Source organism: Acinetobacter sp. ANC 4862, assembly GCF_004336635.1.
In the GTDB taxonomy this organism is placed as follows: Bacteria; Pseudomonadota; Gammaproteobacteria; order Pseudomonadales; family Moraxellaceae; genus Acinetobacter.
Genome location: NZ_SJXH01000022.1, coordinates 1 through 55,272, shown reverse-complemented (window position 1 = coordinate 55,272; position 55,272 = coordinate 1). Strand labels below are relative to the sequence as shown.

Annotated in this window: 55 protein-coding genes and 2 pseudogenes; 33 read left to right on the top strand and 24 right to left on the bottom strand. The window is 41.6% G+C overall.

Going from position 1 to position 55,272, the window contains the following annotated elements:
• Positions 1-147: 147 nt before the first annotated feature.
• Positions 148-375: pseudogene (locus E0409_RS17065) on the top strand (transposase domain-containing protein); the annotation flags it as partial.
• Here the strand turns inward: E0409_RS17065 and E0409_RS10560 are convergent.
• Together E0409_RS10560 and E0409_RS10555 are read right to left on the bottom strand one after the other, a co-directional pair.
• Complete coding sequence (locus tag E0409_RS10560) at positions 372-1,034, bottom strand: hypothetical protein (RefSeq protein WP_213073368.1); 663 nt, start codon at positions 1,032-1,034, stop codon at positions 372-374. The pseudogene E0409_RS17065 and the gene E0409_RS10560 overlap by 4 nt on opposite strands.
• Positions 1,035-1,246: 212 nt before the next feature.
• Entirely contained in the window at positions 1,247-2,449 is a 1,203-nt protein-coding gene (locus E0409_RS10555; RefSeq protein WP_252151806.1) for a GGDEF domain-containing protein, read from the bottom strand.
• A gap of 400 nt (positions 2,450-2,849) precedes the next feature.
• Here E0409_RS10555 and E0409_RS10550 point away from each other — a divergent pair, with 400 nt between their 5' ends.
• The 3 genes from E0409_RS10550 to E0409_RS10540 all read left to right on the top strand — a co-directional run bounded on the left by E0409_RS10550 (position 2,850) and on the right by E0409_RS10540 (position 4,969).
• Positions 2,850-3,797, top strand: coding sequence for a pirin family protein (locus E0409_RS10550; RefSeq protein WP_131290615.1), 948 nt, complete (start codon positions 2,850-2,852; stop codon positions 3,795-3,797).
• Between the two features lie 27 nt (positions 3,798-3,824).
• Positions 3,825-4,223 carry an OsmC family protein gene (locus tag E0409_RS10545; RefSeq protein WP_131290612.1) on the top strand — a complete coding sequence of 133 codons (399 nt, stop codon included), beginning with the start codon at positions 3,825-3,827 and terminating at the stop codon, positions 4,221-4,223.
• Positions 4,224-4,321: 98 nt separating this feature from the next.
• Positions 4,322-4,969 (top strand): glutathione S-transferase, encoded by a 648-nt coding sequence (locus E0409_RS10540; protein WP_131290609.1) that lies wholly within the window; start codon positions 4,322-4,324, stop codon positions 4,967-4,969.
• A gap of 23 nt (positions 4,970-4,992) precedes the next feature.
• On the opposite strand, the gene phoR is transcribed toward E0409_RS10540, so the two are convergent.
• The 3 genes from phoR to E0409_RS10525 all read right to left on the bottom strand — a co-directional run bounded on the left by phoR (position 4,993) and on the right by E0409_RS10525 (position 8,017).
• Positions 4,993-6,351 carry a phosphate regulon sensor histidine kinase PhoR gene (gene phoR / locus E0409_RS10535; RefSeq protein ID WP_131290605.1) on the bottom strand — a complete coding sequence of 453 codons (1,359 nt, stop codon included), beginning with the start codon at positions 6,349-6,351 and terminating at the stop codon, positions 4,993-4,995.
• Between the two features lie 25 nt (positions 6,352-6,376).
• Positions 6,377-7,087, bottom strand: coding sequence for a phosphate regulon transcriptional regulator PhoB (gene phoB / locus E0409_RS10530; protein ID WP_131290603.1), 711 nt, complete (start codon positions 7,085-7,087; stop codon positions 6,377-6,379).
• A gap of 219 nt (positions 7,088-7,306) precedes the next feature.
• Positions 7,307-8,017, bottom strand: coding sequence for a TetR/AcrR family transcriptional regulator (locus E0409_RS10525; RefSeq protein WP_131290599.1), 711 nt, complete (start codon positions 8,015-8,017; stop codon positions 7,307-7,309).
• A 233-nt stretch (positions 8,018-8,250) separates the two neighbouring features.
• On the opposite strand from E0409_RS10525, the gene E0409_RS10520 reads away from it, so the two are divergent.
• The 9 genes from E0409_RS10520 (at position 8,251) to E0409_RS10480 (ending at position 17,994) form a co-directional block, all read left to right on the top strand.
• On the top strand, positions 8,251-9,099 hold the full coding sequence (locus tag E0409_RS10520; RefSeq protein ID WP_131290596.1) for an SDR family NAD(P)-dependent oxidoreductase: 849 nt from the start codon (positions 8,251-8,253) through the stop codon (positions 9,097-9,099).
• 665 nt (positions 9,100-9,764) lie between these two features.
• Complete coding sequence (locus E0409_RS10515; RefSeq protein WP_131290593.1) at positions 9,765-11,246, top strand: putative porin; 1,482 nt, start codon at positions 9,765-9,767, stop codon at positions 11,244-11,246.
• Positions 11,247-11,270: 24 nt separating this feature from the next.
• On the top strand, positions 11,271-12,317 hold the full coding sequence (locus tag E0409_RS10510) for an ABC transporter substrate-binding protein (protein WP_131290590.1): 1,047 nt from the start codon (positions 11,271-11,273) through the stop codon (positions 12,315-12,317).
• A gap of 24 nt (positions 12,318-12,341) precedes the next feature.
• Positions 12,342-13,592: an MFS transporter gene (locus tag E0409_RS10505; protein ID WP_165541325.1), complete on the top strand. Its 1,251-nt coding sequence runs from the start codon at positions 12,342-12,344 to the stop codon at positions 13,590-13,592.
• The gene (locus E0409_RS10500; RefSeq protein ID WP_502699822.1) at positions 13,586-14,431 is read left to right on the top strand and encodes an ABC transporter permease; all 846 of its coding nucleotides are present in this window, start codon (positions 13,586-13,588) and stop codon (positions 14,429-14,431) included. Before E0409_RS10505 ends, E0409_RS10500 begins: the two co-directional genes overlap by 7 nt.
• 2 nt (positions 14,432-14,433) lie before the next feature.
• Positions 14,434-15,246: an ABC transporter permease gene (locus E0409_RS10495; protein WP_131290581.1), complete on the top strand. Its 813-nt coding sequence runs from the start codon at positions 14,434-14,436 to the stop codon at positions 15,244-15,246.
• An 11-nt stretch (positions 15,247-15,257) separates the two neighbouring features.
• Positions 15,258-16,286 (top strand): ABC transporter substrate-binding protein, encoded by a 1,029-nt coding sequence (locus E0409_RS10490; protein WP_131290578.1) that lies wholly within the window; start codon positions 15,258-15,260, stop codon positions 16,284-16,286.
• Positions 16,287-16,307: 21 nt separating this feature from the next.
• A complete protein-coding gene (locus E0409_RS10485) occupies positions 16,308-17,141 on the top strand; it encodes an ABC transporter ATP-binding protein (RefSeq protein WP_131290575.1) in 834 nt (277 codons plus the stop codon).
• A 22-nt stretch (positions 17,142-17,163) separates the two neighbouring features.
• Positions 17,164-17,994, top strand: coding sequence for an ABC transporter permease (locus tag E0409_RS10480; protein WP_131290572.1), 831 nt, complete (start codon positions 17,164-17,166; stop codon positions 17,992-17,994).
• A gap of 181 nt (positions 17,995-18,175) precedes the next feature.
• On the opposite strand, the gene E0409_RS10475 is transcribed toward E0409_RS10480, so the two are convergent.
• A complete protein-coding gene (locus E0409_RS10475) occupies positions 18,176-19,273 on the bottom strand; it encodes a sigma-54 interaction domain-containing protein (RefSeq protein WP_131290569.1) in 1,098 nt (365 codons plus the stop codon).
• A gap of 224 nt (positions 19,274-19,497) precedes the next feature.
• Between E0409_RS10475 and E0409_RS10470 the strand changes: the two genes are divergently transcribed.
• Both E0409_RS10470 and E0409_RS10465 read left to right on the top strand, forming a co-directional pair.
• A complete protein-coding gene (locus tag E0409_RS10470) occupies positions 19,498-19,713 on the top strand; it encodes a TOBE domain-containing protein (protein WP_131290566.1) in 216 nt (71 codons plus the stop codon).
• A gap of 37 nt (positions 19,714-19,750) precedes the next feature.
• Positions 19,751-20,578: an ABC transporter ATP-binding protein gene (locus tag E0409_RS10465; protein WP_131290563.1), complete on the top strand. Its 828-nt coding sequence runs from the start codon at positions 19,751-19,753 to the stop codon at positions 20,576-20,578.
• A 115-nt stretch (positions 20,579-20,693) separates the two neighbouring features.
• Here E0409_RS10465 and E0409_RS10460 read toward each other — a convergent pair whose 3' ends face one another.
• From E0409_RS10460 to E0409_RS10445, 4 genes are all read right to left on the bottom strand, one after another.
• Positions 20,694-22,055: an LLM class flavin-dependent oxidoreductase gene (locus E0409_RS10460; RefSeq protein ID WP_131290560.1), complete on the bottom strand. Its 1,362-nt coding sequence runs from the start codon at positions 22,053-22,055 to the stop codon at positions 20,694-20,696.
• A gap of 308 nt (positions 22,056-22,363) precedes the next feature.
• A complete protein-coding gene (locus E0409_RS10455; RefSeq protein ID WP_131290557.1) occupies positions 22,364-23,734 on the bottom strand; it encodes an LLM class flavin-dependent oxidoreductase in 1,371 nt (456 codons plus the stop codon).
• A 161-nt stretch (positions 23,735-23,895) separates the two neighbouring features.
• Positions 23,896-25,263 (bottom strand): MATE family efflux transporter, encoded by a 1,368-nt coding sequence (locus tag E0409_RS10450; protein WP_131290554.1) that lies wholly within the window; start codon positions 25,261-25,263, stop codon positions 23,896-23,898.
• Positions 25,264-25,384: 121 nt separating this feature from the next.
• On the bottom strand, positions 25,385-26,539 hold the full coding sequence (locus E0409_RS10445) for a methionine aminotransferase (protein WP_131290550.1): 1,155 nt from the start codon (positions 26,537-26,539) through the stop codon (positions 25,385-25,387).
• A 223-nt stretch (positions 26,540-26,762) separates the two neighbouring features.
• On the opposite strand from E0409_RS10445, the pseudogene E0409_RS10440 reads away from it, so the two are divergent.
• Positions 26,763-26,912 (top strand): annotated as a pseudogene (locus tag E0409_RS10440) (lysozyme inhibitor LprI family protein); the annotation flags it as partial.
• A 61-nt stretch (positions 26,913-26,973) separates the two neighbouring features.
• Here E0409_RS10440 and E0409_RS10435 read toward each other — a convergent pair.
• Positions 26,974-27,891: a Dyp-type peroxidase gene (locus E0409_RS10435; protein ID WP_131290547.1), complete on the bottom strand. Its 918-nt coding sequence runs from the start codon at positions 27,889-27,891 to the stop codon at positions 26,974-26,976.
• A 162-nt stretch (positions 27,892-28,053) separates the two neighbouring features.
• Here E0409_RS10435 and E0409_RS10430 point away from each other — a divergent pair, with 162 nt between their 5' ends.
• Positions 28,054-28,674, top strand: coding sequence for a LysE family transporter (locus E0409_RS10430; RefSeq protein WP_131290544.1), 621 nt, complete (start codon positions 28,054-28,056; stop codon positions 28,672-28,674).
• Positions 28,675-28,764: 90 nt separating this feature from the next.
• Here E0409_RS10430 and znuB read toward each other — a convergent pair whose 3' ends face one another.
• The 3 genes from znuB to E0409_RS10415 are packed head-to-tail and all read right to left on the bottom strand — an operon-like array spanning position 28,765 to position 30,830.
• Positions 28,765-29,565, bottom strand: a complete 801-nt coding sequence (znuB, locus tag E0409_RS10425) for a zinc ABC transporter permease subunit ZnuB (protein ID WP_131290541.1) — start codon at positions 29,563-29,565, stop codon at positions 28,765-28,767.
• A 3-nt stretch (positions 29,566-29,568) separates the two neighbouring features.
• Positions 29,569-30,360: a zinc ABC transporter ATP-binding protein ZnuC gene (znuC, locus tag E0409_RS10420; RefSeq protein WP_131290538.1), complete on the bottom strand. Its 792-nt coding sequence runs from the start codon at positions 30,358-30,360 to the stop codon at positions 29,569-29,571.
• Positions 30,333-30,830, bottom strand: coding sequence for a transcriptional repressor (locus tag E0409_RS10415; RefSeq protein ID WP_131290535.1), 498 nt, complete (start codon positions 30,828-30,830; stop codon positions 30,333-30,335). The genes znuC and E0409_RS10415 overlap by 28 nt, the downstream gene beginning before the upstream one ends.
• 141 nt (positions 30,831-30,971) lie before the next feature.
• Between E0409_RS10415 and E0409_RS10410 the strand changes: the two genes are divergently transcribed.
• The 11 genes from E0409_RS10410 to E0409_RS10360 all read left to right on the top strand — a co-directional run bounded on the left by E0409_RS10410 (position 30,972) and on the right by E0409_RS10360 (position 39,958).
• Positions 30,972-31,811, top strand: a complete 840-nt coding sequence (locus E0409_RS10410; protein WP_131290532.1) for a metal ABC transporter solute-binding protein, Zn/Mn family — start codon at positions 30,972-30,974, stop codon at positions 31,809-31,811.
• Between the two features lie 171 nt (positions 31,812-31,982).
• A complete protein-coding gene (locus tag E0409_RS10405) occupies positions 31,983-32,381 on the top strand; it encodes an ATP synthase subunit I (protein ID WP_131290529.1) in 399 nt (132 codons plus the stop codon).
• A 105-nt stretch (positions 32,382-32,486) separates the two neighbouring features.
• On the top strand, positions 32,487-33,362 hold the full coding sequence (atpB, locus tag E0409_RS10400) for a F0F1 ATP synthase subunit A (protein WP_004649569.1): 876 nt from the start codon (positions 32,487-32,489) through the stop codon (positions 33,360-33,362).
• 83 nt (positions 33,363-33,445) lie between these two features.
• A complete protein-coding gene (gene atpE, locus E0409_RS10395; RefSeq protein ID WP_000424060.1) occupies positions 33,446-33,691 on the top strand; it encodes a F0F1 ATP synthase subunit C in 246 nt (81 codons plus the stop codon).
• Between the two features lie 38 nt (positions 33,692-33,729).
• A complete protein-coding gene (locus E0409_RS10390) occupies positions 33,730-34,200 on the top strand; it encodes a F0F1 ATP synthase subunit B (protein WP_131290525.1) in 471 nt (156 codons plus the stop codon).
• Between the two features lie 11 nt (positions 34,201-34,211).
• Positions 34,212-34,748, top strand: a complete 537-nt coding sequence (locus tag E0409_RS10385) for a F0F1 ATP synthase subunit delta (RefSeq protein WP_086193904.1) — start codon at positions 34,212-34,214, stop codon at positions 34,746-34,748.
• 46 nt (positions 34,749-34,794) lie between these two features.
• Complete coding sequence (atpA, locus tag E0409_RS10380) at positions 34,795-36,339, top strand: F0F1 ATP synthase subunit alpha (protein ID WP_131290520.1); 1,545 nt, start codon at positions 34,795-34,797, stop codon at positions 36,337-36,339.
• 88 nt (positions 36,340-36,427) lie between these two features.
• Positions 36,428-37,297: a F0F1 ATP synthase subunit gamma gene (gene atpG / locus E0409_RS10375; protein ID WP_131290517.1), complete on the top strand. Its 870-nt coding sequence runs from the start codon at positions 36,428-36,430 to the stop codon at positions 37,295-37,297.
• A 26-nt stretch (positions 37,298-37,323) separates the two neighbouring features.
• Positions 37,324-38,718, top strand: a complete 1,395-nt coding sequence (atpD, locus tag E0409_RS10370) for a F0F1 ATP synthase subunit beta (RefSeq protein WP_131290513.1) — start codon at positions 37,324-37,326, stop codon at positions 38,716-38,718.
• 27 nt (positions 38,719-38,745) lie between these two features.
• Complete coding sequence (locus E0409_RS10365; protein WP_131290509.1) at positions 38,746-39,165, top strand: F0F1 ATP synthase subunit epsilon; 420 nt, start codon at positions 38,746-38,748, stop codon at positions 39,163-39,165.
• A gap of 85 nt (positions 39,166-39,250) precedes the next feature.
• Positions 39,251-39,958, top strand: coding sequence for a DUF4145 domain-containing protein (locus tag E0409_RS10360; protein WP_252151805.1), 708 nt, complete (start codon positions 39,251-39,253; stop codon positions 39,956-39,958).
• Positions 39,959-40,157: 199 nt separating this feature from the next.
• Here the strand turns inward: E0409_RS10360 and E0409_RS10355 are convergent, their stop codons facing one another.
• Complete coding sequence (locus E0409_RS10355) at positions 40,158-41,102, bottom strand: hypothetical protein (protein ID WP_131290506.1); 945 nt, start codon at positions 41,100-41,102, stop codon at positions 40,158-40,160.
• An 81-nt stretch (positions 41,103-41,183) separates the two neighbouring features.
• Positions 41,184-41,627: an AAA family ATPase gene (locus E0409_RS10350; protein ID WP_131290503.1), complete on the bottom strand. Its 444-nt coding sequence runs from the start codon at positions 41,625-41,627 to the stop codon at positions 41,184-41,186.
• 351 nt (positions 41,628-41,978) lie between these two features.
• Here E0409_RS10350 and adhP point away from each other — a divergent pair, with 351 nt between their 5' ends.
• On the top strand, positions 41,979-43,013 hold the full coding sequence (gene adhP, locus E0409_RS10345; protein WP_131290500.1) for an alcohol dehydrogenase AdhP: 1,035 nt from the start codon (positions 41,979-41,981) through the stop codon (positions 43,011-43,013).
• 58 nt (positions 43,014-43,071) lie between these two features.
• Here adhP and E0409_RS10340 read toward each other — a convergent pair whose 3' ends face one another.
• The 5 genes from E0409_RS10340 to E0409_RS10320 form a co-directional block, all read right to left on the bottom strand.
• The gene (locus tag E0409_RS10340) at positions 43,072-43,692 is read right to left on the bottom strand and encodes a PM1805 family lipoprotein (protein WP_131290497.1); all 621 of its coding nucleotides are present in this window, start codon (positions 43,690-43,692) and stop codon (positions 43,072-43,074) included.
• Between the two features lie 146 nt (positions 43,693-43,838).
• Positions 43,839-44,216: an RcnB family protein gene (locus E0409_RS10335; RefSeq protein ID WP_131290494.1), complete on the bottom strand. Its 378-nt coding sequence runs from the start codon at positions 44,214-44,216 to the stop codon at positions 43,839-43,841.
• Between the two features lie 207 nt (positions 44,217-44,423).
• On the bottom strand, positions 44,424-44,969 hold the full coding sequence (locus E0409_RS10330; RefSeq protein ID WP_131290491.1) for a glutathione peroxidase: 546 nt from the start codon (positions 44,967-44,969) through the stop codon (positions 44,424-44,426).
• 172 nt (positions 44,970-45,141) lie between these two features.
• Positions 45,142-45,675 carry a PM1805 family lipoprotein gene (locus tag E0409_RS10325; RefSeq protein WP_131290488.1) on the bottom strand — a complete coding sequence of 178 codons (534 nt, stop codon included), beginning with the start codon at positions 45,673-45,675 and terminating at the stop codon, positions 45,142-45,144.
• Between the two features lie 186 nt (positions 45,676-45,861).
• Positions 45,862-46,641, bottom strand: coding sequence for a helix-turn-helix transcriptional regulator (locus E0409_RS10320; RefSeq protein WP_502699821.1), 780 nt, complete (start codon positions 46,639-46,641; stop codon positions 45,862-45,864).
• 161 nt (positions 46,642-46,802) lie between these two features.
• Here E0409_RS10320 and E0409_RS10315 point away from each other — a divergent pair, with 161 nt between their 5' ends.
• Positions 46,803-47,717, top strand: coding sequence for a DMT family transporter (locus E0409_RS10315; RefSeq protein WP_131290482.1), 915 nt, complete (start codon positions 46,803-46,805; stop codon positions 47,715-47,717).
• Positions 47,718-48,134: 417 nt separating this feature from the next.
• On the opposite strand, the gene tsaC is transcribed toward E0409_RS10315, so the two are convergent.
• The 3 genes from tsaC to E0409_RS10300 all read right to left on the bottom strand — a co-directional run bounded on the left by tsaC (position 48,135) and on the right by E0409_RS10300 (position 51,412).
• Positions 48,135-48,704, bottom strand: a complete 570-nt coding sequence (tsaC, locus tag E0409_RS10310; RefSeq protein WP_131290479.1) for an L-threonylcarbamoyladenylate synthase type 1 TsaC — start codon at positions 48,702-48,704, stop codon at positions 48,135-48,137.
• Positions 48,705-48,749: 45 nt separating this feature from the next.
• On the bottom strand, positions 48,750-49,895 hold the full coding sequence (gene dprA, locus E0409_RS10305) for a DNA-processing protein DprA (RefSeq protein WP_131290476.1): 1,146 nt from the start codon (positions 49,893-49,895) through the stop codon (positions 48,750-48,752).
• 356 nt (positions 49,896-50,251) lie between these two features.
• On the bottom strand, positions 50,252-51,412 hold the full coding sequence (locus tag E0409_RS10300; protein ID WP_131290473.1) for a LysM peptidoglycan-binding domain-containing protein: 1,161 nt from the start codon (positions 51,410-51,412) through the stop codon (positions 50,252-50,254).
• Between the two features lie 119 nt (positions 51,413-51,531).
• Between E0409_RS10300 and def the strand changes: the two genes are divergently transcribed.
• The 3 genes from def (at position 51,532) to E0409_RS10285 (ending at position 54,686) form a co-directional block, all read left to right on the top strand.
• Positions 51,532-52,062 (top strand): peptide deformylase, encoded by a 531-nt coding sequence (gene def, locus E0409_RS10295; protein WP_131290470.1) that lies wholly within the window; start codon positions 51,532-51,534, stop codon positions 52,060-52,062.
• Positions 52,063-52,157: 95 nt separating this feature from the next.
• A complete protein-coding gene (locus E0409_RS10290; RefSeq protein ID WP_131290467.1) occupies positions 52,158-52,586 on the top strand; it encodes a DUF2946 family protein in 429 nt (142 codons plus the stop codon).
• Between the two features lie 87 nt (positions 52,587-52,673).
• On the top strand, positions 52,674-54,686 hold the full coding sequence (locus E0409_RS10285; RefSeq protein WP_131290464.1) for a TonB-dependent copper receptor: 2,013 nt from the start codon (positions 52,674-52,676) through the stop codon (positions 54,684-54,686).
• The last annotated feature ends 586 nt before the right edge of the window (positions 54,687-55,272 follow it).

Below are 55,272 nucleotides of genomic sequence, written 5' to 3'. Positions count from 1 at the left end.
TTGTCCGAGGAGTGTTCAGTTTGCCAATGTCAACGATGTATAACCGGGTGCCGAATGGCGCCTTAGCAGAGGCTTGAGCCGTGTGCTGGGAAACTCGCATGCACGGTTCTTAGGGGGTTGGACGTAGGTAACTGCGTCTGACTACCCGACAATCAGATGCGTCCCTGGGCCTTGGGGCGTAAGAACTGGCTGTTTGCTGGCTCGCTGCGCAGTGGTCAGCGAGCGGCGAACATCATGACGCTGATTCAGTCAGCAAAGCTGAATGGGCTTGATCCGTATGCCTATTTAAGTAATGTGCTAAAAAGGCTGCCGACACATAAAGTGACCCAAATAGAAGAATTACTTCCACACCGCTGGAAACCCAACTCAAATTAAAAAATAGCTATGGGGCTCAGCGGACGCTTACGTAAAAATAACATTTTGGATTTTTGTGTTGCAGTCCAGCTGATATAAAGACTGAACATAAATACGGGATTGTAGATGAGAGAGAAAAGTAGCATTTGATGCCAATTACGATCAACAACAAAATATACTCCAGTATAAATGACTGCCGAGATTAAAAAAGAAATGATCACAGCAGGCATAAAACGAATTTGTACACATAGATTGGCCAAGACGACAAATACTAAAGAAGCATACAAATAAATGGGTCTGTCGGGACTATGCGATAAATTGAGTAAATAAAACCAAATCGCAGAAGCCCCAATAATGGATAGTGGTAATATTAAATCAAATAATTGAACACTTCGACTAAACTTATAAATCAGTACCGTGACGAGACTTATCAAAGCGGTATAAGACAGTTTCAGCCACACCACAAGAGAGCCAACATCAGGAAGAATAAAATAGTCTGCAACGCTATAAGCGGCATAGGTACATTGGGCAAGAATATTGACTTGCAGTAAAAACTTAAAGATTTGGTCTTTTTGGTAGGTATGAAATTCATGTTCTAGGGAAGAAGGAATTCGCACAAAAGGGCGTTTTAAAATCTCTTGAATGAGAAAACGAGATTCTTTTTTATACTCATCGATCATTGTATTGTTCTACTAAATTGATAGAAGTGTGATTTATTTTTTTGTATATATGTAATAGATTATTTTTTATTCTATGACAAAGAGGTAGTAAAACAAATAAATATTTAATTTACATGCGTTTGAGTTGTAAGTTTTTATTAAATGATTAAGTTGAGTTAATATCTATATTTATAAAATATATTAAGACCATTTTGATGAAGATAATTTTTTAATTATTCATAATTAAAAATCGCAACCTGATTGCGTCCATTTTTCTTGGCTTGATAAAGGGCAATATCTGCATTTTTAATCAGTAAATTCAAATCATTTTGATGCGGTTGCAGTTGGGATACCCCAATAGATACGCTAAAATTGAAATAGAATTTATCTTTAATACAGATTTGATGACTTTCAATGATTCGGCACAATCGATTCGCAATCGTGACTGCATCTTCTAGTGTGGTATTTGGCAGTAATGCAATAAATTCCTCACCACCAAAACGGGCTAACACATCGGTGTGCCGCATTTCCTTGCGAGCAATTTCAGCAAGCACCCGAAGCACTTCATCCCCTATATCATGTCCATAGGTGTCATTAATGTTTTTGAAAAAGTCGATATCCAGCATCAATAAACAGGCTAAATTATATTTTGGCCATTTCTGAATGGCTTGTTCAGCAACCTGCAAAAACTGGCGACGATTATTGAGTTGAGTTAATTCATCTGTATGTGCCAGTTCACTTAAGGCATAGTAGTTCCAGTCATTTAATAGAACCCGTAAAAAATTGCGTTTTGAATTTAAAGTATTATTCCAGCTGATATACATGCTGAGGAGTAAAACAGGGACATAGATGAGAGAAAATAAAACCATTTCATCCAGGCTAACCAACTGAAATACACCATAAAAAATGACAGCACTAATCAGCAAAGAGGTGAAAATTGAATTTCGAAAAGAAACTTGTACAGATAAATTGCCCAATAAAATAAAAATCACAGCGGCATATATATACGTGGTCACGATTGGACTATGTGACAAAACCAGAAGATCTAGCCATAGTGCAACTGCTACCGCGACGTATATGGGAAGTAAGCTGTCTATAATTTTAATATTTTTGCAGTAACGAAAGGCGATTCCGTTGATTAATATTGCACAGACCACAAGAATAATCCGTGAAATACCTGAAAGCATGCCAATTTCAGGGATCAGCAACCAGTCTACAAAAAAGTAACTTAAAAATGTAATCTGACCAATAAAATTGACGCATTTTAAAAATTGTCGTTGGTGTTTATTTTGATAGTCCAAGTAATATTGTTGAAATTGATCCGGAATACGTGTGGCTGGATCTCGTAATTCTTGTTCTATCACTTTTTGATTTTCAGCAGTACACAGCTGCTTTGGTAAAATATAAGCAGCCTCATGATTTGAATTTTTATCCACATTTGTCCCAATCTGATCAGGATTTTTATCATTGTTGTTATGAGAAATTTTTTGATCTCCCCTAAACATGGAGATACCCCTTTCTGTGTGGGATTCATAAAGCAAGAATAATAGGGATAGTAATGAATTTTGTATATAACTTAAACAATTAATGGGGTGGGCAATTGTGACAAAATTTTATTTATATATAAAATTCATATGAATAGGACATGAATAGTGGGGTGGGTAAAGAATGAAGAGATTGTTTTATTAAGGAAAATTTCAAAAGTAATATTGTCCTATACATGGTATTCAGCGTATTAACTTAACTATAGGCTGAATCTGTAAGAGCCTATATGATCATAAGAATAGATTCAGGACATTCAAGAACGGTTTAGTCCGTACGATTCAGGATAAAAATATGACCAATAGCAACTATATAGAGCTTTCTGATTCAGATGATTGTGAAAAATACGTGAATCAATTTATTCAGGAGTTTCCTTTACGTAGCGCGGAAATTGGGCAGGGAACCGTGATCAAACGCGCTTTGCCAAGTCGCCATAAACGCTTAATTGGGGCATGGTGTTTCTTGGATCATGCCGGTCCCGTGACTTTTCCGCAAGGTGATGGCTTAGATGTTGGGCCGCATCCACATATAGGTTTGCAGACCTTTACCTGGATGATTGAAGGCACCATGATGCATACTGATAGTTTGGGTACAAAACAGTTACTTCGCCCGAAGCAGGTCAATTTGATGACCGCAGGTTATGGGATTTCACATGCTGAAGTTGCACCAGAAACTGAAACCCATATGCATGCTGCACAGCTCTGGATTGCGTTGCCAGATGATAAAATGAATATGGCGCCCTGTTTTGATCATTATCCAGAACTTCCAGTCGTAGAAAAAGATCAGGTCGAATTTACCGTATTGGTCGGCGAGTTTTTAAAAACTAAATCACCGGTAGCCGTACATACAGAATTACTCGGGGTGGATTTAACGGCAAAAGAATCAACTACCACCCGAATTAAACTCAATCCAAAATTTGAATACGGTTTCATGGCTTTGGATGGCGGTGCTGTCGTGAATGGTCATGAACTGACTGAAGACAATATGGTCGTTCTTGAGCCGGGGGTGGTCGAAATTGAAATCCAGCTGCATGCGGGTAGCCGTATTCTACTGTTGGGTGGGGAACCTTTTGAGTCGCCAATATTATTGTGGTGGAACTTTGTCGGTCGTACTCAGGAGGAGCTTTGCAAGGCTCGTGACCACTGGATTGAACAAGATGAACGCTTTGGCAATATTCCTGATTATCCAGGACCACGCTTAGAAGCGCCGGCATTCCCAGATAAAATGCGTGCCTCTAAATAAAAATAACATTTAGGAATGATCATCCTCATGGCCATTATTGCAAATGCAGAAGTACACAGCTTGGCTGAACCTTGGTCGGGCGAGATCAAGACGGGTACACACCAATTTATGACGGATAAACCCGAATCTTTTGGTGGGCAGGATAAAGGCCCTGCACCTTATGATTTGATTTGTTCAGGTTTGATTTCTTGTACCATGATTACGCTACGCATGTATGCCAGTCATAAAGGCATAGAGTTGGGTGAGTTTTCTGTTGAAGCCGATTTTAATGCCAATAAAGAAGGCAAAGAGTGGATTGAACGCCGTTTGTCGTTTGCACAACCCTTGTCGGATGAGCTTAAACAAAAGGTTTTAGAGATCAGCAGTAAAATGCCAGTGACCAAAACATTATTACGTAGCTTAGACATCAATACTGTACTTGTCTAAGTTGATGAACCGATTGAAATGACATTTTGTGTAAAGCAGGATGTCATTTTTTTAGGGCTATGCGTATAGTCAAAGCAGAAAAAATAGAGAGCAAAATAATGATTACCTTGCATCACTTAGATCAATCGCGTTCTTTTCGAATTTTATGGGCTTTAGAGGAGCTGGCTCTGAATTATCAGGTCAAGTTTTATAAACGCTTGCCCACTTTTGCCGCACCGCCTGAATTAAAACTGGTTCATCCTTTAGCTAAAGCACCGGTATTGACCGATGCTGATCAAACCATTGCCGAATCTGCGGTGATTTTGCAATATCTGCAAGAAACCTATGACCAACAACAGCAATTTAAACTGCAGAATAAGAAAGATCAGCAGCAATATCGCTATTGGATGCATTATGCGGAAGGTTCATTGATGCCATTGTTGGTGATGCAATTGGTAATGAACAATGTACCGAAACAAGTACCCTGGCTGGTAAAGCCGGTCGCGAAAAAAATTACAGCAGGGGTGAAGGCTGGGTTTATTCAACCGCGTTTAAAAGATCATATTAACTATCTGGAAGATTATTTGGCGAAGCATGAATATGTGGCAGGCGATTTTTCTTTTGCCGATATTCAGATGGGTTTTCCGTTAGAGGTCATTCAGTCAAGAACATCAGGGTTATATCCTTATATCGCAGCCTATATAAAACGTTTGGCTGAGCGTCCAGCTTATCAGCGAGCAAAGTTTAAAGAACAGAACCTGGCTTAGATTAAGCCAGATGTACTATACGTCTAGCTCATGTGATAGAGGCGTTCTTTAGGGAAGATTACTTTAAAGGTTGAGCCCTGGTTTTCTTTCGATTCAATTTCTAAATGTGCGCCGTGTTGCATCAACACATGTTTGACAATAGCCAGTCCTAGACCGGTTCCACCGGTTTGACGGCTACGTGCACTATCGACACGATAGAAACGCTCGGTCAAACGCGGCAGATGTTTGGGGTCAATCCCGATCCCGGTATCTTCAACGGTAAAGATGCCGTGCTCGCCATCATCATGCCAGCCCATGGTAATGGTTCCACCTTTAGGGGTGTATTTAATGGCATTGGTAATCAGGTTGCTGAAAGCACTGGCCAGTTCGGTATCTGAACCAATCAGGTCGCAATGACTGTCAATATCTAGATTCAGCGTGTGGTGATAGTCAACGTTGTAGGCTTGAGCATCATCAAACAGCTGGTTCATCAGACTCGGCATTTCAATAATCTGGTTCTTGGCAATTTGCTTGCTGCTTTCTAAACGAGAGAGCAGCAATAGGTCATTGACCAAGGCATTCATACGTTTAGTTTGTGCCTGCATCTGGTCAAAGGCACGTTTCCAGCGTGGATTTAAATCTTCTTGATCGGTAAAGGTTTCAATATAACCACTGAGTACAGTCAAGGGTGTACGCAGTTCATGGGAAATATTGTCGACAAAGTCTTTACGCATTTGTTCCAGATTATGCATGCGGGTGACGTCATAGGCCACCAATAGACGGCTCTCGCCACCAAAACGGGTCATTTTGACTTGTACATAATGGTCTTCAAAGGCTGAAGATTTCATTTTCAAGCCGTCGGGCGCATCGTCGATATTGTTGAAATATTGAATAAAATTTGGCTGACGCAGCAGGGTTAAAATATTACGACCCCGATCTAAAGGTTTTATCCCGAGTAACTTTTCCGCTGCGGGATTCCACCATTCAATTTGATGTAATTCATCAATCAGAACCACGGCTTCGGCTAGCGCAACCAGTGAAGATTGTGCGCGGTCAATTAAGCCGACCATTTCTGCTTGTACAATACGCTCTTGGCGCTGTGCGCGATAAACATTAAACAGTAATGCACCCCAGATGCCATCCAAGTTGGGCGGAACATCATAAGGACGGTTAGAAATCCATTCATTCACCAAATACAGTGAACGGAGTTGAAAAGCAAAAAATATCGCGAAAGCGATGAAAATAAAAATCCAAAAATACCCAATCCCGATCCCTATTAAAGCTGCAATGAGCAGTAAAAAGGCCAGTAAACGTAAATCTTGCTTGGCAAAAGTCCATAAACTGCTGTAACGGAATTGTTTATGTTCTCGTGCAATTTCCGGGATGGGGTAGGGTTCATACATAAAATGTGATTTACCTAAAAAACGACTAACCTAAAGCGACATCCGCGCGGGTAGAAAAACGGTAACCTGTGCCACGAACGGTTTGTATATAGCGGTCAACCCCAAAAGGTTCCAGCACTTTACGTAAACGGCGAATATGCACGTCAATGGTACGGTCTTCAATATATACGTTACCACCCCAAACTTGATCAAGCAATTGAGCACGGGTATAGGCACGTTCGGGATGGGTCATGAAGAATGCCAATAAACGGTATTCTGTTGGTCCCATCTCTAAAATATTATCACCGTAACTGACGCGCTGGCTGACAGGATCAAGCATCAGGCCATTGGCATCAATGGTTTTTTCGCCACTCAAGGCATTGGCACGACGTAATACCGCTTTAATACGCGAAACCAGTTCTCGGGTCGAGAAAGGTTTGGTCATGTAGTCGTCTGCACCCGCATCGAGACCTTGTACTTTATGGTCTTCTTCACCGCGTGCAGTCAGCATAATCACTGGAATTTCATTTAAGCTTTCATCGCGTTTTAAACGGCGGCAGAGGTCAACCCCGCTGATACCACCCGGTAACATCCAATCTAATAAAATAAGCGCAGGGCGTTGATCCACGATCATCTGGTGGGCTTGTTTAGCATCTTCTGCCTGTAAGCATTGAAAGCCTGCCATGTCTAAAGATGTATGAATCATCTCTCGAATGGGAAGTTCGTCATCGACGATTAATATATAGTCATCTTTCACAACGCAATATCCTATTTGATGTTAACGGTGAACCGTTTTGTATTTTATGACAGGCTTATTACAAAGATTAATTATGACAGTATCATTGCAGAAAAGGGGGGTATGCCAATTTTCGCAAAGAAATGTGACAATTTTTATACTGAAAAATGAACAATTTAAAATAAATCAGTCATCTAAATATAATGAATTCAACGCATTGGGTGAATTTTAACCTGAAGATTAAGATGAACTTTCTTTTTTCATTATTTTTTCTTTTTCTGAAAAAGTATCCAGCAACGATAGAAAAACAATACTGCAAGACGATAAAACCTCTTGCATCGACTGTTTAAAGCCACTGACCACCCAGCGAATCGCAATTTGAGTGACATAGCCATTTAGCCCAGTTGCAACTAAAGAAATTTCACGTTCAGAACGGTCAATATGCGGCATCATTAACATGACAAAGGCATGAATCATGCGGTCAAAACGCAACATGGTTTCGTGAATGGTGGCTTGATTATGCAGCTCCTGAACCAGCATGGCATCGATATAAATAATTCGTGCCATACCTGGATTATCTTTTAGGGTGGTGAGTAAGGCGGTTAAACCTGATTCAATCATTTTGCGTGGGTCGGTCGAGGCCTGCATGATGGCTTGCATGACATTGTGCTGCAATTGATCGATCAATTTTAAAAAGATGGTTTGAAAAAGCTCATCACTTTTCTTAAAAGATTCATAGAAATAGCGTTCAGTCAGTTTGGCTTCATTGCAAATATCTTTTACGGTCACCGCAAAAAAACCATGCGTGCCATAAGCTTCAATGCCTGCTTCAATCAGCTTTTCACGACGTGCCTGTTTACGCTCAGTTAAAGACAGGCCTTTAAATTGACGCTCTTTGCTTTTCGACGGCTTATTTTGTTGTTGTTCAAGATTTTCGTGTGGTTCAGTCATAAATATGGTGTGCCGAATTCAATCCAGGTTTTGCCCTATGTTAACAATAATTTACTCGTAGACCTATGATGCAAATCGCCAGATGGTCTTTGATCTTGCTATTGATCATATATTATATTGACAATGAGTATTGTCAAAATTATATTGGATGGATGAACTGCACCTCATCCCAACAGAAAAACAATCGAGATGTTTAGGTGAATGGTGCAGAAAAAATTAGATAAGGATGAGTCATGAAAAATTTTAAAAATAAAGTCACAGCAATTACCGGTGCGGGTTCAGGTATTGGTCAGCAATTGGCTGTTCTGTTGGCAAAGCAAGGCTGTCATTTGTCCTTAAGTGATGTGAATGAGCAAGGCTTGGCGCAAACAGTTGAACTGGTCAGAGACAGTCATGTCCGTGTGACGACGAAAAAAGTCAATGTGGCCAAGCTTGAAGAAGTGCGTGACTGGGCCGCAGAAACCGTGAAGGATCATGGTTCAGTGAACATGATTTTTAACAATGCCGGGGTCGCACTGGGTTCAACCGTTGAAGGGGCAAGTTACGAAGAACTGGAATGGATTGTAAATATTAACTTCTGGGGTGTGGTCTATGGCACCAAAGAGTTCTTGCCTTTAATCAAGAAGTCAGGCGAAGGGCATATCATCAATATTTCCAGTCTGTTTGGTTTAACCGCACAGCCGACTCAGTCTGCCTATAATGCCACCAAATTTGCGGTACGGGGTTTTACTGAATCCTTGCGTCAGGAACTGGACGTGGAAAATTGTGGCGTAAGTGCGCTATGTGTCCACCCGGGTGGTATTCGTACCAATATTGCCAATGCAGCAAAAATGAATGACAGCATTCGAAGTTTAGGTATGCATCCGGAAAAATCGGCAGAATCCTTTAATAAATTATTACGTTGCCCACCAGAAGAAGCAGCACGTCAAATTATTGAAGCGGTGCAAAAAGATAAACGCCGTTTATTGATTGGTAATGATGCCAAAGCCATTGATTTGATGCAGCGCATTTTGCCGACCGGTTATCAGCGTGTCATGGCATTCGCTACAAAATTAGGCAATAAAAGCAAGAAATCTGCTTAAACCAAAAGCGCTTAAAAACCCGCAAATCGCGGGTTTTTTTATGCCTTGAAATTGCGGTATTTCAAATACTCAAAAAATTATTTTTCCTTAAGTTTTAGCCCATAAATTGAAGCTGGAGCAGATACTGCGAAAAGCAGCCTTATATCTAAAAATAAGAAATAAAAATAAAAAAACCAGCTGAATTTAAATAAGCAAGTGTTGATATTTCAACACACATACCGCGTTAAAACCAACATGCCTGGTTGGAATAAAAATAGTAAATTTATTTAAAACAATGATTTGTTGAGTTGGCATGGTTGTTGCGAAATAACAGGAACTAAAATATGAAGAATAGGTCAAAACCTATGCGTAATTTAAACCATTTAAAAGTAAAACCGCAGTGCTTGAGTATAGCCCACATGACTTCAGCTGATTTAGTGATGTGCATGACTATGTGTGGCTGTACCTGCTGTCGCTAATAGAAATCGATTTAAAAAATGGCTGTTGGATGATCTGGATTATGGATCACGTGAATCATCCGAAATTCGTTTCAGGAAATAAAGAAAAACTGAAGAAAAAACAGGCCGCATAACCCGTATTTCCCACGCACTACATTTACCCCCAGGTCTTTGGCTTGGGGTTGGGGCAGCTTTGCGCTTTGGGGCACAAAAAAGTGAAATGAGAGTATGAAAAAAACGTCGTTAAACCTTGCAGTAGCATTAATTTTATCTGCAAGCAGTCCATTGAGTTTTGCCAGTGACGCTGACTTACAACAGCAGCTGAGCAGCTTGAAACAACAAGTTGAAAGCCTGCAACAGCGCTTAAATGCTGTTGAAGCACAACCCCAAGCCAAAGCTGCTGTTGTGGTACCAGTGAATGACAGCGTAGAAAGTCACAGCAGTGAAGACGCCGATGGCTCTGAATTGGCTGCAGGCCCAACACCGGCAACATCGGATGATATTGAAGGTTTACGTGCTGATTTAGAAAACTATAAATATGATCAGTCGCGGCAGTACGAACGCCAAACGGTCAAGTCGACACGTGACACGACTTTATTTGGCACCGTTCAACTGCGTACCAATGTTCAAGACAATAACACTGCACCGAATACACCAAAATCAACCTTTGATATCGGCACAGCATTACTGGGCGTACGCGGTAATTTATTTAAAGATTATAACGAAGGTAAAAACCTCGATTACCAGGCCTCTTTTGGTTATTCAAAACGTAATGATGGCAGCAACAACAGTAACTTTAACCTGTTAGATGCTTATTTACGTTATCACGTATTTTCCACCAATGGTGGTGCAGAAATTTCCAAGTTGAATTTAACCTTGGGTCAGCAATTGCTGCCTTTTGGTCTAGATGTTCAATCACCTGAAGATTTACGCCCAACCATTAGCACCGCCACTGCACCCACCTATCTGGGTTTGTTTACCCGCCAAAATGGCTTGATTGTCCGTGGCGATGCCAAGCCCTTTGTCGACTACGGTGCGAACTATCGCGCACCGTTGTTTGAATATGCAATTGGTGTGACCAACGGAAATGGTAGCAACAAAACCGATGACAATAATGGCAAAGATTATATCGGCCGTGTGGCATTCACTTTGCCGGTGGACTATGCCAGCTGGTTACGTGAATTCAAAGTTGGTGCATCTTATATCAAAGGCGAAGCAAAATTATCCGGCTCAGGCATCAGCGATAACAAGGCAAAACGTGATCGGCTGGGTTTCGATATCTATTACAACCATGCACCGTTTGGTGTGACCTATGAATATCTGCAAGGCAAGACCGATTATATCGACACGACTGCAATTACTGTAAAAGAAGCCAATGCAGAAGGGCATACCTTTACCGCGTTTTATACCTTGGGTGACCAGTTCTATAACAGTATTAAATCCAATGCCAAATTTGACGATTTCTGGCCGAAATCGATTCAAGGTTACTACCGTTATGACAGCTATAACCCAAATAAAAATCAGCAAAATTATCTGGATACAGTCAGTGGCCGCATTGGTGAATATGACATTCATTCACTTGGCCTAAACCTGTTTTTTGCCCAGACCACCAAATTCCAGTTGCAGCTCAATCACTACACCTACGACATTGAAGCCGCATCACAAAAAGACAGCAACGAATTGCAAGCGCAATTCCAATACACCTTTTAATTTTGATTGTTAAGGAACAGTTCGATGAAACTTTTTTCTAAAAAAATTGCGGCAACATTTTTAGCACTCTCTGCATTCGGTTTAAGTTTACACATCCATGCAGCCAACCCGAAAGAAATCCGAATTTCTATGTCCAGTGCCGGTGAAGGGGGCAAACCTAAAGTAGGGGGGAGCTTTGCCGCTTCAGCGCATCTACGTGGAGTGTTGGAACAGGAATTTAAGAAAGATGGCATTGCTGTGAAGTGGTTATTCTTTCCGGGCGCAGGCCCTGCAACCAATGAAGCCTTAGCCAACGGTAAAGTCGATTTTGCTTTACATGGGGATTTGCCGTCATTGGTGGGTCGTTCTACTGGACTTAAAACCAAAGTATTGTTCTCCACGGGGCATTTTGGGCCAGTATATGTGGCCGTACCAGCCGGTTCTGGCGCGAAGTCTTTTGCTGACCTTAAAGGTAAAAAATTCTCAATCTTTAAAGGGACCAATGGCCAAATCGTCTTTAATCGCATCTTGGAAAAATATGGCTTTACTGAACGTGATCTACGTGTGATTTCACAAGATGGTTACTCAGCACGCACTTCTTTAGCGACAGGAGACATCGACGCCACGATTACTTCACCCTTTAGTCTGGTTTCACGTGGAGTCGCAAAGACACTCATTGAAATTAAAGATCCAAAAGTTGCCCCCGTAGCACATTTTTGGGTAACCGAAAGTTTTGAAAAACAATATCCAGAAGTAACTCAGCGCGTGGTCACCACATTCATTAAACAGGCAAAATGGAGTTCAGAAGAAGCCAACCGTGTGACCCAATATAAGCTGTGGTCACAAAGCGGTACTCCACTGGTCGATTACCAAAAAACCTGGGATGGCTGGAACCTCAAAGACCGTAATTCGCCCTTACTGGATGAGTTTCATCGTGCACAAATTGACAGCGCATTAAAAATTGCCAAAGAAGCCCGCTTAATACGTCGTGATGTCGATACCAAAACCTGGTATGAGCCTAAGTATTTAAACAATGCTTTAAAAGAACTGAATTTGCAGAACTATTGGCGTGCATTTAATGCCAATGGTTAGCCGAAATAATTCAGGGACATGGTTATGAATCCGATTGAAAGCAATGTTGTCACTACACCGTTAACCGCGAAATTCATGAGCAGTTTTGTGCTCCTCACGATTATTGCCGGTTTGGGCGTGGGCGTTGCCCGTATCCTGATTTCATTGTACGCCGTGCAACTTGAGGCGACTGAGCTTCAGTTGGGACTGATTGCGGCAGCGCAAAGTATCGGCATTTTGTTTATGGCGCTGCCGATCGGTGTTTTGGTGCAGCGTCTCGGTTCACTGAAAGTTTTTAGTCTGGGTAGTGTGATCGGGGCAGTTTTATATGCACTGACTCCGCTGCAAGAAAGTGCCTGGTATTTACTGGTATTGACTGCCTTGGTGAGCTTTGTTTTACCGATGCGTTTTGTCTCGATTAATACGGTTTTCCTCAGCAACTTAAAACGCCTCGGGCCAGCTAAAGCCGGCTGGTTCCGCGGTTCACACATGATGGGATTTTTCCTGATTGCTCCAGCTTTGACCGTATTGCTGATTCAGCATTTTGGTTATGGCGGCAGTTTTTACTGTGTCGCTGTGATGTTTCTGGCCACGCTATTTTTTGCCCCTTTTTGTTTTCAGAAAACTTATCAAACTGCAGCCAATGCACCCCGCTTTCAATGGCGTGATGTGCTGGCTCCACTTGCATTACTGAAAACCCATGCCGCATTGCGAATGGTTTGTGCCTTAGAGTTTTTAAGCAGCGTCGCGAATAACTATTTTGGTTTTTTTATTGTCGTTATCGCCATTCAAAGTTTCTCCATGTCGGAATCGGTCGCGGTGATGTTACTCACCACCCAAGGTATTGTGTTTGTTGGCTCACTTTTCACACTGGGTGGCTTGGCTGAACTGATTGGCTATTCGAAATTTTACTGGATCGGGTTGAGTTTGATCAGCAGTGCCTTACTGATTTTGGCATTGACTCCAGTGACGTTTTGGATGTGGCCGGCATCGCTGATGCTGGGACTCGGTTTGGGCATGTTGCACATTGCCAACTTTATGTCTTTTGCCAAAGTCGGAGAGCGAACCGCGATGGCAAAAATCTCACCGATTTTAGCTTTGGTGGGTCCGGCTGGCGGCTTGTTTGGCGGCTTTTTAGGCGCAGCTTTTGGCGCCAGCATCGGCTTGCAAAATCTATTTTTCCCGATTGGTCTGGCGTTTATCGGACTGATTTTATTGATCTCTCGTGATCAGGCGTTTATTTCATTTTTAAAGCCTGATGATTCACAACAACTCGCAGAAGGACAAGAATCATGAGCCTTACGAATGTAAGCACACATTCGGTACAGTGGCAAAGTTACCGGAGTGCATTTGAATTTTTTAAGAAATACCTGAAAGTAACCTTGCAATTGGCTTGTGGTCTGCTGCTACCGGTGTTGTTGTTGGCTGTGTGGTATGTGGCAACCGTGCAGCAGTGGTTGCCTGAACAAATTTTGCCTGCACCGCAATTGGTGTGGAGCACCAGCGTAGAACTGTGGCATTCGGGCGATTTACAATTTCACTTTGCCATCAGCGCCAAACGTATTTTATGGAGCGTATCACTGGGTGTCAGTCTTGGACTGAGCTTGGGGATCTGGTTTGCTTTGTCACAACGCGCACAGCGTTTTGTCTTGCCGAGTATCAATTTACTGACCCAGTTCCCAATCATTGGCTGGATTCCATTGCTGATGATTTTCTTGGGCATTGATGAAGCCTTGAAGATTGTTGCGATCTCACTTGCGGTAATTTCTCCAGTATTGATTGCGACCTTTAAAGGCATTCAACAAGTATCAAACCGTTTGCTAGAAGTAGCGCAAGTTTATCAATTCTCTAAATTTCAGACCTTTTCTAAAGTGATTCTGCCTGCCAGTCTGCCGGCCATTATTAGTGGTTTGCGTCAAGGCGTAATGCAGGCATGGTTAGCTTTGGTCTTTGTCGAACTACTGGCCAGTAGTGAAGGCATTGGCTTTCTGATGGTATGGGGACGTCAATTGATGCAGATGGATATTATTTTCATGAGCATCATTTTAATTGGCATCACGGGCTTTGTTTTAGACAGTGTATTGGCTGCCTTTGAACGCCTTGCTCGTTTTTACGCAACACGAGTAGGAGGCTAATCATGTCAGAACTCAGTCTTGCAAAATCAGTAATCAGCGTAAATCCAGGGGTGGAAAAAAGTATCAAAGTGCTGCAAGCCTTGATTTTACCTATCACTTTTATTGCACTTTGGGCGCTAGCATCGGCTTTACAGTGGCTCGATCCTAAATTGATTCCATCGCCACTCACGGTACTAATGGGTGCTATCCAGAGCTTTAGCCAAGCTGAATTTTGGCAAGGGTTTGCCGCCAGCCTGAGCCGTAATTTTGTCGGCTATGCGATTGGCGCCAGTCTAGGTGTTGCCTTTGGTGTAGCTTTAGGCACCACGCGCTGGATCAACTGGCTATTCGCACCCGGTTTTAATGTGTTACGTCAGGTTTCACTGTTTGCATGGTTGCCGTTGATCTCGACCTTTTTAGGCTATGGCAACGGCGCAAAAATCTTGTTTATTAGTCTTTCAGTATTTTATCCCGTCGCCTTGCATAGCCTTGAAGGCGTGAGCAGCATCAGTGCGAAATACAGCGAAGTCGCAAGAGTCTATCAATTTCCCAAACTCTACACCTACCGCAAGCTGATTTTACCGGCAGCCAGTCCACAGATTTCTGTCGGTCTGCAACTGGGTTTGATTTTTGCCTGGCTGGCAACCGTGGGTTCCGAATTTCTATTGGCAAATTATGGTGTTGGACTGGGTAATCTGGTCATTCGTGGTCGTGAGCAGTTTAATGTGTCTTTGATTATTTTAGGCATGTTGAGCATTGGCATGGTTGGAGTGATTTTAAACAGCATCCTAGCCCGTATAGAACGAAAAGTACTGCGCTGGCAGCAGCGTAGCTAGGAGAAATAACAATGAAAATACTTCCTAAATTTTGGCAAAAAGCGCTGCTCGGTGCAGTGATTGCAACCAGTGTGATTGCTGGTTGTAGCACACAACAGCTGGAAAAAAATCCTGCCGCAGCAGTCACGCATTTACGTTATCAAAGTTATCCCGGTCTGGTGTCCTTGCCTGAGCTGGCACAAGACTTGGGTTATCTGGGTAAAATTAAACTGGATTATGTGGGTACGGTGCAAGGTGGCCCACAGGATTTACTAACCCTGGTTTCAGGCGATGTCGATTTTGCCTCTGCCTTTAATGGCGCCGTGGTGAAAGTGATTGCAGCGGGACTGGATGTCGTGCCAGTTGTTGCATCCTACGGTAGCGATACGGAAATGAACGTGGGTTTCTATGTACTGGAAAATAGTCCGATTCGTAGCGCACGTGATTTTATTGGTAAAAAAGTCGCGGTGAATGCCTTTGGCGCACATTATGAGTTTGTCATCAAAGATTACTTATTACGTCATGGTTTAACTGAAAAAGAAATTCGTGATGTGGAGCTGATTGTCTTGCCGCCGGTCAGTACCGAACAAGCGCTGCGAAATGGTCAAATTGATATTGCGGTGTTCTCAGGCATTTTAGAAAAACGCGCATTAAAGAGTGGTGGTGTGCGCCCGATCTTTAAAGACATTGAGTTATACGGTCCATTTACCGCGGGCAGTTATGCGATGCGTAAGGACTTTATTACAGAGCATCGTGATGCAGCAAAAACCTTTGTGAGCGGTGTCGCACGTGCGCAAGAGTGGTTACATCACACCCCGAAAGAACAAATCGTGGCGCGTATGGAAAGCATTATTGATAAACGTCAGCGCAACGAAACCAAAGTCCTGATTCCGTATTACACCGGAACAGGGGTAAAAGCGGTGGGTGGGGTACAAAAAGACCAAGACTTCGCGCCTTGGGTCAAGGCCTTGGTACAAGAACAAAAATTAAAACCGCATCAGCTCAATGTCAGCACGCTGTACAGCAACGAATTCAACCCTTATGCAGCGCAAAAAAATTAAGATTAGAAAAGGAATATCATAATGACCAGTGCCTTAAATTTAGATCATGTGTGCAAGGTTTTTCCTGCGCAAAATCATCCCAATAGCAAAAATTACAAACCTGAATTCATCGCGGTTGAAAATGTCACTTTAGATATCCAGCAAGGTGAATTTGTTTCCATTGTTGGGCCGAGTGGATGCGGTAAATCGACTTTACTTGACCTGATTGCCGGCTTAACCAAGCCATCTTCGGGGCAAATTTTACTCAGTGGCAAGCAAATTACTCAACCCGGTTTGGATCGCGGCATTGTGTTTCAGCAATACGCGCTTTATCCATGGCTGACCGCTTTGGAAAATATTGAATTTGGTCTGGAAGCCAAAGGCGTAGACAAGAAAACCCGCCGTGAAAAAGCCCAGTATTATTTGCAACTGGTGGGACTTTCAGGTTTTGAAAAACATTATCCGAATGAACTGTCAGGCGGCATGAAACAGCGTGTTGCGATTGCGCGCAGCTTGGCTTATGAACCTGAAATTTTGTTGATGGATGAACCCTTTGCTGCACTGGATGCACAAACCCGTGAAACCTTGCAAGAAGAGCTGATTAAAATCTGGCAAAGCTCGAAAAAAACCATTGTGTTCATTACCCATAGTATTGATGAAGCGATTTTCCTCAGCCAGCGTGTGGCGATTATGACCTCCAGACCGGGGCGAATTAAGGAAGTCATCAACATTCCAGCCAGCCTCAAAGCCAAAGGCGAGGACATCCGCTCCACGGCGGAATACGGCAAAATTCGTCATCAAATCTGGTCGCAACTCAGCGAAGAAGTGATTAAGGCGCAAGCACTCGAAAAAGACAAACAGCTTGCTCACGCATAAATAAAATTGAGGATTATTCATCATGTCATCGACTCAACAGGTTATCGCACATAGCGAAACCTATAGCGCGGCAAAACCGCGACTACAACTCACGTGGCTCAACACCATTTTTAAACGCAGCATTGCCATCATATTATTTTTATTAGTTTGGGAAAGTTTGCCACGCTTAGGTGTGGTCAGTCCTGCATTTTTACCGCCGTTGTCGGTCGTCCTGGATACGGCATGGCAGCTCTATCAAAGTGGGCAACTGGGCACGCATTTTAGCGCCAGTATTCAACGTTCGATTATTGGTTTTGTTTTGGCCTTAGCCATTGCCATTCCACTCGGATTGGTGATTGGTTGGTACAAACTGGTTGCAGAAACTTTAAACCCATTGTTGGAACTGTTTCGTAACACCACGGCGTTGGCCTTAATGCCGTTGTTTATTTTATTTTTAGGCATTGGCGAAGCCTCTAAAATCAGTTTACTGGTCTATGCCTGCACCTGGCCAATTCTTTTAAATACCATTACCGGCGTACAAACGGTTGATCCACTACTGATTAAATCCGCACGGACCATGGGCTTAAAACCCTATCAACTGTTCCGTAAAGTGATTTTACTCGCTTCTGTCCCGACCATATTTGTCGGTATCCGTCTGGCCGGTGCGATCTCGATCCTGGCTTTGGTGGCAGTAGAAATGTTTGGTGCCAAAGCCGGACTGGGTTATCTGATTATGTATTCACAGTTCAGTTTTGAAATTCCGCAAATGTTTGTCGGGATTTTAGTGATTACCTTGGTCGGTCTATCATTTAACTATATTCTGATTGGGCTTGAAAAATACTTTACTTCTTGGAAACGTAATCCATCGGAATAATATAAGGATGTAAAAAAGCAGTGTTGATTCACTGCTTTTTTATGTTTACTAAAATAATAAGTATATGAGCTATAAAATAAATAGAATATTAAATTTTTAGTTTGAATTAAAATAAAAATCTAAAATAAATTATGTGTTTTTTAATGTAGTTTCTGATTTATTTTTTAAAAAATACATTCAATTATAATAATGCATATTTCATTAAACGCGTGCGAATCACATTTCGTGTCACGCCAAGCAAGCGTGCAGTATGCACCTGATTGTATTCGCAGTAAGTGTAAGCACTGCGAATAAATTGTTCTTCAATCAATTCATTGATATTCAGTTGTGGTAATTGCTGCGAGGCTTGAAACAAATGTTGAAAGGTGGATTGTAATAATTTTTCAGCATCCGCATTGGCCAAAATTTCCGGTAATGCGGATATATCTAAATCGTTTTGTCGTGTACCTGGATTTTGTCCTTTGCTGCGGCTATGTAACAGGTTTGAGAAGCGAATATCATCCGGTTCAATCACACCATTCTGACTGACCAAAACTGCATGATGAATGGTGTTTTCCAGTTCACGAATATTGCCTGGCCAACGATGTTGTAACAGCTTTTTAACTGACAGTGGACTGATACGTAACGGTGTGGCATGCGGATCGGTTTGATAGCGTTCTACAAAGAATTTAGCCAAGGGTAAAATGTCATCACGACGCTCTGAAAGCTTTGGAATACGTAGCAGAGCGACATATAGACGGTAAAATAAATCCTCACGGAATTTGCCTTCCAGCACGGCTTTTTCAAGATCGACATTGGTCGCGGCAATAATCCGTACGTTAATCCGAATCGGCTTGAGTGAACCGACCCGAACAATCTCACGTTCTTGTAAAATGCGCAGTAATTTCACCTGCATAGACAGAGACAAATCACCAATTTCATCTAGAAATAAGGTGCCATTATGCGCGGCCTCAAACCAGCCAATGCGCTGATGAATCGCACCGGTAAAGGCGCCTTTTTCATGGCCGAATAACTCGCTTTCCGCCAAGGATTCGGTTAAAGCACCGCAATTGACCGCAATAAAAGGACCTTTGGCACGGTGACTCAAGGCGTGAATTTGTCTGGCCACCAACTCCTTACCGGTACCGGTTTCGCCAATAATCAAGGCATTGGCATCACTTGGCGCAATTTGTTTAATGCGCTCCAGTAGCGCCTTTGACAGGGGATCTTCAAAGACGGTCGCTCTTGCACGTTCGTAGCGAACCGTCTGACTGACGCTAGGATGCGTTAATATAGACATAGGATTTGCTTCATTATAAAAATTGAACTCATCATGAAATATTTAATATCGAAAAATAAATAATAAAACGATATTTAATTATCTGTTTTGCTGCATAAATGCTTTTTGATAAATATATATTTTAAACAGATAAATAAAGCACGCATAACTAAATATTAAATCGAGATAAATGATCAGCCAAAAGTATTTTATATTAATAACATCATAAACACAGAGTAATTATAATGACAATCACAGCCGTTAACGTACGTAACCAATTTAAAGGCGTTATTCAAGAAGTATTAGAAGGTGACGTTGTTTCAGAAGTCAATGTGGAAACCAAAGCCGGTCTTTTTACTTCAATTATTAGTACCCGTTCAGTCAAAGACCTCGATCTTAAAGTGGGTTCTGAAGTGGTGGTGTTAATCAAATCGACGGAAGTGTCATTGGCGAAGCTTTAATTCGCCATGGCTTCAAGCTTTACAGGAAAATTGAGAGATGACACAGCAACAGACCGGCCATGTATCCATTCAGCAACTCAGCAAAACCTATCCGACGCAAAATGATGAAGCATTAACCGTGCTGGATGATATTAATTTAGACATTCAGCCGGGTGAATTTATTAGTATTGTCGGCAGCAGTGGCTGTGGAAAATCTACACTATTACGCTTGTTGGTTGGACTGGAAAACAGCTATCAAGGCCAGATCCAGGTGGATGGCAAAAAGATTTTTGGCACCAGTTTAAACCGCGGAATTGTATTTCAAGACCATCGTCTTTTCCCGTGGTTAAGTGTGACAGAAAATATTCGCATTGCATTGCATCAAAGCAATTTAAGCCGTGCCGAAGAAGATCTCATCATTGATGAACATTTAGAACTGGTTAAATTGACCAAGTTTAAAGATGCTTATCCATCGCAGCTTTCAGGCGGCATGAACCAGCGCGTGGCCATTGCGCGAAGTCTGGTGAATCGTCCGGAAATTTTATTTCTGGATGAGCCGTTTGGTGCACTGGATGCCTTAACCCGCCAGAACCTGCAGGATGAATTGCAGCGGATTTGGCAGGCAGAAAAAATCACCATGGTGATTGTGACCCATGACGTTGAAGAAGCGGTATTTTTAGGGGATCGCGTGGTGGTGATGCAGCCGCATCCGGGTCGAATTAAACGCATTGTGGATGTACCGGTTGCGCATCCACGTAAACGTGAAGATGTGCGTTTGCATAATATTAAAAATAATATTTTGCTGGATTTTAGTGATCCCTTAAAAGACCAATTACACAATAACAAACAGCCAGCGAAGTTTTCAGATTATCAATTTGCCTGGTAATTTGGCTGTATTTTTTATCCAAAAGCCTGCGTAAAGTGGGTTTTTTTATGTCTATTCAAAGATGATTCGACATAAAAAATCCCTCAGCAAGGAGGGATATTCAACTGGTTTTAAATTAAGAGGCTTTCACTCGCTGACGTGCCAAAACATACTGGTTTTCTGGACGTTTTAAACCTAAGTTTTCACGTAAAGTTTTGCCTTCATATTCGGTACGGAACAAGCCACGACGTTGTAATTCCGGCACAATAAATTCGACAAAGTCATTCAGACCGGCAGGGGTGGTCGGTGGCAAAATATTAAAACCATCCGCGCCTTCATTTTCAAACCATTGTTGCAGTTGATCGACCACCTGTTCAGGTGTGCCGATCAAAGTCCAGTGACCACGTGCTGATGCAATATATTCATACAGTTGGCGAATGCTGAAATTATGCTTACGCGCAATATCAATCATCATTTGTTGACGGCTGGAGAAGTTAATATCGGCATCTTCAAGTTTCGGGAACGGGGCATCCAGGTCATATTTTTCTAAATTGATTCCGCCCGATAAACCTGACAGTAAACTTAAACCGACTTTTGGATGAATTAAGCTATTTAATAGTTGGTATTTTTCTTGCGCTTCTTGTTCAGTTTTAGCCACGAAAATAGAAACACCCGGCATGATTTTTAAGTCATCTGGGTGACGACCATATTTCAATAGACGGCTTTTGACATCGCGGTAAAATTCTTGTGCATCCGCTAGGTTTTGTTGAGCGGTAAAGATCACCTCAGCATATTTTCCGGCAAGTTCGCGGCCATCTTCCGATTGTCCTGCTTGTACAATCACCGGATAACCTTGCGGTGGGCGAGAGATATTTAATGGTCCTTGAACACTAAAATATTTACCGCTATGTTGAGGTTCATGGATTTTATCAGCATGGAAAAATTGACCACTTTCCTTGTTGTAAATAAAGGCATCATCTTCCCAAGAATCCCAAAGTTTTTGCGTCACTTCGATAAATTCATCCGCGCGTTCATAACGTGTTTTAGGATCAGGATGTTGTTCTAGGCCGAAGTTACGCGCGGTATCGGGTGAGGCTGTAGTCACCACATTCCATGCTGCACGACCTTTAGAAATGTGATCTAGTGAAGCAAATTTACGTGCCAATAGATACGGGTCTTCATAGGTGGTTGATGCGGTCGCAATAAAGCCCAGATTTTTGGTCACTGCAGACAGCGCAGCAAACAAGGTCACCGGTTCAAAGCCGACGCCTTTATCCCCTAAACCCAATTCACCTTCAATTGCCGAGCCCCAACGAACGGATAAGCCATCTGCTAAAAAGTAAGCATCAAATAAACCCTTTTCTGCAGTTTTTGCGAGTTCGATGATGTAATCAATATTCAAGTGGTCTTGAGGGCGAGATTCAGGATGACGCCAGCCTGCAGCATGTTGAGCGGTCGCGGGAATAAAGGCACCCAGTTTAATTTGACGTTTTGACATTGTTTTATCCTATGGTTTGTATTTTTCTCAACAGTCCATATTTCAAGATGTATGCCAATTAAAAAATACAATTAAAACAATAATATAGGATGAATAATTTTTTATGTGTTTGAGAATGAACACTAAAGACGCTGCTTTGTTTTAAATCAGACAGTAGAAAAAATGCAGTGCTTATATGAAAAGCGAGCTATTGAATGAAAAGGGGCAATCTCTGTTGTTATGCTATTTTTTAGATAAATCAAAATGGTGTGATATTTAAAAAGTGGCATAAAAAAATGCCCCGAAGGGCATTTAAAATCGTTCTTGGATTAAGATGCCTGCGCTTGTTGTCGTGCCAGTACATACTGGTTTTCAGGACGCTTTAAACCTAGATTTTCACGCAAAGTGCTTCCTTCATATGCAGTACGGAACAGGCCGCGACGCTGTAATTCAGGCACAATAAACTCAACAAAATCATTCAGGCCTGCCGGGGTCGAAGGCGGCAGCACATTAAAACCATCAGCGGCTTCATTTTCAAACCAGTTTTGCAGTTGGTCCACCACCTGTTCAGGTGTACCAATTAAAGTCCAGTGACCCCGTGCCGAGGCAATATATTCATACAGCTGGCGAATGCTGAAATGGTGCTTTTGGGCAATCTCAATCATCATTTGCTGGCGGCTAGAGAAGTTGATGTCGGCTTCTTCCAGTTTCGGGAACGGGGCATCCAGGTCAAATTTGGATAAATCGATATGGCCTGCCAGACCTGACAATAAACCTAGACCGACATCTGGGTGAATCAGACTGTTTAATAATTGATATTTTTCTTGGGCTTCCTGTTCGGTTTTTGCCACGAAAATGGATACGCCCGGCATGATTTTTAAGTCATCGGCATGGCGACCGTATTTGCTTAAACGTGCTTTCACATCCCGGTAGAAGGCTTGTGCATCATCCAAATTTTGTTGTGCGGTAAAAATGACTTCGGCATATTTTGCAGCCAGTTCACGACCATCTTCGGATTGGCCGGCTTGGACAATCACCGGATAACCTTGCGGTGGGCGAGGGACATTCAATGAACCTTGTACATTAAAATATTTGCCTGTATGCAGTGGTTCATGTTGTTTACTGGCATCAAAGAACTGACCGCTTTCCTTATTGTAAATGAATGCATCATCTTCCCAGGAATCCCAAAGTTTTTGCGTCACTTCAATAAATTCATCGGCACGTTCATAACGAACTTTTGCATCCGGATGGGCACTAAAGCCGAAGTTGCGTGCCGTATCAGCTGAAATGGTGGTCACCACATTCCATGCCGCACGACCTTTGCTGATATGATCTAAAGAGGCAAATTTACGTGCCAAAAGGTACGGCTCTTCATAGGTGGTTGAGGCAGTGGCAATAAAGCCGATATTTTTGGTCACGGCAGCAATGGCTGCAAATAAGGTTACCGGTTCAAAACCAACCACCTTGTCACTATAACCAATACTTTGCTTGCTTTTGGAAGCGCCATGACTCCAATTTACCGATAAGCCATCGGCAAGAAAATAGGCATCGAATAAACCTTTTTCAGCAGTTTTCGCCAGTTCAATTGCGTAATCAATGCTTAAATGATCGTGTGGACGAGACTGCGGGTGACGCCAGCCTGCTGCGTGCTGTGAGGTGGTGGGAATAAAAGCACCCAGTTTAATTTGTCGTTTCGACATGGTCATACCCTATTGTAATCATTCATTTTTACAGGGTTATAACAAGGAATCAGAAGCTTGGAAAATACGATAAAATTAAATCCTTATCAGCTATATGGGATAAGGAAAATAGATTGTATCAATCAGCCTTTTGAAGTGGCTTTTGCAAAGAACAGTGATTTTTAAATTAACGCATTAACGGTTTTTTTCTTCCACACAAACTGATAATACAGACCTTGTAGAATACATAAGCAGACAAAGGCCAGGGCATAGGCATACCAGATGCCTTGCAAGCCCCACCATTGGCTGAACAAATAGGCGCACGGCACTTCAATGCCAATAATGGCAGCAATATTGATGATCATGGGAACAGTCACGGTACCACTGGCACGCATGATTGAAGCAAAAATGGCACTCGCACCAAAGAAAATAATCGACCACAACACAATAAATAAAAGTTGCTGTCCAAGTACAACCACCGTCGGGTCAATGATAAACAGTGCCATCAGATATTTTGAGAACAGATAAGCCAAAGCCACCAGTCCACCGGTAATGACGATATTCATACCCAGTGCGGTACGCGTGACTTTGTTCAGGAGTTCCGATTTTCCTGCACCAATGGCTTGTGCGGCAAAAATCGACGCTGCAATAGAAATAGACAGAGCGGGAAATTGAATATAGTTCAGCACCTGATTGACTGCACCATAAGCTGCAGTTGCATGAGAACCATAACGATTCACCAAGCCGACAATGACTAAGCCAGCAACGGATGTCGTCACCATTTGAACCCCTGTTGGAATGCCCAAACGTAGAATGATTATACTGAGTTCACGTTGATGGCGAATATGACTGAGCAGATGACGGTCAGGCTTAAGTGGATGATCTTTTTTATTTAAATACACGGCTAAAAAGATCAGTACAGCAAGGTAACCGACAATGGTGGCAATGGCAGGTGCAACAATGCCCATTTTCGGAAAGCCGAAATACCCCGCAATCAGCACAGGGGTAATCAGTACGCCTATCAAAATGGTCATGCCGGATGCAATCAGCGGGGTAGTGCTGTCACCGACACCGCGTAAAATTGAAGTATAAATAATATAAATAAACAGCAAGGGACTGCCGGCAAGCATCCACTGTACATAAGGCAATGACAGATGCATAACATCAGGATCTGTGCCTAAGGCAAGCAAAATATGTTCAGCAAAAAGCACCCCGAACAGGGCAATAATACTGCCGCCAATTAAAGTCATAAACAGGGTCGAACCGACGACAAAACGGACTTTTTCAATATTTTTCGCCCCCCAAGCTTGTCCAATCAATACGGTTGCACCTGCTGAAAGACCAATCACAAAAGCCAGCAGACAGAACAAAATCGGGAAGAATACCGCCACGGCAGCAATCGCATTCACCCCCATCATTTGCCCCACAAAAACGGTATTAATCGTGCCTGAAAGGTTTTGTAAAATATTGGTGGCAATCAACGGCCACAGAAAAACTAAAAATGTTTTCCATAAGTTTTGTTGATCGAGCAGTGATTGATGATGAGGCATGGAACGTCCTGTAAAGGTATTTTTATCATTTTTCAGATTTAAAATTACACTACCTGAGTTCGCTTAAAAAAGCCTTAGTTGTTAAGTAACTAAGGCTTAAACTTACGAATAAATCATCAACTTAAACAGCAGATAAAATGGCAGATGCCTGTTCTAAGGTTTCATCTTTTTTGGCAAAACAAAAACGAATTAAACGTAAATTTTCGGGCGCTTGCTGGTAAAAAACGGAAACAGGAATCGCCACAATGCCATGATGCTCAGCTAGAAATTTACACATCTCGACATCGTTTAAATCGGGGCGAATGGCACTGTAATTTAGGTTCTGGAAATAGGTCCCTTGCGACGGGGTAAAATAAAAGCGTGAGTTGCGAATGCCTGAATTAAACAGATCGCGTTTATCCTGATAAAAGTCGGCAAGTTGTTCAATATGTTCAGGATGCTGCTGCATAAAAGTCGCCAGTGCCATCTGTATTGGAGTGACACCACAAAAACTGACAAATTGATAAACCTGTCTAAATAGTTTCATCAGTTCAGGCGATGCGATGCAGTACCCGGTTTTCCAGCCCGTGACATGAAAGGTTTTACCAAAGGAACCGACCACAATGCTACGGTCACGCAATTCAGGGAAAGACAGCGCCGAATAGTGCTTTTGACCATCAAAAACCAGATGTTCATAGACTTCATCGGACAGCACTACAATATTCTTGTCACGAATCAGTTCAATTAAATTTAACCAGTCCTGACGTGACCAAATTGCACCGCTAGGGTTGTGAGGAGTATTCACAATGATCATTCGGGTCTTGTCGTTGATGGCATCTTTAACCTGATTCCAGTTCACGGAAAACTTGGGTGCAACCAGAGGAATATGAATGGCTTTGCCACCCACCAGTTGCACACTTGGAGCATAACTGTCGTAGCTGGGGTCAAAAATAATGACTTCATCACCGGCATGAATGAGTGCCTGAATCGTGCAAAAAATCCCGATGGTTGCCCCGGGGGTAATGGTGATTTCCGTGACAGGATCAATCACCAGTTGATCGCGTTTTAAAAATTGATGTGCTAATTGTTCACGTAGCGAAATCAGTCCATCACTTGGGGCATATTGATTAAAGCCATCCAAAGCAGCTTGGCTTAACGCTTTTAACAGCGCAGGAGGGGCTGCAAAATCGGGAAACCCTTGAGAGAGATTTAAGGCATTCAGGCGATGTGCCATTGCAGTCATCACACTAAAAATGGTGACCCCTTGCGCGGGTAGTTTGGAATGGAGGTTAATCATGACCCGAACTCTTGAATATTGTTATTCTTTTCAGTGTAGCAGCAAGACAGGAACTGAAAAATAAAAGTCTAATTTAATCTCTGCATTTTTAAACTCATCTGATCAATTTAAGTGAATGCCGCTTTTTCATAAAATTAACAAAAAACTCACTAGACTAAAAAAACAACATTTCCTAGAATGCAGCCACTTATTAAAATAATATTCTTAAAAAAAAAATAAATTAAAAAACTCTCAACGAGAATGGATCAAGCTTAAGGAATCAACATGTGTAGCAGATGAAAAAAATTATGGAAGAGAAAGTCATTTTGATGCTATGCAATGTCAAATCGATATGACTAAAGAAAGAATATTATTTTTAGAAAAATATAATTAATTTATATATTGAACCATTAAAAAGTTAGAAATAGCTTAATAAGCTATTTCTAACTTTATTATTATGCCAAAACCTTTTCCAGCAACTCCTCACTTGGTACAAAGTAATAAGCACCATCAACTGGAGTTACAAAGTGAAGCAGGCGATCATGAATACCGTCGCCAGTTGTACCAAACATGTGTTGCAACATATGATCAATAATTTCTAAGTTCTTGGTATACGCAATAAAGAACAAACCTTGGTCACCTTTACCATCCCCATAAGGAAGAGAGTGACGTAAAATTTCCATTTCTTCGCCTTCATCATCTTCAATCACCACACGGGCAATGTGGGCATTTTTAGGTTTAACCTCATCATCCAGTTCAATAGATTCTAATTTAGTTCGACCAATCACATTTTCTTGTGCATCGACTTTTAATTGTTTCCATTTTGCCAAGTTATGCGCATAGCGTTGTGCAAAGACGAATGAACCATCAGCAAAAATGCCTGCATCTTCACCGAGTAAAGCGACTTCGGCACGGTCATCTGGGAATTGAGGGTTTTCAGTACCATCAATAAAACCTGTGAGGTCACGACCGTCAAAATTGCGGAAACATACCCGTTCATCCAGCACTTCAACTTTATCTTGAATACCTTCAAAGAAAGATTGGCTTAATGCAAAACAAATGTCAGTGCGTTGAGATGCAACATGAATTAAAACATCAGCAGGGACAACAGGCATTTGAAATGAACCGTGGATGGGTTCCAATTGTTTAAAACCTTCAGGGGGTTGATTATAGAGTTTTGCCCAAAGCTCAGGACCAAACGCTACACCCGTTTTAATTTGTGCGTTAGGATGCTGTGTGATTAAACGATCACGTGTAGTAAATAAATCTGCAAGCTTTTCTTTTAACTCATTAATCGTTAAGTCTTTTAAACGTAAAACAATAAACCGAGCATGATCTGATGGTAATGGTAAAATTACAGATTGGGCAGTCATACATGGCTCCTAACAATTTTTATAAAATACGTGGCTGGCTTTATTGTGCCTCATCACTGCCTGAGTGAATAGCCCAAAGTTTTATTTTGATAGTTGATTTTTAAAGCTTCTAAAAGATGAAAAGTCATATAATACTTCCATATTTCTATATCCTTATATTTTATGTCTTACCAAGTTTGGCTGGCGTATATGCTGGCGTGTTGGGTGATTAGCATTTCTCCTGGTGCAGGTGCAATCGCTTCAATGTCGAGTGGTTTAAACTATGGTTTTCGCCGTGGCTACTGGAATGCTTTAGGTTTGCAACTCGCATTGTTGGTGCAAATTGGGATTGTCGCAGCCGGAGTAGGGGTGTTATTTGCAACGACGCCTTGGGCTTTTCTGGTAGTGAAATGGTTTGGTGTGTTGTATTTATTGTATTTGGCTTATTTACAATGGAAAGCACCGACTCAGTCGATTGAGATTCAACAGGAACAACCGAATAAATCAATTGCTAAACTAATCTTGCATGGCTTCCTGGTCAATATGAGTAATCCCAAAGCGATTGTATTTTTACTGGCGGTATTGCCGCAGTTTTTAGATTTATCCAAACCACAATGGATTCAGTATCTGATTATGGCGGTAACCATGGTCACGATTGATCTGATCGTGATGGCGGGTTATACAGGGCTTGCAGCCAAAGTTTTACGCGTATTGAAATCCCCTAAACAGCAAAAATATATGAACCGGACTTTTGCGGTCTTGTTTAGCTGTGCAGCGGGATTACTTAGCTTGGTACATCAGTAATCAGTAAAGATTGTTTTGCCTCTCCTTATAAGGAGAGGCTGTTAGAAAATAAATGCATCTTAAAAGAATGATCGATATATAAAGGAAAGACTAAGCCAACTTCTTCACTTTCTGCACTGTAAAAATCACTGCAAACAAAATCGCCATGGTGAGCACAATTGTTAAGCCTGTCGATGTGTCTAAACCTACACTTGACCATAAACCTACACTAATCCCGATTTGAGCAATCACAAAAGCCCAAACCACCATCTGTTTAGGTGAGTTTGCCAGAAGTCGTGCAGTTAATGCTGGAATAACCAGTAAAGCACCCATCAACAATGAACCTACCGCACGTAAAGCCAACACGGTAAAGAGTGCCAATAACAACATAAACACCAGACGTTGCCATTTGGCATTCACGCCTTCACTTATTGCCATATCAGGGTCAATTGCAATTTGAATCTGTGCTTGCCAGTTTTTATACAGCACAGCTAAAGCGGCAATAATCACAAAAGCAAACATTGGGAGATCGGACCATGAAATTTGCAGCAGATCGCCAAAAAGATAGCTGAGCAGTTCGGGTCTTAAACTTGGAATATGCTGGATAAACAATAAGCCTGAACAGAGTAGGGTGGCTGAACAGAGTGCCAGCAAAGCATCATTGGGCAGGCGAGGGTCATGCAGGACCCATAAAATACCGACCAACAAGAATGCCAAAAAGGTCACGCCTAACCAAAGTGGGAGGCTTAAAGCACCGGCAATCGCAACACCCAGTAAAGTACCGTGTGCCATGGTGTCCGCAAAAAAAGACATTCGTCGCCATAACATTAAACAACCCAGCGGAGCAGTCAGAAACACCAGTAGCGTTCCCATGGTCCATGCAGGTAACAATATTTGTAACCATTCCATCATGGCTTAAGCTTCCGGTTCTGGGTGAATATGAGGACGAGGATCATGCTGGCACGGGGTTGCACTGTCACCGTGCGCACAATGCTCGTGATGATGCTGATAGAAAACGCGATTGGTACCAAAAATGGCTTGATACTCTGGATGCTTTTGCACATTTTCAGGTAAACCGCTGCAGCAGATGTGTTTATTTAAACACACCACGCGGTGCGTACCCTGCATGACCCATTGCAGGTCGTGCGATACCATTAACACGGCACAGCCATATTTTATTGGCAAGCTTCTTACATATTCGTACAGTTCAGCTTCTGATTGAATATCTAAACCTTGCATCGGTTCATCCAGAACCAGTACATCGGGTTGACGCAGTAAAGCACGTGCCAACAAAACACGTTGTCGTTCACCACCCGATAGTTGTTGTACTTTAGAATCTTGGAGTTTAGTAATGCCGGTATCGCAAATAATTTCTGCTTTTCTATCCGCATCGCATTTTTCTAAGGCCAATAAGTCTTGTACCCGTAAAGGCAAGCTATGCGACGGATTAAACTTTTGCGGCACATAAGAAAATTTTAATTTTTTATGACTATGAATTTTGCCTGAATTGGCTTTCACAATCCCTAGCAAGACTTTAATCAGGGTAGATTTCCCTGCGCCATTCGGACCAATCAACGTGACAATTTCTCGCTCATGTAAGGCGAAATCGACATTCTTTAAAATGTCACGCTCATCGATACGTACACTGATTTTGTCTAAGGCAATCAGTGTGTGAGCTGTTACTGTTTGTTGCGGCACTGCTGACATATCCCAGAAATTTCAATAATACTGTGATGTGCAGTAAATTGATCAGATGCTGAAAGCGCATCTAATTGTGTTAATAAACCCTGTGCAGAAGCTTCTGTCACATTCTTGCAATGGGTACAAATTAAAAATGCAGCCTGATGTCCTTCACGCGGATGACAACATGGAATGTAAGCATTAATAGAAGTTAAACGGTGGATTAAGCCTTTTTCCAATAAAAAGTCTAAAGTGCGATAAACTGTCGGTGGAGCAGCAGGGCGGTCGGAATCACTTTTAATTTTAGCCAATAAGTCATATGCACCCATTGGACCTGTGGCATTTAAAATCAGACCTAATACTTCTTTACGTAACGGTGTTAAACGTGCGCCAGTTGCCGCACAGAGGCTTTCAGCTTCAGCCAGTCGTGTTTCGACATTATGATGGTCATGTACGCCATGTAATGCATTGTGATGTTCGTGCGAACATAAGCTCATAGCCAACCTCAAGTGCGAAATTTATAAAAACAAATGGACATTAAATCTTAACATGAAGCGATACCCGTTTCGATTAGCCGTAGGTATTTTTGTCTATTTGTTATATTATAACACCTGTTGAAAATTTAGTGATCTTCTTTCATGTCCCGTTTCTTTGCATTTTGTGCGCTTGCTTTATTCACCACCTTAAGCTGGTCACAAAGTTTAGTGGTCTCTACGCATCCAATTTATCTTATTGCTGAAGAAATCACGCAAGGGGTTGAAAAGCCTGTACTGTTATTGGCGGATCAAACCGGACACGATGTCACGCTTACGCCAGCACATCGCAAAGCTATCCTGGATGCATCACTGGTGATCTGGTTGGGCAAGGCACATGAAGCCCCATTGAATAAGCTGTTGTCTGATAATCCTAAAGCCATTTCTATTTTAGATTCCGGTATCGTGCAAACCTTACCTCAGCGTACTACCCGTGGTGTGCCGTTGAACAATACGGTAGATACGCATGTGTGGCTAGATCCTAACAATGCGGTGCGGATTGGCTTTTTTATTGCAGCCCTGCGTTCACAGCAATTACCCGAATATAAAGATACCTATTGGGCCAATGCCAAGCGCTTTGCACAAGCGATGTTGCAGACTGCACAACAATATAATACCAATTCATCTGCAAAGACCTACTGGGCATATCACGATGCGTATCAATATTTAGAACGTGCCTTAAATTTGAAATTTGCCGGTGCATTGACCGATGATCCGCATGTCGCACCGACGATGGCGCAAATTAAATACCTAAATGATAGCCGTCCGAGTCGCAAAATGTGCCTGTTGGCTGAAGGGCATGCCAGTAAAAATCAATACCAGAAATTGAATCCGATTACCTTTCAGGCAGTAGACGAAAGCATGGGTGGGGCAGGGGATTTTGTGCTGGCTTGGAAAAAACTTGCCGAGCAAACCCATAACTGTGTGCTAAATGCACGAAAGTAATACAAAAAATAAACAACTATTGATTAGTATGAAAGCAACTTAATCGTTGAAAAAAACCAGACTTAGGTCGGGAAAAGATTGCATGTTCAGGGGTGTAACTCTATAATGCCTGCGATTAAAAACGATCATCAGCTAAACTTGTCAAGCATGAATGCTGTGAGTGAATAAATAATGAGCCGAACTAGTCGCATGATTGATCGACGATTAGCGAAAGCTTTGGTCATCTTACAAGCATGCATGATCCCTGTTTCAGCCTTGATAGCGTGGGTCCTGAAAGACTCGACTGCAGCCTACAGCGCCGCACTTGGTGCGTTGGTGTGTTGGCTTGCAAGTTGTTATTTTTCTTGGCAATCGTTTCGAGCCGCAGGTGCGCGAGCTTCAAAGCAGGTTCTTTCGAACATGTATAGAGGCTTGATGGGCAAGTTTGCAATTGTGATCGTTGGTTTCATTTTAATTTTAAGTAACGTTAAACCGTTGTCAGCGGTGGCGTTGTTTTGTGGTTTTATCCTCGTTCAAGCCATGTCGTGGGTCGCCCCTTTTTTGGCGTCACGTCTACAAAAACGGGTTTAAGCACAACAAAAAATTGAAAAGTTTTTTAGGAGATGGACGAGATATCAGGCAGCACGCGATGTTCGTTCACTCTATTTAGTATTTGACATTGACCAGGTGTGATTTATGGCTGCTGAAGAACATGCGCTTACTTCGACCGAGTATATCAAGCATCACTTGACCAATTTAACCTATGGCAAAATGCCGGATGGTTCTTGGAAATTGGCTGAGACTGCTGATGAAGCTCAACAGATGGGGTTCACTGCTATTCACTTGGATTCAATGGGTTGGTCTATCACGCTTGGTGTGATTTTCTGTTTGTTGTTCTGGTGTGTAGCGAAAGCTGCAAACTCTGGTGTTCCTACCAAGTTCCAGTCTGCAATTGAAATGATCATTGAGTTTGTTGACTCAAGTGTTCGCGACACTTTTCATGGCAAATCACGCTTAATTGCACCACTTGCATTGACCATTTTCGTGTGGATTTTCCTCATGAACGCAATGGACTTGATCCCAGTTGACTTTATCCCGTATACAGCTCAATTGATTGGTGCAAACGTGTTTGGTATGGACCCTCACCACGTTTACTTCAAGATCGTTCCATCTACTGACCCTAACATTACCCTTGGTATGTCATTGTCTGTATTTGTCCTTATCTTGTTCTACAGTATCCGTGAAAAGGGTATTGGTGGTTTTGTTGGCGAATTGGCACTTAACCCGTTCAATCCAAGTAACCCAGTTGCAAAAGCGTTGCTTATTCCAGTGAACTTAATTCTGGAATTGGTAACCTTCCTTGCACGTCCAGTTTCATTGGCTCTCCGACTTTTCGGTAACATGTATGCAGGTGAGTTAATCTTCATCCTCATCGCATTATTACCGTTCTGGATCCAATGGGCTCTGTCTGTGCCTTGGGCGATCTTCCACATTCTTGTTATTACGCTACAAGCATTCATTTTCATGATGCTAACTATCGTATACTTGAGTATGGCTAGCGAAAAACATTAATGGTATTGCCTGACTATCACGAGATGGTTGGGTACAGTTTTCTAACTTAATTTGGTATAAAACCTAACCTCTGAGGAATTATCATGGAACTCACTTTAGGTCTAGTTGCAATTGCATCTGCTATCTTGATCGCTTTTGGTGCTTTAGGTACTGCGATTGGTTTTGGTCTTTTAGGCGGCCGTTTCCTTGAAGCTGTTGCTCGTCAACCAGAATTGGCTCCACAACTTCAAACTCGTATGTTCTTAATCGCAGGTCTTCTTGATGCTGTGCCTATGATCGGTGTTGGTATTGGCTTGTTCTTCATCTTCGCTAATCCATTTGTAGGTTAATCAGCTTAATTCCTAAATTAAACTATTGAGGAATAGCTATGAATATCAACCTCACATTGATTGGCCAAGCAATTGCATTTGCGATGTTTGTCGCATTCTGCATGAAGTTTGTATGGCCACCACTAATCAATGCGATTAGTGAACGTCAGCGTCGTATCGCTGATGGGCTAAATGCTGCTGAAAAAGCAAAAGCTGACCTTGCCGATGCGCAAGCTCAAGTGAAAGCTGAATTAGATGCGGCAAAAGCACAAGCGGCTCAATTGATCGAACAAGCGAACCGTCGTGGTGCACAATTGATCGAAGAAGCGCGTACCCAAGCAGCTGCTGAAGGTGAGCGTATCCGTCAACAGGCGAAAGAAACTGTTGATACTGAAATCAATGCTGCACGCGAAGAATTACGTCAACAAGTTGCTGCCTTGGCAGTTACTGGTGCAGAAAAAATTCTGAACCAGCAAGTTGATGCGGAAGCTCACAATGCCATGCTTACTCAGCTGGCTGCTAAACTTTAAGCGAGGCGATTATGGCTGAACTCTTGACGTTGGCACGCCCGTACGCAAAAGCAGCATTTGCTTTCGCTTCTGAGCAAGGTGCAACTGACAATTGGTCGAATGTGTTACAAGTGCTCAGTGCTGCGGTGCAAGACGAAGCATTTTCCGCTTATTTGAATCGCCCTGAGCTTACTCCTGCTGAGCAGGTAAGTGTTTTTGCAAAAGTTTTAGGTGAGAATCAAACTCAAGAAGTGTCAAACTTTTTGACTCTTCTTGCAGACAACGATCGTTTAGCGTTGTTACCTGAAATTGAAGCAGAATACGAACTACTCAAATCACAGAATAACAATACTGTGGATGTTGTGATTGAATCAGCATTCCCTGTGACTTCTGTACAAGAACAATTACTTGCTCAAGCGTTAGAGAAAAAATTTAACGCTGCTGTAAATGTAACTGTAGAAGTTAATCCGGCGTTAATCGCAGGTGTTGTTATTCGTGCAGGCGACCAAGTGATAGATGACTCTGCACTTAACAAGCTTGAAAAAATGCGGACTCGTCTTCTTGCTTAATTGCATATAAGAAGACTGAACTTAAAAAAGATTGAGGTATAGCGCAATGCAACAACTGAATCCATCCGAGATCAGTGCGCTCATTAAACAGCGTATCGGCGATCTGGACACCAGCGCGACCGCTAAGAACGAAGGGACCATTGTTATGGTTTCCGACGGTATTGTGCGTATTCACGGCCTTGCTGATGCAATGTACGGTGAAATGATCGAATTCGACGGCGGCTTATTTGGTATGGCACTGAACCTAGAACAGGATTCAGTGGGCGTCGTTGTTTTAGGTAACTACTTAAACCTTCAAGAAGGTCAAAAAGCGCGTTGCACAGGTCGTGTATTAGAAGTTCCGGTTGGTCCAGAACTTTTAGGCCGTGTCGTAGATGCTTTGGGTAACCCAATTGATGGTAAAGGCCCTATTGATGCAAAATTAACTGATGCTGTTGAAAAAGTAGCACCAGGCGTAATTTGGCGTCAATCAGTGGATCAACCTGTACAAACTGGTTATAAATCAGTAGATACAATGATCCCTGTAGGCCGTGGTCAACGTGAGTTGATCATTGGTGACCGTCAAACTGGTAAAACAGCAATGGCGATCGATGCGATCATCGCTCAGAAACATTCTGGCATTAAATGTGTATACGTAGCTATTGGTCAAAAACAATCGACTATCGCTAACGTTGTGCGCAAGCTAGAAGAAACTGGCGCTATGGCGTATACCACTGTTGTAGCAGCAGGTGCATCTGATCCAGCAGCAATGCTGTATTTGGCTCCGTACTCTGGCTGTACAATGGGCGAATACTACCGTGACCGTGGTGAAGATGCGTTAATCATTTATGATGACTTGTCTAAACAAGCTGTTGCGTATCGTCAAATTTCATTGCTTTTACGCCGTCCACCAGGTCGTGAAGCGTATCCAGGTGACGTGTTCTATCTACATTCACGTCTACTTGAACGTGCTTCTCGTGTATCTGCTGACTACGTTGAGAAATTCACTAACGGTGAAGTTAAAGGCCAAACTGGTTCATTAACTGCATTGCCGATTATTGAAACTCAAGCGGGTGACGTATCTGCATTCGTACCGACTAACGTAATTTCGATTACAGATGGTCAGATCTTCTTAGAAACATCATTATTCAACGCAGGTATTCGTCCTGCTGTGAACGCGGGTATCTCTGTATCTCGTGTTGGTGGTTCTGCGCAAACTAAGATCATCAAAAAATTGTCTGGTGGTATCCGTACCGCTTTGGCTCAATACCGTGAATTGGCAGCGTTTGCTCAGTTCGCTTCTGACCTTGATGAAGCAACTCGTAAACAACTTGAACATGGTCAACGTGTAACTGAGTTAATGAAGCAAAAACAATATGCTCCTTACTCAATTGCTGACCAAGCTGTTTCAATTTATGCATCTAACGAAGGCTACATGGCTGACGTTGAAGTGAAGAAAATCGTAGACTTTGATGCTGCGTTGATCTCTTACTTCCGTTCAGAACATGCTGCGTTAATGCAAAAAATCGATGAAACTGGTGATTACAACAAAGACATCGAAGCTGCTATCAAAGCAGGTGTTGAAAGCTTTAAAGCGACTCAAACTTACTAATTTTAGCAATTGCTAAAAGCTAGTCGGTTTGGTTCACGGAATCAACCTTCGGAGGCTTGAAAGAGCCTTCGAATACTAGGTTAAGCGTATGGCAAATTTAAAAGAAATTCGCGCCAAAGTAGCCAGTATCAAGAGCACGCAAAAGATTACTCGCGCGATGCAAATGGTGGCTGCTTCTAAAATGCGTCGTGCGCAAGAGCGCATGGCTCAAGGCCGTCCGTATGCCGAAAATATGCACCGTGTAATTGCTCATTTGGTACAAGCGAACCCTGAATACAAACACCGTTATATGGTTGAACGTCCGGTAAAACGCGTTGGCTATATCATTGTTTCTTCAGATCGTGGTTTGGCAGGTGGCTTGAACATTAACTTGTTCAAGAAAGTTGTTAAACACGTACAGCAACAACAAGAGCAGTCAATTGAAGTTCAATTTGCTTTAATTGGTCAAAAAGCGGTTTCGTTTTTTAAAAACTACGGCGGTAAAGTTCTTGGTGCAACGACCCAAGTGGGTGATGCTCCAAGTCTTGAACAGTTATCTGGTTCTGTACAGGTGATGTTAGATGCATTTGATAAAGGCGAGTTAGATCGTATTTATCTTGTATCAAACGGCTTTGTGAATGCCATGACTCAAAATCAAAAGATTGAGCAACTCGTTCCTTTGGCAGCTGCTGAAGAAGGCGAGAATCTGAACCGTTCATACGGTTGGGATTATATCTATGAACCAGAAGCTGAAGAGCTATTAAATGGTTTGTTGGTTCGCTATATCGAGTCTGTGGTGTATCAGGGTGTGATTGAAAACATCGCATGTGAGCAATCTGCACGTATGGTGGCAATGAAAGCTGCGACCGACAATGCGGGTGAAATCATCAAGAGCCTACAACTTATTTATAACAAGCTGCGTCAAGCCGCGATTACTCAGGAAATTTCTGAGATCGTTGGTGGTGCCGCTGCCGTTTAACATTATTTTGAATTGAGGAGACAGCAATGAATAGCGGTCGTATCATTCAGATCATCGGCGCGGTTATCGACGTCGAGTTTGAACGCAACAGCGTTCCTAAGATCTATGACGCTCTCCATGTTGATGGTACTGAAACTACTTTAGAAGTTCAGCAACAACTTGGTGATGGCGTAGTTCGTACTATTGCAATGGGTTCTACTGAAGGCCTTAAGCGTGGTTTGAACGTAGTTAACACTGGTGCGCCGATTTCTGTACCTGTAGGTACAGCGACTCTAGGCCGTATCATGGACGTTCTTGGTCGCCCGATCGATGAAGCTGGTCCTGTTGCTACTGAAGCGCGTTTGCCAATTCACCGTCAAGCACCTTCTTATGCTGAACAAGCTGCTTCTACTGACCTTTTAGAAACTGGTATTAAAGTCATCGACTTACTTTGCCCGTTTGCTAAAGGTGGTAAAGTTGGTCTGTTCGGTGGTGCCGGTGTTGGTAAAACCGTAAACATGATGGAATTGATCAACAACATCGCGAAAGCTCACTCAGGTTTATCTGTGTTTGCTGGTGTTGGTGAACGTACTCGTGAAGGTAATGACTTCTATCACGAAATGAAAGATTCTAACGTTCTAGACAAAGTAGCAATGGTCTACGGTCAGATGAATGAGCCACCAGGAAACCGTTTACGCGTAGCGTTAACTGGTTTGACTATGGCTGAATACTTCCGTGACGAGAAAGACGAAAACGGTAAAGGCCGTGACGTATTGTTGTTCGTTGACAACATTTACCGTTACACATTGGCTGGTACCGAAGTGTCTGCACTTCTAGGTCGTATGCCATCTGCAGTAGGTTACCAACCGACTCTTGCAGAAGAGATGGGTGTTCTTCAAGAACGTATTACATCGACTAAGTCTGGTTCTATTACGTCAATCCAAGCGGTATACGTACCTGCCGATGACTTGACAGATCCATCGCCTGCTACAACGTTTGCTCACTTAGACGCAACTGTTGTATTGAGCCGTGACATCGCATCTTCTGGTATTTACCCAGCGATCGATCCACTAGACTCAACTTCACGCCAATTAGATCCGTTAGTTGTTGGTCAAGAGCATTATGAAATTGCACGTTCTGTACAGAACGTATTGCAACGTTATAAAGAGCTTAAAGACATTATCGCGATCTTGGGTATGGACGAGCTTGCTGAAGAAGATAAATTGGTTGTTTACCGTGCGCGTAAAATCCAACGTTTCTTCTCTCAACCGTTCCACGTAGCTGAAGTATTTACTGGCGCGCCTGGTAAATTAGTATCTCTTAAAGAAACGATTCGTGGCTTTAAAGGTCTTCTAGCTGGTGAATACGATCACATTCCAGAACAAGCGTTCTATATGGTTGGTGGTATTGATGAAGTTATTGCTAAAGCCGAGAAACTTTAATTAGCTACTCTAATTTAGGAGATTCTCATGGCGACTATGCAATGTGATGTTGTAAGTGTAAAAGAGTCTTTGTACTCTGGCACTGTAACTATGCTAATTGCAAAAGGTGCTGGCGGTGAGTTGGGTATTATGCCTGGCCATGCTCCGTTGGTAACTTTGCTCAAGCCAGGCGCAATTCGCGTTTTGCTTGAAAATGGTACAGAAGAGTTAATCTATGTATCAGGTGGTGTTCTTGAAGTTCAACCGCACGTGGTTACGATTCTTGCAGATACTGCAGTTCGTGCACACGATTTAGATGAAGCTGCAATTATTGAAGCGCGTAAACACGCTGAACAATTGCTTGCGAATCAAAAGAGCGATTTGGACTCTGCTGCTGCTTTGGCTGCTCTTGCAGAAACTGCTGCACAGTTGGAAACGATCCGCAAAATCAAAAACCGCGCTCAATAAGAGACGGTTTGAGATTGAAAAAACCACCCGAAAGGGTGGTTTTTTTATGGTATAAATTAATTTATATAAATCAAATAAATACTATATGAATATTACATCTGTAGCATTAACTCCAAAGTTGGAGAAAAAGATTACTTCGAATGAAATATATGAGCATTGTTTATGTATTGAGTGTAAAACAAATATCAGACATGAGATTTTAGTTGATATTGCGTACTCTAAGCATGAAGCAGATATTCTTTCCCTTTATTTTAATCATAAAATTCTGCGTTGTATTAATTGTGATTCAATAACTTACCAAGATAAAATTGTAAATTCAGAGGAGGTATTTCAAATAGGGGAAGAATACGATGGAACGCCTATTTATGAAGAAAATGCGTCAATTAAGCTTTATCCATTAAGAGATGAAGAAACTGCATTTTCCAAAGAGTTTGAGAAAATTCTACCTCAGGATATTTATTTAACTTATGAAGAAGTTGTATTAGCCTTAAATAATAAAATGCCCTTACTTGCAGGACTTGGATTAAGAACTTTACTAGAACAGATCGTTAAGTACTTTGGTCATTCAGATGATTTGGGTGAAATTTTAAATAGTTTTGAGCAAGATGGATTTATATCGACTAAACAAAGAGGATTACTTGATAAAATTCGTTATTTAGGAAACGATGCGGCTCATAGAGCTGATTCAAAATCTCGTAAAGAACTAGTGTTGCATTTGAAGGTGTTAGAAAACTTAATTCAGCAACTGTTTGTATATTATAAGATTGATGAGGTTGAAAAAATAAAAAAGTAATAACAGGCGTTCCATTGAGAAATGCCTCTAAACATTCAATCCCAATAGTTAGGGAAACAACACATAAGAGAAAACCTAGAAAAAAGCTGTGATAATTTAAGGTCGAGGGATAGTGGTAATTGTAAATTTCTCATTCCTCACAATCTTCATTTTAAATATCTCATCAAAACTGTTTGAGCTATTTTCCTAATCTAAAATTCTAGTTTTTATTGTCTTTGAAGAAAGCCTCTCTGAGCTGACCTAACAATAGACGATTCACTCTGTCATTTTGCATCTTAATCGATTGCTTTAGTTTTTCAGCTTTTGGTGCATCTTCAGGGATAAGAATGTCTTCTTTAGATTGATCAGCATATGAAATAGGTCGAGGGTTTGCTACGACCAAATTGGATGAAGCTGGATATTCAACATGCCAAAGCTGAGTTGAAAGAGCCTTAATGTATTTGTATTCATCCGTATTGGGTTGAAAACGTTTATACAATTGTAAATCTTGCGACGCTTCTGAACGGTTACGTGTTCTAGTTGAGGATGGGTCTTGCCATTCGGCAACAATCGGGTGAATCTCATGTTGCATTAAATGATAGTTAAGCCAGTCGCTAAGTAGGCTGTGGTCAATATCTGCAACAAAATCGCTGTTTTGCTGGACTAACTGTTGTAATTGTTGCAATACGCTAATTTCTTGTTGTTGAAATGCATAACGTGCTCCAGAATCCAGTTGTTCAAACTCTGCAATGGGCAGATCTAGAAAACGTTGTTGCTGTTCAAAAGCATCCACAATATTAGTTTGATGGATATTATTCCATTGTTGTAGAGCATGAATTTCAAGTTGTTGAATTTCTTTAAATGTCTTGCTGTGATAGTGACTGAGCTCAAGACGCTGAATATTTTGTTGGTTGAATTCAATTCGTTGTTTTATATATTCAACATAAGCACTTTTTTGCTTTGGATTGACCGGTTGAATGACATCAACCAATAACAATTGCTGTTGTTGATTATGTTTGAGCCAGTCTTGAATCAGGTGAACATCTTTTATTGGTTTAGAAAAAAATTGATTTAAGCGTGGCGTGGTTTTTTCAGGCATGATCAAATGCAACACGCCATATGCCATGATTGCTAAACAGACCACTACAAGAACAATTTTTTTCATTATATAAAATGTTTTTCTATATTTCTATTTGCACATTTTATAGTAAAAATGAGAAGTGGTTAATGTTTTTTATAAAAAATATCAATTATTTATAGGAAAAATAGAAAACTCCCCGTTTCCCACAATCTTCACCTTAAAAATTTCATCAAAACCTTCAGCTAAACTGGGATGTTCTAATTTTTTATAGGTTGCCCGAACACCGACTTCAGAAATATTGGCTTTACCGATACGTTGATTATTTCGTTGTAAAGTACTGTTTAAGTCCGTTTCAAAGAAATAAGAAATTACTTCAAAACCGGCAGCTTTAGCACGCTCAATATAACGTGCGCGATCTGCTTTTGTCGGGTTGGTATTATCAATCACACATTTGGCTTTACCCGCTAAACACGCTTCAAAAATTAGATTTTCACGATGCCGCGTTTTCAGCATATCCAAATTAATCCGCAAATGACTGTGATGCAAATTCAGTAAATAAAAAGAGGATTTACCTGAAGCCTGGACACCGCTAAAAATAATCAGTTGCATGAAAAAATCTGCGAACTAGAAAGAGAATCTTCATTTAATCATGCAATGATTAATGTGGCAAAATTCCATTAAAAGACATACATTTTCAATGTTGTGAACGGCTAATCGCTTCAGTATTTTTAAAATGTCCTGAAATCAAAAGAACGTCTGACTTTCTTGTTTCACGATCTGCTTATTTTATTCATTTAAATCTTAGCTGAAAGATACCCTTTAAACGAGTTGCAACAATAATTCAAAACGAGCAAATCCGCTACAAAACCCCTACTGTTGGCTATTTATTGCCCGATATAGTGAACCATGGTTTAAAAAAAAAAGAACCATCTCAGTATGGGTAATAGGGAGAGAATTAACATGGCAAATACCATGAAAGCAGCGGTGGTGACTGCATTTAATCAACCACTACAAATACAAGAAGTTGAAATACCCAAAATCAGCCCGGGCAAAGTATTGGTAAAGATTATTGCCACAGGTGTTTGTCATACCGATTTACACGCCATGCATGGAGATTGGCCGGTGAAACCGAGTTTACCCTTTATTCCGGGACATGAAGGGGTGGGTGAAATCATAGAAATAGGTGAGGGAATTGACCACTTAAAAGTGGGTGATATTGTCGGTGTTCCATGGCTTTATTCTGCTTGTGGTCACTGTGATCATTGCTATGCAGGCTGGGAAACGCTGTGTAAAAAGCAACAGAATTCAGGTTATTCAGTCAACGGAAGTTTTGCCGAATATTGCTTGGCAGATGGTGATTATGTCGGTGTCATTCCCGAAGGTGTTGATCTGCTTGAAATCGCTCCGATCTTGTGTGCAGGTGTTACGGTATATAAAGGCTTGAAAATGACGGAAGCCAAAACAGGGGATTGGGTGGCCATTTCCGGTATTGGCGGTTTGGGTCATGTGGCGGTGCAATATGCAAAAACTATGGGCTTTAATGTGGTCGCCATTGATGTCGATGACACTAAGCTTGATTTGGCAAAAAGCCTGGGTGCGGATGTCGGATTAAATGCGCTTAAAGTTGATGTGAAAGAAGAAGTGTTAAAAGCTACAGGCGGCGAGGGATGTCATGGCGTATTGGTAACCGCTGTATCGCCTAAAGCATTTGAACAAGCAGTTGCGATTGTGCGTCGTGGTGGAATCATGGTTTTGAATGGTTTGCCGCCCGGTACATTCGACTTATCCATTTTCAATATGGTACTGGAAGGAATTACGGTGCGTGGTTCGATTGTCGGAACACGTTTAGACTTGAAAGAAGCACTGGATATTGCTGCTCGTGGCAAGGTCAAGGCTCATATACATGTGGAACCGTTAGAAAATATTAATGATATTTTTGAGCGTATGGAGCACGGGAAAATCGACGGGCGTATTGTGATTGATATGAGACTTTAATGATCCACTTTATTAGAGCAATTCAGCTTAATTGAATTGCTCTAAATGGGTTTAAGCATTAGCTTTCTTGATTTGGTTCATTTGGGTCTTGTTCACTCTGCTCTGGTTCATCCTGACCTTGTGGAATCATCATCCCGGCCAATTTGATCATTTCCATTTGGATGCTGCCCATCTGTTTTTCAATTTTCTTGAAATCGACCTTACTCAAATCCACTTCTCCATTTAAAAATGGGGTAGCAAGCACTTGCTGATTGGCTTGCATGATATTTTGACGAATCGAATCAATTTCCTGACTTTTCAGGTTCAAGCCAGTCAGTGCCTGATTAAAACCGGTTAGTTGTTGTTGTAAATGTTTGGCAGTGGCTTGGAGCTGCTGCTGATCTTTGTCATTGATGGCAGTTTCTAAATCAGTTTGAGTTTGCTTGAGCTGCTCAACATAATCGCCAGCTTTCAGCTGCATATCTGCAACATCACGCACGATATAAAACATGTTGCCACTTTTTAGATCAGCCTTAGGTGTTTCTGCTGATTCTTTAGAAACCTGTTCAGATACTTCGCTTGATTGTGAAGTTTGGTTTTCTGTTGAATCAGGAGAATTGGCTTGCTCACAGCCCATCAACAAAATGCCCGCACTAAACATCACAAAAGGAGAAACCACATTTTGGATGAATTTTTTCATAACCAATTCATATCTTTACTTTAATGATGCTTAATATAAGGGTGAAATGTGTAGAAAAAACTGATTGTTGCAAAGCGATAACAAATTTATTTTCAGGCATTAAAAAAGAGTGCCGAAGCACTCTTTTCTCACCGAGATCGCTGAAATTAACCGCCAATGATTTTGATGATGTTATGACTCATCACATTGATTAAAACATAATCGCCATTCACTTTAATCCATTGCTGGTTTTTACCAGGTTTGCTCAATTTTTTGTATTTAGCGTGGTCAACTTTATAACTTTTGCCATGATATTGACTTGGTACTTTTTGACCCACTCTCCAGTCATGTGACGGATTTACCGCTTTTTTATGTACAGTATTGTGATGTTGCTGAACAGGTGCTTTATGGTGATTTTGAACAGGCTGTTGGTTATGTTGCTGATTGTATTGTTGCGAATGATGGTCTTGTGGAGCAGCCATTGCAGGTGCAGCAACTAAAGCAGTCGAGAGTGATAAAATGATTGCTTTGACTAGAGTATTCATACTTTACCTTTTGTTCATGGCGGTTTGTTTATAGCTTTATCCTATGCCTAAGTCATTGATAGATAGTGAACGTCGTGTTATTGAATAATTAAAATAAAGGATGAAATATGAAGTAGGGAGGATGGATTTTTATTAATTTAAATTATTGTTTTTATAATAAAAATAAGCACCTACACGGTGTGTAGATGCTGATGTTGTTGTTACAAATTACTTGGCAAGTTCGGCATTCACCGCATCAACGATACGTGCATCATCCGCAGTAATATCCGGTGCGAAACGTGCCACAACCTCGCCATTTTTATTGATCAGGAATTTTTCAAAGTTCCACAGTACTTCCGGTTTAGGATTCGGGGTTAAACCATAATCAACCAAATCTTTCCACCATGGACCTTCGCCAATACGTTCTGGAATGGCTTGAGTCAAAGTTTGATAAAGTGGATGCTTATCTTCACCGGCAACTGAAATTTTAGAAAAAAGCGGGAAATTGACCTGATAATTGAGTGAACAGAATTCCTGAATTTCTTCATCAGAACCCGGTTCTTGTGCCAGGAAGTTATTGGCAGGAAAACCTAAAATCTCAAGTCCTTGCGCTTTCTTTTCCTTATACAGTTTTTCCAAGCCTTCATATTGCGGAGTAAGACCACACTTAGATGCAGTATTTACAATGAGCAGAACTTTACCTTGATATTGGTTGAGTATGGTGTCATTGCCTTGAATGGTTTTGACAGGAATGTCATAAACGGATTGGCTCATTCTGTTGTCCTTAAATGCTTGAGATGATCACTGTTTTGTTTTAACGGTTATTGCGCCTAGCGACAAGCATTTATTAGGGCTTGTTGAGAATTTAGTATTTGTGAGCAAATCTTCCCAGATAAAGGAATTAAAAAACAGGCTGATAGACCTGTTTTTAGATATCAACCCAAAATTATGGAGCTGTTTTCGCTTTGGTTTGCAGAGCTTGCATTTCAGTGACCAATTCTTTTTGCAATTGAGTGGCTCGGTTTTGCAGTTCGGTGATTTTTTTAGTATCGGGTGTATTGGCAATACTCGCTTCAGAAAGTTCTATGCCAATATTGTTGGATTTTTTGATTTTGTCGCGGACAGCATCAAGCTCTGAACTTTTCAGGTTTAAAGCATCGAGATCTTGATTAAAACGTGCAATGTAGGTTTTCATTTCCGCAACAATCGCATTTAAAGAAGCTTTATCACTTTTTTGTGCCGCTTCATTGGCTTTATTTTGCAAGGCTGCTGCTTCTTTAGCTCGACTGTTGGAGAGTCTTTCAATTTGGTTTAAATTATTTTTAATATCTGCGGCATTGTTTGAGCTTAAGGCGGCGGTTGCGGGTTGAGTGCTAGCAGGGCGAGTCGATGACGATGCAGGTGCTTCATTTGGTTTTTTATCACAGGCCGTTAATGCCATAGCCGCAAAACACAGTGAAGCCAGTAATCGTTTTTTCATAACGCATCCTTACAGGTCTAATGCAATCATTAAGCCTGATTCTATTCATTCAAATTTAAAAATACGGCACATACTAAGTTGAGTACGGTGATCAAAATCGCATACTTTTTTGGCTGCTGACTATGGTTTTTTTGTTAGGGTGTTTGCATAAAATTGCAAAAAAGGTAAGTTAAATCTGTATAAATATTAGACATCACGCAGTTGCGCAGGGGTTTGTTCGGTATAGCGTTTAAAGAATTCAATAAAACTGGAACTGTGCTGATAACCCAGTTCATAGGCCAATTTTTTCACGGTTTTGCCTTGGCGAATCTGAGTGATTGCATATAAAATTTTCGCGCGATTGCGCCATTCAGATAAGCTCAATTGTAATTCTTGCTGGCTTAAACGCAGTAGATGTCGTTCGCTTATGGATGAGTCGCGGAGCAGTTGTTGCAGGCTTTTCTGAAATAGCTGCGGATTGGCTAATTGCTGTAAGAGCGGCTTGAGCAAGACATGACTGGTTTGTGGTAAATAATGTTCGTAAGCCGGTGCAGTTTTCAGTTGATCCATCAGTACTTGTAATAAATGCGGGTAATGGGTGGTCGATATGCCTTGTTGTTTTTGTTCCAGGATTTCATGCACCAGATGCCGAAGAAAGGGGCGAATACTTAAAGTTTTGGTGCAAGATGCAAAATGTTCACATAACGAAGGATGGATTCGAATACAGACATAATGGGTGATTTGTTCATCTAAAGCGATAGAAGTATGTGCTGTTTGAGGGGGCAGCCAGAGACCGTAATTCGGTGGCGAAAGATAAATTTGTCCTTCAATTTCATATTCCAGAATACCGTTCAAACTAAAATTAAAATCGCCCCATAAGGAACTGTGTGGCGCAACAATTTCATCTTTTTGATAAAAGAAATCATCCACTTCTATATAGTGTTCAATCTGTTCCAGCATGTGAATATCCTTGTTCTCAATTTTTATATGTCACTGCCTCAATTTTTAAAGATCATGAATTTTACTTACACAGCAGTGAAGCGATCTATATGTGTCTATAGCGCGATATGAATGTCTGAAATTCGATATTCTAATTATTTCAGACTTCAGTAAAAATGAATACTGGATATTCAAGTACAGGAAAGGGTATGACACAGCAAAATAAAACAGTCTGGTGGGCACTTGGTTTGCCATTACTGGCGGTTTTAATCTGGTCAATGAATATCACAGTGACACGCTATGTGGCGGATTATATTTCTCCTGTCAGTATCAGTTTTTATCGCTGGCTAGTGGCTTTTCTGGTTTTAACGCCCTTTATGTTGGCTAAAGTCTGGCGTGAACGTCAGTTGGTTATGCAGCACTGGAAACAGCTCGCAGTATTGGGTGCTTTTGGCATGGTGCTGTATCAAGGCTTGGGTTATACCGCAGCGCATTATACGACGGCGACCAATATGGGCATTATTAATGCCTTTATTCCCGTGTTTACCATTTTTGTTTCCATGCTGATGCTCAAGGAGATTCCTAACCGTTTTGCAGTGGTGGGTAGTATTTTATCTTTTGCCGGTTTGCTCTATGTGATGGCACAGGGAAATCCGCTTCATCTGATTCAGTCAGGCGGTCATCTGGGCGATATCATGATGGTGCTGGCGGTATTTTTCTATGCTTTTTATGGCGTGTTCCTGAAAAAGTGGCAACTCCAGATTCCACTGATGATTAGTTTGTATGTGCAGATTGTTTTTGCCTTGCTTTACCATCTGCCCTTTGTTTTATGGTTAGGATTAGATGCGATTGATCAACACAATGTTGGCAGTGTTGTCTATGCCGGTATTTTCCCCTCCTTGATTGCACCCTTGGTGTGGATGCTGGCAGTACAAATGATTGGACCGAATCGAACCAGTATTTTTATGAACTTAATGCCGGTCTGTACCGCGATTATTGCCCATCTGTGGTTAGCTGAAGCTTGGACGATTTATCATAGTATGGGTGGCGTGGTCATTTTGCTGGGAATTTTATTGGCGCAAAAGAAAGTGGTGACAGTAGAAACCGTAAAATTGAATGCTTAAATTAAAAAACAGATCAAAAAAACAACAAATGAATTATTTTTTTTCACTCATTTTTAATTGAATTGGGAGATGAATAATCGTTTTAATCATAGCTTGAAACGATTATTCAGAAAAAAGATAATTAAAAAATAGTGAGATAATTTAAATTGTTAAGAAAATATGATGAATGTTTCATAGTTTTTAAGTGTTTTATAAGATAAATAATATATTTGTATAGCAACACAATTTATTAGATAATATTTATATCGTGAATGTTTAAGTATTTCTTAACAATATTTAAACTTTTGCAACCAGATTCACAGACCCTCTGGATGTGATTTATGCACATCCTTTTTATGCTCAGCCGTCCCTATATGGCTGAGCTTTTTTTTGCCTAAAAATTAGTAGGGGTCAATCAAGCAATCAAGATGATCCGCATTAAGCGCGGATCACTTCACCTGTTTCGGCATCAATAATCCGGCTTGGTTCTTGGCTAAGACCCAAATCACCATTCAAATAATTGATTTGATTTGAGAAATATTGATTGGCTTCTTGAAGTGAGTGTGCAGGCGTGCCACCGGCAGGATTGGCACTGGTCGATACAATAAAACCATTAAACGCATTGCATAGCGCCACGCATAAAGGATGCGTGGTGACACGCACCGCTACTTTAGGGTGGTTGCCTTTAATCCATTTTGGAATATGGTCGCCTGCAGGCAGTAACCAGGTGGTTGCTCGTTCAGTCGGTGAGCGATGACTCCAGGAATCTATGACTTTTTCACGCATTTCTGCAGTAAGGGGTTCTAATAGAGGCTCAACTTGTGCAATCTGTGCCGCCAATAAAATCACTCCTTTTTCAATCGGGCGTTGCTTTAAGCGTAAAATTTCCAGGAAAGCCTGTTGGTTAAAAGGATCACAGCCTAAGCCCCAAACTGCCTCTGTAGGGTATGCTAAAACTTGTCCTTGTTTTAAACATTGAGCAGCTTCGGCAACAGAGGTGGTAATCATTGGATCTTATCTCTTCAAATACATTTAAGGGGGATATTGTGAACCTTATTTGCTTGGACGACAACGTAGATACAAACCCGCCTGTTGCATACATAAGCCAAGTAGCTCTAATTCCATCAGTTGGCTGGTCAGTGTGCCGATATCAGATTGCTGCTTAGCAACAATGTCATCTATGTTTTGTCCCACCCAATCCAGTTGGTTATACAGTGGCGTTAAGTGAGGCGGTAATTCGGTTTGTACTTCAATACCATTCAAACTTTTTGATTGTTCAATCTGCTGTTGATTCTGCCATTGGGTGGGCAGCGCCAAGTCTTCAATTACTTGCTCGGGATGGTCGACCAAAATAGCACCTTCACGAATCAGTTGATGACAGCCTTGATGATGCTCACTATAAATATGACCTGGAATAGCAAAAATCAATTTACCTTGTTCGGCCGCCCATTTCGCCGTGATTAAAGAACCGCTTTTCAGTGCAGCTTCTGCAACAATCACGCCAAGACTTAAACCACTCACGAGACGATTACGTCGTGGAAAGTGCTGCTGTAAAGGCGGGGTTCCGGGTAAAAATTCAGTCACCACAGTACCTGAATGAGCAATAATCTGTTGTCGCAGTTGCTGATGCTGGGTCGGATAGGTTTGGTCTAAGCCAGTGCCCATCACGGCAATGGTTCGACTATGACGTAAAGCACCTTGATGTGCTGCTTCATCAATCCCTTCCGCTAAACCACTAATAATGTAGAAACCTTGATCACTTAAATAATAGGCAAAATCATAAGCCACTTGTCGCCCGTGGGCACTGGGTTTACGACTGCCGACAATCGCAATTTGCGGTTGTAATAGTGCTTTAGCATCACCTTGGCCAAATAGAATAGGCGGTTTATCCGCATAGGGCATTAATTGGGTAGGGTAGTCAGGATGTTCGAGGGTGAGAATAAAGTCGCTATGTTTTTGAATCAGAGCAATACAATGCTGAAATTGAAGCTGCGATTCAGGAATATGAAAATCTCGCAGGCGCTGAATATGATTTTTGTGAATACCCAACTTTTGCCACGTTTCAATTTGATCCGGCTGTGTTGCCTCAGCAAGATTGGAATAGTGTCCACTGATTTTATAAAAGCCGGTTAGCGAGTGTTGCACCAGAAACCACAAGCGAATGTAATTCAGCTGCAAGGAGCTTAATGAATTGAGCATAACGAGACCTTTAAATATGTCTTCTTTTTATTGTTTAAAATAGGGTCTGTTGACATTTCATAAATGGCTTGCGTTGTAGGCTAAAACTGAGCAGACAAGGAATGAAATGTAAAGAATGGTGGTTCCATTTTTAAATTTCATGACGAAGTTTGAGATAGTTTTAGCCACAACCCTTCGGGACTAGAGTATTTTTTGATGCCACGTCGTTGTGAACTACGCATTTAGAATAACTGAATTTTGTAGTTCACGCCTCGTATCCTCTAAAAAATACTCGTAGTCGCAAACATAGATGAATTGTCAACAGACCCTAGAATGAGGCTGAATCTCAGCCTCATTTCTAGATTTAGATTAACGGATTATTCATCCATCAGTGATGGTTGAATGCCAGCACCGACTTTAATCGGTAATTCGCTATCAAGCACATAAGCATAACTTAAGTTTTCAAAGCTTTTGAATACCATGATGTTACCAATACGTTGGCCAGGCAGTTGAACACGTTCTTTGGTTTTCGGATCAGTTACGATTTCGCCTTTTTGGTTCACTGTGAGCACATGTCCAACTTGTACCCCTTGCAAGCTACCACGGTCAATCGTCACCACACTGTGTTTTGCCGCCGTTCCAATGGAACCCATTACGCGAACAACCTGACCACCCGCAACCACATCTTCGGCATTGCTTGGATAGAACAAGGTTGGCAGCATCGGATCGTATTCAGGCAGAACACGGTCACCACGACGAACTTCAGCATTATAAGTGTCTGTCAGTTCAAGGGTGGTAATGTCATTTTCACCGCGAACAGCCACACCAGAGGCAACTTGAATTAACTCAAGACCGGCATTGTATTTTTGACCCTTGGCATCGCTAAACATGTACGGTTCGCCTTCACGGTAAACGGCATAGCGTTGACCGACTTCCAGACCATTTCCGCGTGCATAAACGGTTTGACCTTTTGCCGCAAGAACACGTTGATCCGCTGTCCCCAAAATGTATGGCGTACCTTGAATCGATTCAGGGGTCACGATGGTGCTACGTTCTAACCAGTGTTTGATATATTCCAGTGGAATCACAGGAATAGCATTGTTTAAAGATTCAACCCGAACTTGAGGTTGCAGTTTTGTGCCGGTGCCACCGGTATAACGACGGATAATCCCTTCACAGCCATCACCTTCATCTTTACCTATAATTGGTTTGCCATTATAGGTACACATCAGCAGACGGTCGCCCGGGAAAATCCAGTGTGGATTTTTTACGTGTTTGTTGCTTGCCCAGATTTCAGGCCAGCGCACTGGATTTTTTAAAAATCTTTTGGAAATATCCCATAAAGTATCACCTTTTTTCACCACATACACTTGGGGTGCTCCGGCTTTTAATGCAGGTGGATTGATATTTCGAGCGGGTGCTGCTTCAGCTACACTGACAACGCCGACCCCGACACTTACACAAACGGCAAGTGCCAATAATTGTTTTTTAAACCCCAAGGCACTAAAAGTTGGCATGCCCTTCAAAACCTTTTTCATTATCATAATTCCTAAAATTATGTATGTAGTTGCGTTATAATAACGATATTACACACATTTTTTTGATGAAGCATTCCTTCATTTTGTTTTTTGATCAATGGCATAAGTGAGGACACCGTATGGCCTTATTACCTATTTTAAGTTTCCCGGATCCCCGTCTTCGTACCATTGCTAAACCAGTCGAAGAAGTCACTGATGAAATTCGTCAGCTTGCAGCAGATATGTTTGAAACTATGTATGAAGCGCCCGGTATTGGTTTGGCTGCAACACAAGTGGACTACCATATTCAGCTGATTGTCATGGATTTATCTGAAAATAAAGACCAACCCATGGTATTTATTAACCCCAAAGTTACCCCGTTAACTGAAGAAACTCAGCCCTATGAAGAAGGCTGCCTGTCAGTGCCTCAAATATACGATAAAGTTGAGCGTCCGTCACGTGTAAAAATTGAGGCAATTAACCTTGAAGGTCAATCATTTGAGATAGAAGCAGACGAACTTCTCGCTGTTTGTATTCAACATGAAATGGATCACTTAAATGGTAAGCTATTTGTCGATTATTTATCGCCATTAAAGCGTCAACGTGCACGTGAAAAAGTCGAAAAAGTTGTTCGCCAACGTGAAAAAGACAAGGTTGTGGTAAAGCGTTAAGCACAAATATTTAGATAAAATGAAAAATAACAAAAAGCCCAATTTTAATTGGGCTTTTTGTTATACTTGAGTTAGACAAATTTTAGGGTTTGCCTGTGCTTTTACGTAGTGGGCTACTGCTATCTTGTATAGCGGTATTTTTACAGATTGCTGTTTTTTTACAGCCTTTGCTGCCGAAGCAATATCAGATTGCTCCGGTCTGTGAAACCATTACGCGTGCATTATTACTCGGTTCTACTTCTATTCATCAAACTTCTCCTTCTGAACATTCTCAGCATCAGATCCATCAAGACACCCAAGAGCATGAACAACATGCAGGGCATGATCACGATGCCAATCATAAGTGTCAGTACTGTACCGTCTACGGTAATTTGGTTTTGCCCCCTGAATTAGAAGTCAAAGAAGTTTTAGATCGTATCCAGGTTCGCTTAATTGCATTCCAGAAGACCTTTAGTCATGTCTGGTTTGTTTTACAGCGACTCTTTCTTCTGCCCCAAGGGCGAGCCCCACCACTATTTGCATAAATCAAAAGGTATTTTCGGGTCTTGATTGACTCTAGCCCTTGCGCTGCTTCAACCGCAGCTCATATTTATGTATTAGTGAGATTGAAAATGGCTCAGCCAAAATTCTTTTTACAGCCACTTGCGGCTGCGATTTGTGTTGCTTGTTATTCAGCTTCAGCATGTGCTGAACAGCAAACGGCAATCGTTCAAACTTTAGCGCCAATTGTTGCCACAGCTCATCAAGGCAATGATGCCAATGGGTTGATTGTGCATGCAGATCCAAAACAGCCAATCCAGCCTATTCCAGCCACAGACGGTGCAGACTATCTGCAGAGCATTGTCGGCTTTAGTTCAGTCAACAGCGGTGCTGGCACCAATGGTGATGTCACTTTCCGTGGCATGTTTGGTTCGCGGATTAAAATCCTGACCGATGGCACGGAAAATCTTGGGGCATGCCCAAGTCGCATGGATTCACCAACCTCATATATTTCACCAGAAAGTTATGATCGAATCTCAGTCATCAAGGGTCCACAAACGGTTCAATATGCCAATACCGGTTCAGCAGCCACGGTTATTTTTGAGCGTGGTCCGGAAACTGAATTAACGGCTGAAAAAAATTATCGTGGTCAGGCCAGTGTACTGCTCGGTTCCTATGGTCGTCTAGATCAGAATGTGGAAACCGCGATTGGTGACGAAACCAAATATATCCGTTTAAATGCCAATCGTTCTGAGTCAGATGATTATCAAGATGGCAATGGTGACAGTGTCCCATCGGCATGGGAGCGCTGGAATACAGATATCGCTTTAGGTTGGACACCAGATGAAAATACCTGGATCGAGCTGAGTGGAGGTAAGGCAGATGGTGATGCGGTTTATGCTGGCCGTGATATGGATGGCTCAAAATTTGCCCGAGAAAGCCTAGGCTTACGTTTTGAAAAGAAAAATCTCACCGATGTCATCAAAAAAGTTGAAGCTCAGGTGAACTATAACTTTAATGACCATGTCATGGATAACTATAGCTTACGTGACGTTCCTGAAGCCGATAAATCCATGAATGTCACGCGTCGTACGCTCAATACACGTTTTGCGATGACTAGTGAATGGGATAAGTTTCAACTCGTATCGGGTGTCGATTCACAGCAAAACCATCATGCCGGTGGGATGACTTCTGCCATGATGAATATGCCAGTGCAAACAGATATGAAATTTAATTCCTATGGTGTGTTTGGTGAATTAGGTTATCAGTTGAATGAGCAACATAAATTGGTCGGTGGCGCACGAGTGGATGATGTGAGCGTGGAAAAACTGGCAAAAGGTGTGAAGCGTACCGAAACTCTCCCAAGCGCTTTTCTGCGTTTAGAAAGCCAGCATCCAGATCATAATGCGAAAAGCTATCTTGGACTTGGCTATGTTGAACGTATGCCAGATTATTGGGAACTTTTTAGAACTGACTATGAAGGTACGATGCATACCTTTAAACGCTTAGAAACTGAAAAAACCTTACAATTAGATCTAGGTTATCAACATCAGCATGGTGCATTAAATACTTGGGCTTCAGCTTATGTTGGGCTAATCAATGATTTTATCTTGATGACCTATGATCCAGCCAAGACGCCAAGCATGATGGTCAATGCTGCGGATTCACGTAATGTAGATGCAACAATCGCGGGGGCAGAAGCAGGTATTGGTTATCAATTTACCGATGCAATTCAGGCAGATGTCAGTGCTATGTACGCATGGGGTGAAAACACCACGGACAATACGCCATTACCGCAAATTGCACCTTTAGAAGCACGTATCAACTTACGTTATATTCAAGATAACTATACTCTGGGTGCTTACTGGCGTTTGGTGGATGATCAAAGTCGCATTAGCCAAAATCAAGGCAATATTGTAGGTAAGGACTTTAAAGAAAGTGCAGGCTTTGCAACTTTATCTCTAAATGGTACCTATCATCTGCATGATGGGGTGGATTTATCAGTCGGTATTGATAATGTCTTAGATAAAACCTATACCGAGCATTTAAATAAAGCCGGCAGTTCAGGTTTTGGTTTTGACAGTAATGAACAGTTTAACAATATTGGACGTAATTACTGGGCACGGATCAGTATGAAATTCTAATTCAAACTGAATTTCTAGAAAAAAAGCCATTGCTAAATAGCGGTGGCTTTTTTGATTTTTAGCGTTGGAGTTTATTTTTCCATATTTAAATAGAGCATCTATGTCCAGGAATAAGAGCGGATAAAACAAGTTTTGTGTATATAAACGCCAGCTTGGCGAAGAATAAAACAAGAATAGAGTGTGAATTAAACAATATAAGTCATGTGATAAAGAATTTTATAATTTAAATTTATTTAAAACAATTACTTATAATTATTTTGGGTAGGTTTTGTGGGATATGGTCAATAAAATTTAAAAATAATGAAAATAAATTAGCTATATATAACAGTGGCTTATATTTTTATTGGTTTGAAAAATAAACACACGATAAAAAATCTTTGCAAGAAGTGTTGCAACCCCTCTGAAATACTGTAGAATGCACATCCATCGGCGGTGATGTTGATTAAAACTTGTTGAGAAACAAGGATTTAGCCTGAGTGGTGTGAATCTGGAAGTCTTGGATGAGTTTAAAAATAATCAATAAAACCTGTTGACTTTTTAGAGATAGAGAGTAATATAGCCGACCTAGCTTGCTGCTGACGAAGTA

Coding starts and splice junctions, on each gene's coding strand:
- E0409_RS10560 (WP_213073368.1), bottom strand. CDS start 1,034: ATGATCGATGAGTATAAAAAAGAATCTCGTTTTCTCATTCAAGAGATT.
- E0409_RS10550 (WP_131290615.1), top strand. CDS start 2,850: ATGACCAATAGCAACTATATAGAGCTTTCTGATTCAGATGATTGTGAA.
- E0409_RS10545 (WP_131290612.1), top strand. CDS start 3,825: ATGGCCATTATTGCAAATGCAGAAGTACACAGCTTGGCTGAACCTTGG.
- E0409_RS10540 (WP_131290609.1), top strand. CDS start 4,322: ATGATTACCTTGCATCACTTAGATCAATCGCGTTCTTTTCGAATTTTA.
- phoR (WP_131290605.1), bottom strand. CDS start 6,351: ATGTATGAACCCTACCCCATCCCGGAAATTGCACGAGAACATAAACAA.
- E0409_RS10525 (WP_131290599.1), bottom strand. CDS start 8,017: ATGACTGAACCACACGAAAATCTTGAACAACAACAAAATAAGCCGTCG.
- E0409_RS10520 (WP_131290596.1), top strand. CDS start 8,251: ATGAAAAATTTTAAAAATAAAGTCACAGCAATTACCGGTGCGGGTTCA.
- E0409_RS10515 (WP_131290593.1), top strand. CDS start 9,765: ATGAAAAAAACGTCGTTAAACCTTGCAGTAGCATTAATTTTATCTGCA.
- E0409_RS10510 (WP_131290590.1), top strand. CDS start 11,271: ATGAAACTTTTTTCTAAAAAAATTGCGGCAACATTTTTAGCACTCTCT.
- E0409_RS10505 (WP_165541325.1), top strand. CDS start 12,342: ATGAATCCGATTGAAAGCAATGTTGTCACTACACCGTTAACCGCGAAA.
- E0409_RS10495 (WP_131290581.1), top strand. CDS start 14,434: ATGTCAGAACTCAGTCTTGCAAAATCAGTAATCAGCGTAAATCCAGGG.
- E0409_RS10490 (WP_131290578.1), top strand. CDS start 15,258: ATGAAAATACTTCCTAAATTTTGGCAAAAAGCGCTGCTCGGTGCAGTG.
- E0409_RS10485 (WP_131290575.1), top strand. CDS start 16,308: ATGACCAGTGCCTTAAATTTAGATCATGTGTGCAAGGTTTTTCCTGCG.
- E0409_RS10480 (WP_131290572.1), top strand. CDS start 17,164: ATGTCATCGACTCAACAGGTTATCGCACATAGCGAAACCTATAGCGCG.
- E0409_RS10475 (WP_131290569.1), bottom strand. CDS start 19,273: ATGTCTATATTAACGCATCCTAGCGTCAGTCAGACGGTTCGCTACGAA.
- E0409_RS10470 (WP_131290566.1), top strand. CDS start 19,498: ATGACAATCACAGCCGTTAACGTACGTAACCAATTTAAAGGCGTTATT.
- E0409_RS10465 (WP_131290563.1), top strand. CDS start 19,751: ATGACACAGCAACAGACCGGCCATGTATCCATTCAGCAACTCAGCAAA.
- E0409_RS10460 (WP_131290560.1), bottom strand. CDS start 22,055: ATGTCAAAACGTCAAATTAAACTGGGTGCCTTTATTCCCGCGACCGCT.
- E0409_RS10455 (WP_131290557.1), bottom strand. CDS start 23,734: ATGTCGAAACGACAAATTAAACTGGGTGCTTTTATTCCCACCACCTCA.
- E0409_RS10450 (WP_131290554.1), bottom strand. CDS start 25,263: ATGCCTCATCATCAATCACTGCTCGATCAACAAAACTTATGGAAAACA.
- E0409_RS10445 (WP_131290550.1), bottom strand. CDS start 26,539: ATGATTAACCTCCATTCCAAACTACCCGCGCAAGGGGTCACCATTTTT.
- E0409_RS10435 (WP_131290547.1), bottom strand. CDS start 27,891: ATGACTGCCCAATCTGTAATTTTACCATTACCATCAGATCATGCTCGG.
- E0409_RS10430 (WP_131290544.1), top strand. CDS start 28,054: ATGTCTTACCAAGTTTGGCTGGCGTATATGCTGGCGTGTTGGGTGATT.
- znuB (WP_131290541.1), bottom strand. CDS start 29,565: ATGATGGAATGGTTACAAATATTGTTACCTGCATGGACCATGGGAACG.
- znuC (WP_131290538.1), bottom strand. CDS start 30,360: ATGTCAGCAGTGCCGCAACAAACAGTAACAGCTCACACACTGATTGCC.
- E0409_RS10415 (WP_131290535.1), bottom strand. CDS start 30,830: ATGAGCTTATGTTCGCACGAACATCACAATGCATTACATGGCGTACAT.
- E0409_RS10410 (WP_131290532.1), top strand. CDS start 30,972: ATGTCCCGTTTCTTTGCATTTTGTGCGCTTGCTTTATTCACCACCTTA.
- E0409_RS10405 (WP_131290529.1), top strand. CDS start 31,983: ATGAGCCGAACTAGTCGCATGATTGATCGACGATTAGCGAAAGCTTTG.
- atpB (WP_004649569.1), top strand. CDS start 32,487: ATGGCTGCTGAAGAACATGCGCTTACTTCGACCGAGTATATCAAGCAT.
- atpE (WP_000424060.1), top strand. CDS start 33,446: ATGGAACTCACTTTAGGTCTAGTTGCAATTGCATCTGCTATCTTGATC.
- E0409_RS10390 (WP_131290525.1), top strand. CDS start 33,730: ATGAATATCAACCTCACATTGATTGGCCAAGCAATTGCATTTGCGATG.
- E0409_RS10385 (WP_086193904.1), top strand. CDS start 34,212: ATGGCTGAACTCTTGACGTTGGCACGCCCGTACGCAAAAGCAGCATTT.
- atpA (WP_131290520.1), top strand. CDS start 34,795: ATGCAACAACTGAATCCATCCGAGATCAGTGCGCTCATTAAACAGCGT.
- atpG (WP_131290517.1), top strand. CDS start 36,428: ATGGCAAATTTAAAAGAAATTCGCGCCAAAGTAGCCAGTATCAAGAGC.
- atpD (WP_131290513.1), top strand. CDS start 37,324: ATGAATAGCGGTCGTATCATTCAGATCATCGGCGCGGTTATCGACGTC.
- E0409_RS10365 (WP_131290509.1), top strand. CDS start 38,746: ATGGCGACTATGCAATGTGATGTTGTAAGTGTAAAAGAGTCTTTGTAC.
- E0409_RS10360 (WP_252151805.1), top strand. CDS start 39,251: ATGAATATTACATCTGTAGCATTAACTCCAAAGTTGGAGAAAAAGATT.
- E0409_RS10355 (WP_131290506.1), bottom strand. CDS start 41,102: ATGAAAAAAATTGTTCTTGTAGTGGTCTGTTTAGCAATCATGGCATAT.
- E0409_RS10350 (WP_131290503.1), bottom strand. CDS start 41,627: ATGCAACTGATTATTTTTAGCGGTGTCCAGGCTTCAGGTAAATCCTCT.
- adhP (WP_131290500.1), top strand. CDS start 41,979: ATGGCAAATACCATGAAAGCAGCGGTGGTGACTGCATTTAATCAACCA.
- E0409_RS10340 (WP_131290497.1), bottom strand. CDS start 43,692: ATGAAAAAATTCATCCAAAATGTGGTTTCTCCTTTTGTGATGTTTAGT.
- E0409_RS10335 (WP_131290494.1), bottom strand. CDS start 44,216: ATGAATACTCTAGTCAAAGCAATCATTTTATCACTCTCGACTGCTTTA.
- E0409_RS10330 (WP_131290491.1), bottom strand. CDS start 44,969: ATGAGCCAATCCGTTTATGACATTCCTGTCAAAACCATTCAAGGCAAT.
- E0409_RS10325 (WP_131290488.1), bottom strand. CDS start 45,675: ATGAAAAAACGATTACTGGCTTCACTGTGTTTTGCGGCTATGGCATTA.
- E0409_RS10315 (WP_131290482.1), top strand. CDS start 46,803: ATGACACAGCAAAATAAAACAGTCTGGTGGGCACTTGGTTTGCCATTA.
- tsaC (WP_131290479.1), bottom strand. CDS start 48,704: ATGATTACCACCTCTGTTGCCGAAGCTGCTCAATGTTTAAAACAAGGA.
- dprA (WP_131290476.1), bottom strand. CDS start 49,895: ATGCTCAATTCATTAAGCTCCTTGCAGCTGAATTACATTCGCTTGTGG.
- E0409_RS10300 (WP_131290473.1), bottom strand. CDS start 51,412: ATGAAAAAGGTTTTGAAGGGCATGCCAACTTTTAGTGCCTTGGGGTTT.
- def (WP_131290470.1), top strand. CDS start 51,532: ATGGCCTTATTACCTATTTTAAGTTTCCCGGATCCCCGTCTTCGTACC.
- E0409_RS10285 (WP_131290464.1), top strand. CDS start 52,674: ATGGCTCAGCCAAAATTCTTTTTACAGCCACTTGCGGCTGCGATTTGT.